The 57,671-nt window shown below is 59.1% G+C and carries 54 protein-coding genes and 2 tRNA genes (2 of these 56 cut by a window edge); 23 read left to right on the forward strand and 33 right to left on the reverse strand.

The features are described from left to right. The 4 genes from HKD21_RS05100 to HKD21_RS05115 form a co-directional block, all read right to left on the reverse strand. Positions 1 to 1,379 carry the 5' portion of an ABC transporter permease subunit gene (locus tag HKD21_RS05100; RefSeq protein ID WP_194254537.1) on the reverse strand. 265 nt of this gene lie to the left of the window's left edge, so 1,379 of the gene's 1,644 nt are visible here — the first part of the coding sequence; its start codon is at positions 1,377 to 1,379; its stop codon lies off the left edge, out of view. A gap of 106 nt (positions 1,380 to 1,485) precedes the next feature. Further along, the gene (dut, locus tag HKD21_RS05105; protein ID WP_194254538.1) at positions 1,486 to 1,941 is read right to left on the reverse strand and encodes a dUTP diphosphatase; all 456 of its coding nucleotides are present in this window, start codon (positions 1,939 to 1,941) and stop codon (positions 1,486 to 1,488) included. 19 nt (positions 1,942 to 1,960) lie between these two features. Then, positions 1,961 to 3,160: a bifunctional phosphopantothenoylcysteine decarboxylase/phosphopantothenate--cysteine ligase CoaBC gene (gene coaBC / locus HKD21_RS05110; protein ID WP_194254744.1), complete on the reverse strand. Its 1,200-nt coding sequence runs from the start codon at positions 3,158 to 3,160 to the stop codon at positions 1,961 to 1,963. Positions 3,161 to 3,164: 4 nt separating this feature from the next. Continuing rightward, positions 3,165 to 3,953, reverse strand: a complete 789-nt coding sequence (locus tag HKD21_RS05115; protein ID WP_194254539.1) for a class I SAM-dependent methyltransferase — start codon at positions 3,951 to 3,953, stop codon at positions 3,165 to 3,167. 30 nt (positions 3,954 to 3,983) lie between these two features. On the opposite strand from HKD21_RS05115, the gene mutM reads away from it, so the two are divergent. The 12 genes from mutM (at position 3,984) to HKD21_RS05175 (ending at position 22,297) form a co-directional block, all read left to right on the forward strand. Next, positions 3,984 to 4,817 (forward strand): bifunctional DNA-formamidopyrimidine glycosylase/DNA-(apurinic or apyrimidinic site) lyase, encoded by an 834-nt coding sequence (gene mutM / locus HKD21_RS05120; RefSeq protein WP_194254540.1) that lies wholly within the window; start codon positions 3,984 to 3,986, stop codon positions 4,815 to 4,817. A 136-nt stretch (positions 4,818 to 4,953) separates the two neighbouring features. After that, positions 4,954 to 5,223 carry a 30S ribosomal protein S20 gene (gene rpsT / locus HKD21_RS05125; protein ID WP_062031354.1) on the forward strand — a complete coding sequence of 90 codons (270 nt, stop codon included), beginning with the start codon at positions 4,954 to 4,956 and terminating at the stop codon, positions 5,221 to 5,223. 320 nt (positions 5,224 to 5,543) lie between these two features. Further along, entirely contained in the window at positions 5,544 to 6,983 is a 1,440-nt protein-coding gene (dnaA, locus tag HKD21_RS05130) for a chromosomal replication initiator protein DnaA (RefSeq protein WP_228121013.1), read from the forward strand. Between the two features lie 90 nt (positions 6,984 to 7,073). Further along, the gene (gene dnaN / locus HKD21_RS05135; protein ID WP_194254541.1) at positions 7,074 to 8,198 is read left to right on the forward strand and encodes a DNA polymerase III subunit beta; all 1,125 of its coding nucleotides are present in this window, start codon (positions 7,074 to 7,076) and stop codon (positions 8,196 to 8,198) included. Between the two features lie 13 nt (positions 8,199 to 8,211). After that, the gene (gene recF / locus HKD21_RS05140) at positions 8,212 to 9,315 is read left to right on the forward strand and encodes a DNA replication/repair protein RecF (RefSeq protein ID WP_194254542.1); all 1,104 of its coding nucleotides are present in this window, start codon (positions 8,212 to 8,214) and stop codon (positions 9,313 to 9,315) included. An 85-nt stretch (positions 9,316 to 9,400) separates the two neighbouring features. Continuing rightward, positions 9,401 to 11,845, forward strand: coding sequence for a DNA topoisomerase (ATP-hydrolyzing) subunit B (gene gyrB, locus HKD21_RS05145; protein WP_194254543.1), 2,445 nt, complete (start codon positions 9,401 to 9,403; stop codon positions 11,843 to 11,845). Further along, positions 11,835 to 12,626, forward strand: coding sequence for a DUF3108 domain-containing protein (locus tag HKD21_RS05150; RefSeq protein WP_194254544.1), 792 nt, complete (start codon positions 11,835 to 11,837; stop codon positions 12,624 to 12,626). Before gyrB ends, HKD21_RS05150 begins: the two co-directional genes overlap by 11 nt. Positions 12,627 to 12,730: 104 nt before the next feature. Beyond that, entirely contained in the window at positions 12,731 to 14,065 is a 1,335-nt protein-coding gene (glmU, locus tag HKD21_RS05155; protein WP_194254545.1) for a bifunctional UDP-N-acetylglucosamine diphosphorylase/glucosamine-1-phosphate N-acetyltransferase GlmU, read from the forward strand. Then, positions 14,065 to 15,891, forward strand: a complete 1,827-nt coding sequence (gene glmS / locus HKD21_RS05160; RefSeq protein ID WP_194254546.1) for a glutamine--fructose-6-phosphate transaminase (isomerizing) — start codon at positions 14,065 to 14,067, stop codon at positions 15,889 to 15,891. Before glmU ends, glmS begins: the two co-directional genes overlap by 1 nt. Positions 15,892 to 15,969: 78 nt before the next feature. Then, positions 15,970 to 18,936: an FAD-binding and (Fe-S)-binding domain-containing protein gene (locus HKD21_RS05165; protein ID WP_194254547.1), complete on the forward strand. Its 2,967-nt coding sequence runs from the start codon at positions 15,970 to 15,972 to the stop codon at positions 18,934 to 18,936. 117 nt (positions 18,937 to 19,053) lie between these two features. Further along, a complete protein-coding gene (locus tag HKD21_RS05170; RefSeq protein ID WP_194254548.1) occupies positions 19,054 to 19,674 on the forward strand; it encodes a thiamine phosphate synthase in 621 nt (206 codons plus the stop codon). A 49-nt stretch (positions 19,675 to 19,723) separates the two neighbouring features. Continuing rightward, on the forward strand, positions 19,724 to 22,297 hold the full coding sequence (locus tag HKD21_RS05175) for a cation:proton antiporter (protein ID WP_194254549.1): 2,574 nt from the start codon (positions 19,724 to 19,726) through the stop codon (positions 22,295 to 22,297). On the opposite strand, the gene HKD21_RS05180 is transcribed toward HKD21_RS05175, so the two are convergent. After that, on the reverse strand, positions 22,294 to 23,721 hold the full coding sequence (locus HKD21_RS05180) for a peptide MFS transporter (RefSeq protein ID WP_194254550.1): 1,428 nt from the start codon (positions 23,719 to 23,721) through the stop codon (positions 22,294 to 22,296). The genes HKD21_RS05175 and HKD21_RS05180 overlap by 4 nt on opposite strands. Positions 23,722 to 24,290: 569 nt before the next feature. Here HKD21_RS05180 and HKD21_RS05185 point away from each other — a divergent pair. Both HKD21_RS05185 and HKD21_RS05190 read left to right on the forward strand, forming a co-directional pair. Then, positions 24,291 to 25,916, forward strand: coding sequence for a porin (locus HKD21_RS05185; RefSeq protein ID WP_194254747.1), 1,626 nt, complete (start codon positions 24,291 to 24,293; stop codon positions 25,914 to 25,916). Positions 25,917 to 26,176: 260 nt separating this feature from the next. Further along, positions 26,177 to 26,458, forward strand: coding sequence for a hypothetical protein (locus tag HKD21_RS05190; protein ID WP_194254551.1), 282 nt, complete (start codon positions 26,177 to 26,179; stop codon positions 26,456 to 26,458). Here the strand turns inward: HKD21_RS05190 and HKD21_RS05195 are convergent. From HKD21_RS05195 to HKD21_RS14465, 9 genes are read right to left on the reverse strand one after another with little or no spacing between them, the layout of a single operon-like run. After that, on the reverse strand, positions 26,455 to 27,252 hold the full coding sequence (locus HKD21_RS05195; protein ID WP_194254552.1) for an MBL fold metallo-hydrolase: 798 nt from the start codon (positions 27,250 to 27,252) through the stop codon (positions 26,455 to 26,457). The genes HKD21_RS05190 and HKD21_RS05195 overlap by 4 nt on opposite strands. Continuing rightward, positions 27,249 to 28,034 (reverse strand): TatD family hydrolase, encoded by a 786-nt coding sequence (locus HKD21_RS05200; RefSeq protein WP_194254553.1) that lies wholly within the window; start codon positions 28,032 to 28,034, stop codon positions 27,249 to 27,251. Before HKD21_RS05200 ends, HKD21_RS05195 begins: the two co-directional genes overlap by 4 nt. Next, entirely contained in the window at positions 28,031 to 29,566 is a 1,536-nt protein-coding gene (metG, locus tag HKD21_RS05205; RefSeq protein WP_194254554.1) for a methionine--tRNA ligase, read from the reverse strand. The genes HKD21_RS05200 and metG overlap by 4 nt, the downstream gene beginning before the upstream one ends. A 30-nt stretch (positions 29,567 to 29,596) precedes the next feature. Further along, positions 29,597 to 30,520, reverse strand: a complete 924-nt coding sequence (locus tag HKD21_RS05210) for a DNA polymerase III subunit delta' (protein ID WP_194254555.1) — start codon at positions 30,518 to 30,520, stop codon at positions 29,597 to 29,599. Further along, positions 30,517 to 31,161, reverse strand: coding sequence for a dTMP kinase (tmk, locus tag HKD21_RS05215; RefSeq protein ID WP_149026810.1), 645 nt, complete (start codon positions 31,159 to 31,161; stop codon positions 30,517 to 30,519). The genes HKD21_RS05210 and tmk overlap by 4 nt, the downstream gene beginning before the upstream one ends. A 4-nt stretch (positions 31,162 to 31,165) precedes the next feature. Then, positions 31,166 to 32,440, reverse strand: a complete 1,275-nt coding sequence (locus HKD21_RS05220) for a D-alanyl-D-alanine carboxypeptidase family protein (RefSeq protein ID WP_194254556.1) — start codon at positions 32,438 to 32,440, stop codon at positions 31,166 to 31,168. Next, the gene (locus HKD21_RS05225) at positions 32,437 to 33,288 is read right to left on the reverse strand and encodes an RlpA-like double-psi beta-barrel domain-containing protein (protein ID WP_228121015.1); all 852 of its coding nucleotides are present in this window, start codon (positions 33,286 to 33,288) and stop codon (positions 32,437 to 32,439) included. The genes HKD21_RS05220 and HKD21_RS05225 overlap by 4 nt, the downstream gene beginning before the upstream one ends. Continuing rightward, a complete protein-coding gene (locus tag HKD21_RS05230) occupies positions 33,275 to 34,282 on the reverse strand; it encodes a lytic murein transglycosylase (protein WP_194254749.1) in 1,008 nt (335 codons plus the stop codon). Before HKD21_RS05230 ends, HKD21_RS05225 begins: the two co-directional genes overlap by 14 nt. 43 nt (positions 34,283 to 34,325) lie before the next feature. Then, positions 34,326 to 34,460, reverse strand: a complete 135-nt coding sequence (locus HKD21_RS14465) for a hypothetical protein (RefSeq protein ID WP_265588975.1) — start codon at positions 34,458 to 34,460, stop codon at positions 34,326 to 34,328. A gap of 15 nt (positions 34,461 to 34,475) precedes the next feature. Here HKD21_RS14465 and HKD21_RS05235 point away from each other — a divergent pair, with 15 nt between their 5' ends. After that, positions 34,476 to 35,042, forward strand: a complete 567-nt coding sequence (locus HKD21_RS05235) for a VTT domain-containing protein (protein WP_194254558.1) — start codon at positions 34,476 to 34,478, stop codon at positions 35,040 to 35,042. A 5-nt stretch (positions 35,043 to 35,047) separates the two neighbouring features. Further along, positions 35,048 to 36,112 (forward strand): ATP-grasp domain-containing protein, encoded by a 1,065-nt coding sequence (locus HKD21_RS05240; protein ID WP_194254559.1) that lies wholly within the window; start codon positions 35,048 to 35,050, stop codon positions 36,110 to 36,112. Positions 36,113 to 36,125: 13 nt separating this feature from the next. On the opposite strand, the gene HKD21_RS05245 is transcribed toward HKD21_RS05240, so the two are convergent. Next, positions 36,126 to 36,590, reverse strand: a complete 465-nt coding sequence (locus HKD21_RS05245) for an MlaD family protein (RefSeq protein WP_194254560.1) — start codon at positions 36,588 to 36,590, stop codon at positions 36,126 to 36,128. A 160-nt stretch (positions 36,591 to 36,750) separates the two neighbouring features. Here HKD21_RS05245 and HKD21_RS05250 point away from each other — a divergent pair, with 160 nt between their 5' ends. After that, positions 36,751 to 37,593: an undecaprenyl-diphosphate phosphatase gene (locus tag HKD21_RS05250; protein WP_194254561.1), complete on the forward strand. Its 843-nt coding sequence runs from the start codon at positions 36,751 to 36,753 to the stop codon at positions 37,591 to 37,593. Positions 37,594 to 37,631: 38 nt separating this feature from the next. Beyond that, entirely contained in the window at positions 37,632 to 39,173 is a 1,542-nt protein-coding gene (locus HKD21_RS05255; protein WP_194254562.1) for an APC family permease, read from the forward strand. Here the strand turns inward: HKD21_RS05255 and HKD21_RS05260 are convergent. Then, complete coding sequence (locus tag HKD21_RS05260) at positions 39,165 to 40,364, reverse strand: mechanosensitive ion channel family protein (protein WP_194254563.1); 1,200 nt, start codon at positions 40,362 to 40,364, stop codon at positions 39,165 to 39,167. The two genes, HKD21_RS05255 and HKD21_RS05260, sit on opposite strands and share 9 nt — an antisense overlap. Positions 40,365 to 40,578: 214 nt before the next feature. Here HKD21_RS05260 and HKD21_RS05265 point away from each other — a divergent pair. Then, positions 40,579 to 40,653, forward strand: a tRNA-Met gene (locus HKD21_RS05265). 74 nt (positions 40,654 to 40,727) lie between these two features. Then, complete coding sequence (locus HKD21_RS05270) at positions 40,728 to 41,597, forward strand: glycosyltransferase family 2 protein (protein ID WP_194254564.1); 870 nt, start codon at positions 40,728 to 40,730, stop codon at positions 41,595 to 41,597. A gap of 59 nt (positions 41,598 to 41,656) precedes the next feature. Here the strand turns inward: HKD21_RS05270 and HKD21_RS05275 are convergent, their stop codons facing one another. Together HKD21_RS05275 and prmC are read right to left on the reverse strand one after the other, a co-directional pair. Further along, positions 41,657 to 42,118 carry a DUF4167 domain-containing protein gene (locus HKD21_RS05275; protein ID WP_228121062.1) on the reverse strand — a complete coding sequence of 154 codons (462 nt, stop codon included), beginning with the start codon at positions 42,116 to 42,118 and terminating at the stop codon, positions 41,657 to 41,659. A 276-nt stretch (positions 42,119 to 42,394) separates the two neighbouring features. Continuing rightward, positions 42,395 to 43,240: a peptide chain release factor N(5)-glutamine methyltransferase gene (prmC, locus tag HKD21_RS05280; protein WP_194254566.1), complete on the reverse strand. Its 846-nt coding sequence runs from the start codon at positions 43,238 to 43,240 to the stop codon at positions 42,395 to 42,397. A gap of 30 nt (positions 43,241 to 43,270) precedes the next feature. Here prmC and HKD21_RS05285 point away from each other — a divergent pair, with 30 nt between their 5' ends. Continuing rightward, entirely contained in the window at positions 43,271 to 43,741 is a 471-nt protein-coding gene (locus HKD21_RS05285; protein WP_194254567.1) for a hypothetical protein, read from the forward strand. 3 nt (positions 43,742 to 43,744) lie between these two features. On the opposite strand, the gene prfA is transcribed toward HKD21_RS05285, so the two are convergent. The 6 genes from prfA to HKD21_RS05315 form a co-directional block, all read right to left on the reverse strand. Beyond that, entirely contained in the window at positions 43,745 to 44,806 is a 1,062-nt protein-coding gene (prfA, locus tag HKD21_RS05290) for a peptide chain release factor 1 (RefSeq protein ID WP_194254568.1), read from the reverse strand. Positions 44,807 to 44,810: 4 nt separating this feature from the next. Continuing rightward, positions 44,811 to 46,058: a histidine--tRNA ligase gene (gene hisS, locus HKD21_RS05295; RefSeq protein ID WP_194254569.1), complete on the reverse strand. Its 1,248-nt coding sequence runs from the start codon at positions 46,056 to 46,058 to the stop codon at positions 44,811 to 44,813. Further along, positions 46,058 to 47,203, reverse strand: coding sequence for a flavodoxin-dependent (E)-4-hydroxy-3-methylbut-2-enyl-diphosphate synthase (gene ispG, locus HKD21_RS05300; protein ID WP_194254570.1), 1,146 nt, complete (start codon positions 47,201 to 47,203; stop codon positions 46,058 to 46,060). The genes hisS and ispG overlap by 1 nt, the downstream gene beginning before the upstream one ends. 91 nt (positions 47,204 to 47,294) lie before the next feature. After that, entirely contained in the window at positions 47,295 to 48,533 is a 1,239-nt protein-coding gene (locus HKD21_RS05305) for a helix-turn-helix domain-containing protein (RefSeq protein WP_194254571.1), read from the reverse strand. Between the two features lie 14 nt (positions 48,534 to 48,547). Next, the gene (locus HKD21_RS05310; RefSeq protein WP_322782907.1) at positions 48,548 to 49,615 is read right to left on the reverse strand and encodes an NAD(P)H-dependent flavin oxidoreductase; all 1,068 of its coding nucleotides are present in this window, start codon (positions 49,613 to 49,615) and stop codon (positions 48,548 to 48,550) included. Further along, positions 49,612 to 50,937, reverse strand: a complete 1,326-nt coding sequence (locus HKD21_RS05315) for an aspartate kinase (RefSeq protein WP_194254572.1) — start codon at positions 50,935 to 50,937, stop codon at positions 49,612 to 49,614. Before HKD21_RS05315 ends, HKD21_RS05310 begins: the two co-directional genes overlap by 4 nt. 164 nt (positions 50,938 to 51,101) lie before the next feature. Between HKD21_RS05315 and ubiG the strand changes: the two genes are divergently transcribed. Then, entirely contained in the window at positions 51,102 to 51,857 is a 756-nt protein-coding gene (gene ubiG / locus HKD21_RS05320; protein ID WP_194254573.1) for a bifunctional 2-polyprenyl-6-hydroxyphenol methylase/3-demethylubiquinol 3-O-methyltransferase UbiG, read from the forward strand. A gap of 62 nt (positions 51,858 to 51,919) precedes the next feature. Here ubiG and HKD21_RS05325 read toward each other — a convergent pair whose 3' ends face one another. From HKD21_RS05325 to HKD21_RS05355, 7 genes are all read right to left on the reverse strand, one after another. Next, a complete protein-coding gene (locus HKD21_RS05325) occupies positions 51,920 to 53,191 on the reverse strand; it encodes a lactonase family protein (RefSeq protein ID WP_194254574.1) in 1,272 nt (423 codons plus the stop codon). Between the two features lie 72 nt (positions 53,192 to 53,263). After that, on the reverse strand, positions 53,264 to 53,746 hold the full coding sequence (locus HKD21_RS05330; protein ID WP_194254575.1) for a DUF2147 domain-containing protein: 483 nt from the start codon (positions 53,744 to 53,746) through the stop codon (positions 53,264 to 53,266). Continuing rightward, the gene (gene grxC, locus HKD21_RS05335) at positions 53,747 to 54,004 is read right to left on the reverse strand and encodes a glutaredoxin 3 (protein WP_194254576.1); all 258 of its coding nucleotides are present in this window, start codon (positions 54,002 to 54,004) and stop codon (positions 53,747 to 53,749) included. Positions 54,005 to 54,011: 7 nt separating this feature from the next. Then, the gene (locus tag HKD21_RS05340) at positions 54,012 to 54,779 is read right to left on the reverse strand and encodes a ComF family protein (protein ID WP_228121019.1); all 768 of its coding nucleotides are present in this window, start codon (positions 54,777 to 54,779) and stop codon (positions 54,012 to 54,014) included. After that, positions 54,779 to 54,973 (reverse strand): DUF3553 domain-containing protein, encoded by a 195-nt coding sequence (locus HKD21_RS05345; RefSeq protein WP_194254577.1) that lies wholly within the window; start codon positions 54,971 to 54,973, stop codon positions 54,779 to 54,781. Before HKD21_RS05345 ends, HKD21_RS05340 begins: the two co-directional genes overlap by 1 nt. Positions 54,974 to 55,100: 127 nt before the next feature. Next, a complete protein-coding gene (galU, locus tag HKD21_RS05350; protein WP_194254578.1) occupies positions 55,101 to 55,985 on the reverse strand; it encodes a UTP--glucose-1-phosphate uridylyltransferase GalU in 885 nt (294 codons plus the stop codon). A gap of 213 nt (positions 55,986 to 56,198) precedes the next feature. Then, positions 56,199 to 56,284 (reverse strand) — tRNA-Leu (locus HKD21_RS05355). Between the two features lie 59 nt (positions 56,285 to 56,343). Here HKD21_RS05355 and lipB point away from each other — a divergent pair. Then, on the forward strand, positions 56,344 to 57,045 hold the full coding sequence (gene lipB / locus HKD21_RS05360) for a lipoyl(octanoyl) transferase LipB (protein WP_194254579.1): 702 nt from the start codon (positions 56,344 to 56,346) through the stop codon (positions 57,043 to 57,045). Here the strand turns inward: lipB and HKD21_RS05365 are convergent. Then, complete coding sequence (locus HKD21_RS05365) at positions 57,026 to 57,619, reverse strand: LolA family protein (RefSeq protein ID WP_194254580.1); 594 nt, start codon at positions 57,617 to 57,619, stop codon at positions 57,026 to 57,028. The two genes, lipB and HKD21_RS05365, sit on opposite strands and share 20 nt — an antisense overlap. Beyond that, a protein-coding gene (locus HKD21_RS05370) for a BolA family protein (RefSeq protein WP_194254581.1) crosses the window boundary here: on the reverse strand, positions 57,616 to 57,671 show its 3' portion. 259 nt of this gene lie beyond the right edge of the window; 56 of the gene's 315 nt are visible here — the last part of the coding sequence; its start codon lies beyond the right edge, outside the window — the gene reads right to left on this strand; it ends in the stop codon at positions 57,616 to 57,618. Before HKD21_RS05370 ends, HKD21_RS05365 begins: the two co-directional genes overlap by 4 nt.

Raw genomic sequence — 57,671 nt, forward strand, 5'->3', positions numbered from 1 at the left:
CGCCACAGGAGGAACCCTCGCAGCCTCAATCCCGCCGCGACCTGACGTAGCCCTGAAGGAATAGCCTTTGCCGCGTCCAGAACCACGATCCCGACCAGCCAGTGCGCGCCCAGAAAAAGCAGCACAACTGCGGAATTGAGCCCCAGTTCCCGACACAGCGGATAGAGCAGGACGGCCGGGAAGAGTCCACAGGCCGCAACGGCACTCCGGCACAGATTCCGCAACGCGGGTTTGCGTTCGCTGATCAGAAGACCCAGCGGCACCCAGATCAGAATGCAGAGAACAAGTGTTTCGCAGACATGCGACAGTGTCAGAATGCTTTCCACGAGGTCTGATGGAACAAGCCGCAGCAGACCGGCATGGTAGATCGCATACACCAACAGAAGCAGCGAGATGATCGGAAGGATCGCGCTCGGGAACTCGCGGGAAGCCACGTCCTGCCCGGGAAGAATGCATCGGGCACGCCCGATCCGCCAGTTTCCGATCCAGGCAAGAGCCTCGCCCAGTGTTCCGCTGAGCCAGAGCATCGGTTTTGTCCGCCGCCAGAGCGTCAGCAGCCAGGACTGGGGGCGAGGACGTTCCTCCAGAGGGCCTTCCGGCCGGTAACGCTGCGCCCAGCCCAGAACCGGACGCATGACGGCCTGATCGACAAGGAGAATCAACAGGAGAATGAGGAGCGAGATTTCAACAATTCTGAGCGGGTGATGATCCAGCATGGCGTGGAGGACTATTGCGCCACATCCTCTGTCCGTACGATGGCTCATCAGCATCATCAGACCTTCCGCAGCCAGAAGGCGCACCCAGAACGCCGGCATGGCCTGCATGGCCCTGAACGTTGTCAGCGGCACTGCAACGGGAATTTGCAGGCGCCAGAAACGCTGCCACCCCGTCATCCGCAGGCCGGTCGCTACCTCGTCGAGGGCGGGTGGGAGCGTATCTTCCGCATCCAGAACAGCCGTGACGATCCGCCAGATCATGCTGGAGGCCGCAACCAGAACGATGGTCACGGATGCTGGAAAAACAGCCGCACAGATCCCGATCAGACCAAGACCCGGAACTGCTCGGGCGACCGAAAGAGCGGGGATCAGGAAAGCCCTGAAGCGCGGCCACTGACACGCGGCTCCGGATACCAGCAGAGAGATAACCACAACGGTCATGAGCGACAGAGCGACATGCAGCAGGGTCAGGGCTGCGGCGCTCCAGACGCCAACAGAGACGCCCGGCAACGCCCCCGACACGACAGGCACAGCTGGGGCATGTCGGACAACAAGGAGCGCAACTGCGGTTACACAGAACAGGATCGAAAGCTCGACGCCGCTCATGCGCTGGCGCCAGCGATGCATGATCCGCAGGGGCATGGCCATCGGGCTGCCCGTCATGGTGCGTGCTGTCCTCGTTCCTGATGGAAACCAGAGGTTAAAAAGAGACCTCTGGAAGTCTCAAGTGTTTTTTGCATGCCAGGGGAATTTTGAGACCGTTAGGGGATCAGTGGCCGGTGCTACCAAAACCGCTGTGACCCCGCGCGGTCTCGTCCAGCGTCTCGACTTCCGACCAACGCAGACGCGAAACGGGGGCGAGAACGCCCTGTGCGATCCGGGTACCACGTTCGACCGTAAAGGGTTCGGTGCCCGCGTTCATGACGATGATGCGAAGCTCGCCGCGATAGTCTTCGTCAATGGTGCCGGGGGAATTGGGCAGGGTAATGCCGTGCTTGAGCGCCAGCCCCGAGCGCGGACGGACCTGAAGCTCATAAGCAGGCGGCAGGGCAATGCACAGCCCGGTCGGCACAAGGACGCGCTCACCCGGAGCGATCGTCATGGGAGCGTCCACAGCGGCCAGAAAGTCGAAGCCCGCAGCACCGGCAGTGGCGTAGGCAGGGAGGGGAAGTCCCTCGGAATGAGGCAGGCGCGTGATGCGCACATCAATCAGGTCTGTCGTCATGACCCTGTCTTACCCCGGATTATGCGCCCTGTGAAAGCGGGTTGGCGAAGAAGGCGACAATCCGTTCAACGAGCTGTTCCGCAACGTCTGTCTTGTCCATTTCCGGCCAGCTTTGCAGGCCATGATCGTCAATCAGGCTGACGGTATTACGCATGGCACCGAACACGCCATGACGGACATCATTGGCTACCAGCCAGTCACATCCCTTGCGCAGACGCTTGGCCTGCGCGTTTTGCAGCACATCATCCGTTTCGGCCGCAAACCCGACAACAAGACGCGGGCGCTGGGACGAGCGGCAGAGCGTCGCCAAAATATCGGGGTTCTCCACCAGTTCGAGCGTGGGGGGCCCGTCACCGTTCTTTTTGATCTTACCGGGGGCAATGTCTTTTGCGCGCCAGTCGCTGACGGCTGCCGTGCAGATTGCGGCGTCTACGGGTAGTGCGGCTTCACAGGCAGCGAGCATCTCACGCGCTGTCTGGACCGGAATGCGGTGTACGCCCTCCGGCACAGGGATCGAGACCGGACCGCTGACCAGCGTGACAGTCGCGCCACGTTTCGCCAGAGCTGCAGCAATGGCATAGCCCTGCCGTCCCGAGGAATGGTTTGACAGGAAGCGCACGGGATCGAGCGGCTCAACCGTTGGGCCTGCCGTCACCAGAACGTGACGACCGGACAGAGACCGATCCGGCGTTAGAAGACGCAGAATCGCATCGCGGATAACGGGAGGTTCGCTCAGACGTCCGGCACCGACTTCACCGCAGGCCATGCTGCCCACATCAGGGCCGATGACGGAAACACCGCGTGCCTCCAGCAGCTTCAGATTGGCCTGTGTGGCGGGGTGCTCCCACATCCGCACATTCATAGCCGGAGCCAGCAGAATGGGGGACGTGGTCGCGAGAAGCAGTGTGGTCGGCAGATCATCCGCCAGCCCGTGGGCCATACGCGCCATGATGTTGGCTGTGGCGGGGCAGACAACGACCAGATCCGCGCTCCGGGCCAGTGCGATATGGCCGATTTCGCTTTCCTGCGTGGGTTCGAACAGCGTGTCATGAACACGCTCGCCCGCCAGCGTTTCAAGGCTGAGCGGCGTGACAAAGGCCTTGGCGGCTTCGGTCATGACCGGCGTGACGGCAATACCATCCGCCCGCAGCAGGCGCACGAGTTCGAGCGCCCGGAACGCCGCGATCCCTCCAGAGACGATCAGCAGGACGCGGCGCATGGTCTTACAGACGCCAGCCGGAATGGATGGCGGCGATACCACCTGACAAATTGCGGTACTGCACCTGCTCCAGCCCCGCATCCCGCATCATCTGGGCCAGCGTTTCCTGATCGGGGAACATACGGATGCTCTCGGCGAGATACTGGTAGCTCTCGGAATCCTTGGCGATGATCTGTCCCATTTTAGGCAGAACCTGAAAGGACCAGAGATCGTAAATCGGTGCGAGGGCCGCAATCTCGACCTGTGAAAATTCGAGGCAGAAGAAGCGTCCGCCCGGTTTGAGGACACGCCGTGCTTCACGCAGAACTGCCGACTTGTCTGTGCAGTTGCGCAGGCCAAAGGCAATCGTCACGCGATCGACGGAACAGTCGGGCAGGGGGATGGCTTCCGCGTCCACGACACAGACCTCGATCTTGCCGATCAGCCCGGCCTTGATGGCGCGGTCACGCCCGACGGACAGCATGGCCGCATTGATATCGGACAGGATGGCCGGGCCACCACCGGCACGCAGCCAACCAAACGTGATGTCACCCGTACCACCCGCCAGATCCAGCAGCTTCATATTGGGGCGCGGGTTGAGCATCCCAACGAAAATGCGCTTCCAGACGCGGTGAATTCCCAGCGACATCACGTCATTCATGATGTCATATTTCCCGGCGACGCTCTCGAACACCTCCCGGACCATCGTCTTTTTCTGGCCACGCGGGACATTGCGGTAGCCGAAATCGATGGTGTCCTCGGCTTGTGCGGAGGACTGGGAGGGCGAGGCGTTGTGTTCTGCGCTATCGGTCATGGGGCAATCGATATATCGTTGAGGCCAGCCATGCCAGAGCTTCCAGAAGTCGAAACTATCATGCGCGGGTTTCGTGATGCCTTCGAAGGGCATCGAATCAGCCATGTTTCCGTCAACCGCCCCGATCTTCGATGGCCGTTTCCCGCAGATCTGCGGGAGAAGCTGGAAGGTCGGCGCGTTCTCTCGTTCCGCAGACGCGCGAAGTATATTCTCATGCGTCTTGAAGGCGGCTGGAGTATGCTGTTGCACTTAGGCATGTCGGGCCGACTCACGATCGGCAGGGCCGGGACGAACGCGACTCCACCAGCACATGAACATCTGGTTCTGGAGACGGACAGCGGTGCGCGGGCAGGGCTTGTCGACCCTCGACGCTTTGGCAGCGTCGATCTTGTCCGCACAGATGGGGAGGAGGATCATCGCCTTCTCGCTCATCTGGGACTGGAGCCGCTTTCCGACACCATGACCAGCCCCGCGCTGGCGAGCCTGTTTCGAGGCAGGCGTACACCGGTCAAGTCAGCTTTACTGGATCAAAAGCTGATTGCTGGTCTTGGCAATATTTATGTCTGCGAAGCCCTGTTTCGCTGCGGCATTCATCCCGAACGACAGGCCGGCACACTGACCGCCATCGAAACCCATGCTCTGTCAGAGGCCATTCCACAGATTCTGGAGCAGGCGATCGCTTCCGGCGGGTCGTCTCTGCGCGACTATGTGCAGGCTGACGGTACCAAAGGCGGCTTTCAGGACCTGCATCTTGTCTATGGACGGGAAGGGGAGCCCTGTCCGAATTGTGGAGACACCAGTCCGATCCAGCGCATCACGCAGTCCGGACGTTCGACGTTCTTCTGCCCGACCTGTCAGAAATAACTGCAGAGGGAAGCGGGGGCGGAAAGATGCCCCCATCCTGTGTAAAATGTGCAAAACGCTTGACGAGACCCGTCAGAGGGGAGTAGAGGGCGCCAACCATTTACGCGACCAAAACGCAAAGTGAACCGAAAGATCCATGGCAAACACAGCTTCTGCCCGTAAGCGCATCCGTCAGAATGAACGTCGCCGTGAGCGCAACGTCGCCCGCATGTCCCGTATGCGTACGTTCATCAAGAAGGTCGAACTCGCCATCCAGTCCGGCGACAAGTCCGCTGCTGCGGAAGCCTTCAAGGTTGCACAGCCGGAAATGCAGCGCGCAGCAGGCAAGGGCGTGATCGCAAAGAACACGATCAGCCGCAAGCTGTCCCGTCTGTCCGCCCGCGTGAAGGCTCTGGCAACCGCCTGAGCTTCACCTTCGGGTTGGAATTGAAGAACGCGCTCCCCTCCAGGAGCGCGTTCTTTTTTGACTGCACCCCAGAACTTTTCCCCGAGCGTCTGACTTTGGGTTGCTTATGAGGAACACCCTCATGACATCCCGCTGAACCCTTCGTGTTCCAGCTTGCTTCGGGCAGTGCGGACGCCTATCCTGAGCGTTCGACAAAAAAGTATCGGATGTCTGGCTCTCCGGAAATTTTCCTGCGTTCCTGCTGCGGATTTTCTGTCGAGAGCACAACCGCCCTGCGCGCAGGGACCAACAACTGATGCCCGCGTGCTGCGGGAATGGATATGAAAGGGGGTACAATGGTGGAAAACGCTCAGTATCTGGACGCCAGCGCCTCCGCCCCCGGTTCGACGACATCGCTTGAGACCGCCTGGGTCCGCGTTCGTGAGAAACTGAAGAGTGAGGTTGGCGAGGTCGAATACCGGACATGGCTCCGGCAGATCGTTCTGGGGCCACTCGACGAAGATGAACTAACTCTCTATCTGCCCACGCGATTCCTGCGCGACTGGGTTCGCAGTCAGTATGAAGAGCGCCTTCAGACGCTTTGGCGGACTGAACGCGAAGACATCAAGGGCGTGGAACTTCAGGTCAAGCGCGGACTGCCCGAAGTCGCGGCAGACGATGCCGAAGACGCGGACGACGCGGCAAGCCTCTCCAGCGAAACTGCGCCGCAAACCATTGTGTCCGAGAGTCGGAGCGATCTGGCTGTACCGCTTGATCCGCGCTTCACGTTCGATACTTTCATCGTCGGCAAGCCGAACGAATTCGCCTATGCCTGTGCGCGCCGAGTGGCCGAGAAGCCATCAAGCCCCGGCTTCAACCCGCTATTCCTGTATGGTGGTGTCGGACTGGGTAAAACGCATCTGATGCACGCCATCGGTACGGAGCTGACTCGCACCGGCAAGGTTTCCGTGGCTTATATGTCTGCGGAAAAGTTCATGTACCGCTTCATCGCGGCGATCCGTTCGCAGTCCACGATGGAATTCAAGGAACAGCTCCGGTCCGTTGACGTGCTGATGATCGACGATCTTCAGTTCCTGATCGGCAAGGACAATACGCAGGAAGAATTCTTCCATACGTTCAATGCGCTTGTGGATGCGGGTCGCCAGATCATTGTCAGCGCCGACAAAAGCCCTTCCGACCTGTCTGGACTTGAAGACCGTCTGCGGACCCGTCTGGGCTGCGGAATGGTCGCGGACATTCATGCCACGACTTTTGAGCTGCGCATTTCCATTCTGGAAGCCAAAGCCAAAGCGTCGGGCACGCATGTTCCGTCCAAGGTTCTGGAATATCTCGCACACAAGATCACGACCAATGTCCGTGAACTCGAAGGCGCGCTCAATCGTCTGATCGCCCATGCTGATCTCGTGGGCCGACCGGTGACGCTCGATACGACGCAGGATGTTCTCAAGGACATGCTCAAGGCCCACGATCGCCGCGTCACGATCGAGGAAATCCAGCGCAAGGTTTCCGAGCACTGGAACATCCGCCTGACAGACATGTCCTCTGCCCGCCGTGCGCGCGCCGTCGCACGTCCGCGTCAGGTGGCCATGTATCTGGCCAAGCAGTTGACGAGCCGTTCGCTTCCGGAAATCGGACGTAAATTCGGTAACCGTGACCATACGACGGTCATGCATGCCGTCAATCGCGTAACCGAATTGATGGATCAGGATACGTCCTTTGCCGAGGACGTGGAACTGCTGCGCCGGATGCTCGAAGGCTGACCTCGACCAGCCCCCGATCCCTCTCTTTCCCGAGGGGCGGGGGTCTGCTAGGTTCTCTCAATTAATTCAAGATCTTCCCCGAGGCCCGGAATGAAATTCAAGGTTGACCGTACTCTGCTGCAACGGGCTCTGGCGCATATTCATGGCGTTGCGGAAAAGCGGAATACCATTCCCATTCTGGCCAACGTTCTGATGAGCTTTGAGGACGATGTTCTGCGCCTGACGGCGACGGATATGGAAATCGCTGTCGTCGAAGACGTACCCGCAACCGGCGAACGCTCCGGCTCCACCACCGTGCCCGCCGCGGTACTCTTCGAGATTGTCCGCAAACTGCCGGATGGTGTGGCGCTCGAGTTCGATCATCAGGACAGCGAAGCACCGCTCGCCCTGCGCGCTGGCCGTTATGCCACCAGTCTGAACGTCCTTCCGGTCGACGACTTCCCGGCCATGGTCGCCGGAGATCTGCCGCATCGTTTCTCGCTCCCCGCAGCGACACTGCGCGGTTTGATCGATCGCACCAAATTCGCCATTTCAAACGAAGAAACCCGCTACTACCTGAACGGCATTTATCTGCACGTTGCAGAAAACGGCGCCACTCCAATGCTGCGCGCGGTCGCTACGGACGGTCATCGTCTGGCACGCGTTGAGACGGATCTGCCTGAAGGCGCGCGCGGTATGCCGGGCGTCATCATTCCTCGCAAGACCGTCAACGAACTACGCAAACTGCTGGACGAGGGAGCGGCCGATCTGGAAGTCTCCCTGTCCGACACACGCATCCAGTTTCAGGCCGGACCGGTCCTTCTGACCTCCAAGCTGATCGACGGAACCTTCCCGGAGTATGAACGCGTCATTCCTAAGGGCAATGATCGCATTCTGCGCGTCGGCAAGCGTGATTTCGCGGCGGCTGTCGGGCGTGTCGCGGCCATCAGCCAAGAGCGGTCGCGCCCGGTCAAGCTGTCTGTCACGCAGAATATGCTGAACCTCTCCGCCACCAGCCCCGATCAGGGCGTGGCTCACGAGGAACTAGACGAAAATGCTGTCTCCTACGATGCCGCACCCATCGAGATCGGCTTTCAGGCGCGTTACCTGACGGACATCACTGACCAAATCGACGTGGAAGTGGAATTCGCATTTTCCGACAGTTCTGCGCCCACCATCGTGCGTGACACGGCGTCGCCTTCGGCGCTGTATGTCCTAATGCCCATGCGGGTCTGAACACGAGCCACGATTGAAACTGACCAGGCTCGCGCTGACGGATTTCCGGAACTATACCCATACCGTCTGGACCCCGGATGCCTCCATTCTGGTCCTGACGGGAGAGAACGGGTCCGGAAAGACCAATCTGCTGGAAGCCGTTTCGCTGCTGTCTCCCGGGCGTGGACTACGCGGCGCACCGCTTCCTGCTCTGTGCCGTACGGGAGCAGAGCGGTGGGGCGTTGCTGCGACACTTCAGTCCGCTCTGGATGAATTCCGGATCGGAACAGGGAGTGAGTTAAACGAAAAGCAGCGTCGGACCTTTCGGCTCGATGGGGAAAATATTCGCTCTCAGGCCACGATTGGCCAAAGATTTTCCTGTGTCTGGCTGACCCCACAGATGGATCGGCTTTTTCAGGAAGGTTCCAGCGGCCGGCGGCGCTTTCTGGATCGGCTGGTCATGGCGCTTTCTCCCGATCATGGTCGCCAGATTGCCGCCCATGACCGCTCGGTTGTCAGCCGGAACAGGGTTCTGGCGGATCGCCCGACCGAGACAGCATGGCTCGCGTCCATTGAAGATTCCATCGCCCGCCATGCGGTTGCGGCCTCTGCCGCTCGCCTCGTACTTGTTGAGAGCATGAACGCGCATCCATTTGAGAATAATGGATTTTCTGCCAGCACACTTCATCTTGACTGCGCTGTTTCAAACCGCCTGGCCTGTCAGCCGGCACTGGACGTCGAAGACTGGATCAGAAACAGTCTCCAGCAGTCCCGCACCGAAGACCGGCAACGCGCCACCACGTCCATCGGGGCGCACAGGGCCGATTTCACACTTTCGGACACCGCCACGGGACGTCCTGCAGAACTCTCCAGCAGCGGTCAGCAGAAAGTCATGCTGACCGGCACAATTCTGTCCCACGCGCGGCTCATGACGCAGGAACGGGGCCATGCTCCGGCCATATTGCTGGATGAGCCTTTGGTGCATCTGGACGAGACCCGCCGCCATGCTCTTCTCGACAGTCTTGAGAAACTGCAGGCACCCGTTCTGATCACAGGTACGGATCACGCGCCTTTTGCAGCGCTTGCAGGCCGCGCCCAGTTTTTTTCAGTCAGAAACGGAAGCATATCTCCGGCCTGATTCATGCCCACCGCTGGTCTAACCGTCCGGCGCAGGCTATACTGATCCAACAGTTTTTCAGAGTACCACGGAGACCGTCACGCGCATGTCAGAGACCCAGAACCAGCCCGAGATCCCAGGCGCAGACGGTGAAGATTACGGTGCTTCGTCCATTTCGGTACTCAAGGGACTGGATGCCGTTCGCAAGCGTCCGGGCATGTATATCGGCGATACGGATGATGGCTCGGGCCTGCATCACATGGTTTTCGAAATCATCGACAACGCCGTCGACGAAGCTCAGGCCGGACACGCCACATACTGCATTCTGACCCTGAACGGGGATGGTTCCGTCTCCGTCCGCGATAACGGTCGCGGTATCCCGACTGATCTTCATCCCGAAGAAGGCATCAGCGCGGCTGAAGTCGTACTGACCAAGCTGCATGCAGGCGGCAAGTTCAACCAGAATTCCTATAAGGTTTCGGGCGGTCTGCACGGTGTGGGCGCAGCCGTTGTGAACGCGCTGTCCGAATGGATGGAAGTGCTCATCTGGCGCAACGGTCTGGAGCACAAGATCCGCTTCCAGCACGGTGAACGCGACGAAGCCCTGCACGTCATCGGGCCGTCCACGGAAGACCGTGGCACTCTGGTCACATTCAAGCCCAGCAAGCAGACCTTTACGAAGGTCGATTTCGAGCTTTCCATTCTTGAGCGCCGCGTCCGCGAGCTCGCATTCCTGAACTCCGGCATGCTGATCATCCTGCGTGATGAACGTCATGCGGAGCCGAAAGAACTGCGTTTCCACTATGAAGGCGGCCTGAGCGCTTTCGCGGAATGGCTTGATTCTTCAAAAACTTCCATCGTCACACCTCCGATCGTGGGTGAGATCGACAATCCGGAAAGCGGCATTCGCGTCGAATTCGCGCTGACCTGGAACGACAGCTATCACGAGACGATGCTGTGCTTTACCAACAACATCCCCCAGCGCGATGGTGGTACGCATCTGGCAGGCTTCCGTCAGGCTCTGACCCGCGTTGTCGGCAAGTATGCCGAAGGGGTGGCCAAGCGTGAGGCTGGCTCGCTGACGGGCGAAGACATGCGTGAAGGCATGACGGCCGTGCTGTCCGTCAAGGTGCCCGATCCGAAGTTTTCATCCCAGACGAAGGACAAGCTGGTCTCATCCGAAGTTCAGCCCGTCGTGCATGCCGCTGCATCCGATGCGATCTCTCACTGGTTCGAGACGCACCCCAAGGAAGCCAAGGCAATCGTCGCCAAGATCATCGATGCCGCCAGCGCCCGTGAGGCTGCACGCCGTGCGCGTGAACTGACACGACGCAAGGGTGTACTGGATGTTTCCTCGCTTCCGGGAAAGCTCGCGGACTGTCAGGAACGCGATGCGTCCAAGGCTGAAATCTTCATCGTCGAGGGTGACTCTGCAGGCGGCACCGCCAAGCAGGGCCGAGACCGTCGCTTTCAGGCAATCCTTCCGCTGCGTGGCAAGATCCTGAATGTTGAACGGGCACGTTTTGACAGAATGTTGGGATCGGCGGAAATCGGCACACTGATTACCGCTCTCGGCACTGGTATTGGCCGTGGCGAAGTCGATCAGGGTGGTTTTTCGGCAGAAAAACTACGCTACCACAAGATCGTCATCATGACAGACGCCGACGTGGACGGCTCTCATATCCGCACGCTGCTCCTGACGTTCTTCTTCCGCCAAATGCCCGAACTGATCGAGCAGGGCTATCTCTACATTGCCCAGCCGCCGCTCTATCGCGCCAAACGTGGACAGGAAGAGCGTTATCTCAAAGATGATGCGGCTCTTGAACAATACCTGCTGGACAAGGCGCTGGCGAATGCGACCCTGCGCTTTGCTGACGGCCGGGAGCTGACAGGCGAGGCTCTGTCTGAAGAAATCACGTTCATGTCCGCTGCGGCTCGTCGCCTTCAGAGCATTGCTTCTAAAGTGCCGGTCTGGGTCATGGAGCAGGCTGCTATTTCTGGGGTTCTGGACAGCAATATCGCTGTTGCCACCTCACGGATGGCGGAATTCCAGCAGCGGCTTGATGGCGCCTCGCTTGCCAACGAGCGCGGCTGGAAGGTCTCCATTTCGGAAACCGGTCTGGAATGCGCGCGCTCCGTCCGTGGCGTGGGTGAAGTCTACCACATCGAGCCTTCGCTCCTGCGTTCGGTTGAGGCCCGCTGGCTGGTTTCCGAATGGGAACGTCTGGCGCGTGATTTTGCAAAATCCGTCATCCTGACGCTCGATCCCACGTCCTACGAACTGTTCGGCCCGGCCGCCATCATGGAGCGCATTCTGCTTCAGGGGCGTCGCGGGCTAACCATCAACCGGTTCAAGGGACTGGGCGAGATGAATGACGAACAGCTCTGGCACACGACACTCGACCCTTCGACCCGCACCCTGTTGCAGGTCCGGATCGGGGATGTTGAAGATGCTGGTCAGGTCTTCTCGACGCTGATGGGCGATGTTGTGGAGCCGCGCAGGGACTTCATCGTCGGTAATGCTCTGAAGGTTGCCAATCTTGACGTTTAAGGCTTTTGCAGTCGCAGCCGGCCTTGTTCTGATCGCGGGACTGACCTGTGGTTCAGCCAAGGCTGAGCCGCAGGTCAACGCAGCCTATGCTGTCTACATCAAGGGTTTTCACGTCCTGAACGCCAGGACGTCCTATCAGATCCAGCCCTGGGGCTATGGCGGTAGTACCCAGATCAAGCCTGCGGGCCTGATCAGCTGGTTCGTGACGATGGACGTAACATCGCATGTTCAGGGGCAGTTCACCCCCGACGGCAATGTACAACCCATGCTGTTTGACAGTGGTGGCGTTTCGCGCGGCAAAAACAGGCATGTCCGGCTGGAGTTCTCAAACGACACCCCAAAGGTGATGGATCTTCAGCCGCCGGAAACCGACCGCGAGCCTATCCCGGCAGATTTGCTGCCCCATACGGTCGATACCCTGAGCGGGATGGCCCATCTGCTGCATTCCCTAGCGACGACAGGAAAATGCGACGGATCTCAGGTCATTTTCGATGGACTTCGGCTGACCCAGATGGTGGTGCATGGTCCTGTCATGGTGGACATCCCGCAGGGTCAGGACGAGGTCTATTCCGGGCAGGCCATGCGATGTGATTTCATTGGCCGCCAGATCGCAGGGTTCATCAAGGACTCTCCCAACAGAGCCAAACTGGCCGCGCCACAACCCGGCGCGGTATGGTTTTTAAAGATCAACGGTCTGGGGCTTGTTCCCGTACGGATCGAGTTCAATCACCCGAAACTCGGTCATGTCATGGTTGTCATGCAGCATGCCGTGACTCCCTGACCGAAGCACTCGAACGAATTGCAATAATCGGCAATTCGAAGTGATGACACAGTCTGCGGGCTTCGTTTGACGCGGGCCCGTGGTTTGGATACCCCGGGCAGAACATGACCGACACAACCCATCGCACCACTGCCATCATTCTCGCTGCGGGCCTCGGCACACGCATGAAATCCCGCCTGCCAAAGGCGCTGCATCGTCTGGGTAACCAGCCCATGATCAACCACCTCATCACAACCGCCCGGCAGGTCTTCGATGATGTGGTCGTCGTCACAGGGCCTGATATGCCGGAACTTGAGCAGGCTGTGCATCCATTCCGAACCGTCACGCAGGTCGAACGGCTCGGCACGGCCCATGCGGCCAATGCGGCACGGAACCTGTTCGGGGCTGGGGATATCGCTGTTCTTTATGCTGATAACCCGCTGATTACCGCCGAAACGATGGAGCACCTGCTCGCGGCCCGCAGACAGGGTGCCAGTCTGGCTCTGCTGGGAATGCGTCCGGCTGTACCCGGTCGTTATGGCAGGATTGTCGAAGACCACGGCAAGGTTGTGAAAATCGTCGAGTTCAAGGACGCAACTGAAGACGAACGCCGCATCACGCTTTGCAATGCTGGCGTCATGTGTGCCGGAGCAGAGGACTTCCGTAACTGGCTGGAGAATGTTCGTAACGACAACGCCCAGGGTGAATATTACCTGACGGATGTCGTTGAAATGGCAGCTAAGGCCGGTTCTGTCGTGTGTGTTGAAGCGCCTGAAGACGAGCTGGCTGGCGTCAATTCGCGCTCCGAACTCGCGCGCGCTGAAGCGACCCTCCAGACACGGCTGCGAAACGCGGCGATGGATGCCGGAGTGACATTGGTTGCGCCGGAAACCGTCTTTTTCAGCACAGACACCGTTCTTGAAGCGGATGTAACGGTCGAGCCGAATGTCTTTTTCGGACCAGGTGTGACTGTTCGCTCAGGTGCGCTTATTCGCGCTTATTCGCATCTTGAAGGCTGCACGGTTGGTGAAGGTGCAATGATCGGTCCGTACGCCCGACTGCGTCCCGGAACGGTCTGTGCTGCACACACGCATGTCGGCAATTTCGTCGAACTCAAAAACGTGGAACTGGGCGAGGGTGCCAAGGCCAACCATCTGACCTATCTGGGCGATGCCTCGGTCGGAAGCGGCACCAATGTCGGGGCAGGGACAATTACCTGCAATTATGATGGTGTCTTCAAACACCGGACCGTCATCGGGGAGCGGGTTTTCGTCGGTTCGAACGCCATTCTCGTGGCTCCCGTAACCATCGGTGACGATGCCCTCGTGGCCGCAGGCAGTGTGATTACCGATGATGTGCCTGCTGGCGATCTGGCTCTGGGCCGGGCGCGGCAAGCACTGAAATCCGGGCGCGGTCTTCAGATCAAACAATCTCTCAAAGCTCGGAAGGAACAGGGCTGATGTGCGGTATCTGCGGTATTGTCGGACACAAGCCTGCCAGCCCGATTGCATTCGAGGCTCTGCGACGCCTTGAATATCGTGGATATGATTCTGCCGGGATCGCAACCCTGACAGCGTCGGGCGATATCGAACGCCGCCGCGCTGCCGGCAAGCTCGATAATCTGGAGCGTGTTCTCAAGGAGCACCCGCTGCACGGCACCACCGCCATAGGTCATACCCGTTGGGCGACGCACGGTGCCCCTACCGAAAACAACGCCCATCCCCATGAAGCCGGGCGTGTGGCAATCGTTCATAACGGCATTATCGAGAATTTCGCAGCCCTTAAGGAAGAGCTGGAATCGAAAGGCCGTGTGTTTCGGACCGAAACGGATTCCGAAACCGTCGCCCATCTGGTCGATGACTATCTGGAGCAGGGACTGCCGCCCCGGGAGGCCGCGTTTGCTGCCATCAAACGACTGGAAGGCGCCTATGCCATCGCCATGATCTTCAAGGATCATGAAGGTCTGCTGCTTGGTGCCCGTCACGGGGCGCCGCTGGCTGTCGGCTACGGTGATGGCGAGATGTTCCTGGGATCGGACAGCATTGCTCTGGCCCCTATGGCCCGGAAAATGACCTATCTCGAAGACGGCGACTGGTGCGAACTCACGACCGATAATGTCAGAATTTTCGATATGACAGGTGCGGAGATCAGCCGTCCGGTTCAGGATCTTACCTTCATGGCAGGGCAGGTCGGCAAGGATGGCTACCGGCACTACATGGAAAAGGAACTCCATGAGCATCCGGTCGCCATTGGACAGACGCTGAAACGGATTACGGACCCAGCATCAAAGCGCATTACGTTGCCGGCTATGCCTTTCGATCCGGCACAGGTGCCCCGCGTCACCATCACGGCCTGCGGTTCCGCCTATTATGCCGGGATGGTCGGCCGGTACTGGCTTGAATCCCTTGCACGCATTCCGGTGGAAATCGATGTTGCGTCCGAAATGCGCTACCGCGAGCCGCCCCAGCCGGACAAAGGTGTGGCGCTGCTGATTTCACAGTCCGGCGAGACTGCGGATACGCTAGGTGTTCTGCGCAGCCTCAAAAAGGCCGGTCAGAGCATTGTCTCGGTCCTGAATGTCGAACACTCTACAATCGGGCGGGAAAGTGATCTCGTGCTGGGTATGGATGCAGGGCCGGAAATTTCCGTTGCCTCCACCAAAGCCTTTACTGCGCAGCTTTCCGTTCTGGCAGCGCTGGCGATCGAATTCGCCCGTGCGCGTGGAACGATGGATCAGGCCCGCGAAGAGCGTTTGACGGCCAGTCTGCTGGATCTGCCGTCACGTGCAGCAGAGGTGTTCACTCGTACCAAGGATATTCAGGCCATGGCCGCCGTTGTGGCGCAGGCTCGCGATGTCCTGTACCTAGGACGCGGGATTTGTACGCCGATTGCATTCGAGGGCGCCTTAAAATTAAAAGAAATCAGTTACATCCACGCGGAAGCTTATGCAGCGGGTGAACTGAAACATGGCCCGATAAGCCTGATCGACCAGACCGTTCCGGTCGTTGCAATCGCCCCGTCCACGATCCTGTTCGACAAGACGCTATCCAATCTTCAGGAAGCGAAAGCGCGTGGCGGCCGCATTCTTGTTTTCACAGATGCCGCAGGTGCCAAGCGCCTTGAGGGCGTGGCGGAACAGATCGTCATCATGCCTGACGTGGACGCTTTCGTCGCACCGATCCTATATGCCATCCCCGTTCAGATGCTGGCCTATGAGGTCGCACTTCTGAAAGGCACGGATGTGGATCAGCCTCGCAATCTTGCGAAATCCGTGACGGTGGAATGAGGAATTTTTCTATCCGACAAGCTTATTTTTCACTCATTATAACGGTATGGACCATAAAACACTAAAAGGGGCGTAAAGATGGGTGGAGACGCAATATCCGGAACACCAGCCGGAAATTCAGGCCTTTCCCCCAGCGCCCCCGAAATCGCCCTGCGTGAGGCTTTCGTCCGAAGGCTGAACGAGCAGGGCTTTGAAGGGGATATCGACCTGCGGGTCTCATCCCGTCTGATGTCTTCCACCGATAACAGCATTTACCAACGTCTCCCGGCTGCGGTCATTCACCCGCGAACCAGCGAAGACCTCAACAGGGCGGTGAGGGCGGCTGCCAACGGCGCTCTGACGCTCGCAATCCGGGGAGGCGGCACCGGCACCAACGGCCAGTCCCTGACCGATGGCGTCGTTGTTGACGTCTCACGCCATCTAGACCGGATCCTCGATTTCGACGCCGAAGCGGGTACGGTCACCGTTGAGCCGGGCGTAATTCTGGCCCGTCTGAATGCATTTCTGAAGCCACACGGTTTTTTCTTTCCCCCAACAGTCTCGACCGCCACCCGCGCGACAATTGGAGGCATGATTGCGACGGATGCTTCCGGCAAAGGCTCCCGGATCTACGGCAGGACGTCCGATTATATCGAGACGATGGATGTCGTTCTTGCGGATGGAAGCGATCTGGCGGTTGAGCACCTGACTGCTGAAAAGCTGCTAGACGCAATGAACGGGACCGGATATGCCGCACGGGCTTATCGTGAGGTCCATCGGGTCGTCACGGAACATGCAGAAGAAATCCGGCGTGTTTTCCCCGATATGAACCGTGGTCTGACCGGATACAACCTTCAAAATATTCTGTTTGACGACGGCAGCTTCCATCTCGCAAGGCTTCTGGCGGGATCGGAAGGCACGCTCGCGCTGACCAAGAAAGTTGTCCTGCGCGTCAGAAGGCTACCGAAATACCGTCAGCTTATCGTCGTCCGCTATGCCAGCTTCAACGATACCCTTCAGGGCGTCCAGACACTTCTGCCTGCCAACCCTTCAGCTGTTGAGGTGCTGGATGACCGTGTTCTCGCCAAGGCCCAGCAGGACGTGACATGGCATGCTCTTGAACGTGTCCTGGGGAATACGTCAGCTCTTCCGGTCAAGGGGATGAGCTTCGTAGAATTCGTGGGCGATGATCTGGAAGTCCTGAAGGGACAGATAGCCCATGCCGTCAACCTTCTTGAGAGCTCCCCTCACAAACCCATTGATCATAAAGCAGTTTTTGATCCGGAAATTATTGCGAACCTCTGGACGCTTCGGGAAAAATCCGTAGGGCTGCTAGGGCGTCCGGACGGTCACAGGCAGGGTGTTCCATTCGTGGAGGATACAGCCGTTCCTCCCGAAGTCCTGCCTGAATATGTCAGCGAGTTCCGCGATATTCTGGATGGATACGGCTTGTCCTATGGCATGTTTGGGCATGCGGACGTCGGGTGCCTGCATGTACGCCCGTTTCTGGACATGCTGACGGCCGAAGACCGGGCGCTGATCCGGCCAATTTCTGACGCAGTGGCTGAGTTGACGAAACGTCATGGCGGTCTGCTCTGGGGGGAACACGGTCGGGGGTTCCGCGGGGAATTTTCGCCGCTGTTTTTCGGCGAAACGCTCTTTGCAGAACTTTGCCGCATCAAGGATGTCTTTGATCCCAAAGATATTTTTAATCGCGGCAAACTGGCTCCGGGTGGAGCGGGGCATCCAGTCGACCGGATTGATGGCATCCCTTTTAAGGGCGGGTTTGACGAGGAGATCACACCTTCGTTGCGTGAATCTTACGGCCTGTCCGTAAGCTGCAATGGCAATGGCGCCTGTTTCAACCGCGAGCCGGACATGGCCATGTGTCCGTCTTACAAAATCACGAAAGACCGGTCGCAGTCCCCCAAAGGCCGCGCTCTGCTGCTTCGAAGCTGGGCCAGACTGCGCTCTCTGCCAGCGGATGCTTCGGATCGGGCTATGCTTCCCGTTCTGACAGAAGAGCTCAAGACCTCGCTGGACACGTGCCTGTCGTGCAAAGCCTGTGCCACGCAATGTCCAATCCGCGTGGATATCCCGTCCATGCGTTCCAAATTTCTTTCAACGTACTTCCGTGATACCCGCAGACCCATCAGGGATTATCTTGTCTACTGGCTGGAACCGCTTCTGGCGGCAGGGCGAGTGACCCCCAGGATCGCCAACCTCCTGATGCACAATCCTGTATCGCAAACCGTCCTGTCGCGGCTGGGTTTGGTGGATCTTCCGCATTTAAGACCTGCGCGACGGAACACGGACATTCAGGTCAGCCGATCGTGGCTGCGACGCAACCAGAGCAATCCACGCGCTGTCATCGTGATGCAGGATTCCTTCACCGGCAGCTTTGATGGAGGGCTTGTCGAGAAGGCTCATGCTCTCCTGACGCAGCTTGGGTTCGATGTGAAGCTCACGCCTGTCTGGGACAACGGCAAAGCGCGTCATGTTCTGGGGTTTCGCAAAGGCTTTGGCGTGACGGCACGCGCGACCCTGCGGAAATTGAGGGCACTGGCCGAGTTCGATATTCCTGTCGTTTCGCTGGATGCAGCAACCGGCCTCATGTTCACACAGGAATACCGGGAAGTCGCAGGAAACAGTCCAATCCCGACTGTTCTTCCACTTGAGACTTTTCTTCGGCAACAGATCGGGCAGGGAGCCTTGCAACCGCTTCAGACTCATCGAGACATCCCTCGCATGACTGTGATTTCGCATTGCACGGAACAGGCTGCCCGACCGGAAAGTGCCGGAGACTGGGCCTTTGTCCTTCAGCATTATGGTGTGCCGGTGGAGGCCGGGAAGGCAGGCTGTTGTGGCATGGCCGGACTGTTCGGGCATCAGAAGGAACATGCGAAGCTATCACGGGATATGTTCGAGCAGAACTGGGCCAGAAAAGTTGAGACACCCGTTCTTGCGACCGGATTTTCCTGCCGCTGCCAGACCGAGCGCATGGCTGGGTTCCGTCCGTCCCATCCCGCAGAAATACTGATTTCTGTTTTGCAGGAACACTTGTGAAAACAGGGCGTTGATAACGATGTCACACCTCTGGACGCATAGGGTCCAAACTGTAACAATGTTGCCCGATCTCAAAAGGCACACCCTTGCCAGCAGGCGCCGTGGAGTATGAACGTCATGTCTTCTCTTCCATCCCGGATCTACGCTGTTGTCGACCAGCCTCGCTGGGTAGAACGGCTTGGTGGAGCTGGCCTGCGCTTCATTGAACTGTATCTCCGGGATCTGTCTGAAGAGGACGTTCGGGCACAGGCTCTGCTGGCTCAGGAACTTGCGGCACGTTTCAATGTGTCTCTCGCGTTGAACCGCTACTGGCAGACTGCCATCGAACTGGGCTATGAATGGCTGCATCTGGGGCCGGAAGATCTTGAGACCGCTGATCTGGAGGCGATCCGGACTGCGGGTATAAGATTTGGTATCTCGACCCATACCCGTCAGGAACTGGAAACAGCTCTGGCCTGCAAGCCGGATTACATCTCCTTTGGTCCTGTCTGGTCCACAGAACTTCGGGGCGTGAAGCTAGCGGGCAGGGGTCTGAAACAACTGGCGGAATGGCGGGAACTGTGCGGAGATGTGCCGCTGGTGGCGATCGGAGGCCTCACGGTGCCTCGGTTCGCAGAGTGCCTGGAAGCTGGGGCAGATACGGTGGCCGTGATGGGCGATTTCATCGGCCATCCGGATCCGGAAGCACAAGTCCGACGCTGGATTGACGCCACCTCCAAAGAAGCTGCCCCAACTTGAAACATGCTACCTCGTCTGCGGACGATCTGATGAAAGAGCCGAGACAACGATGATGGTGACAGGACTGGCAGCCGTACTCCTAGCGCTCGCGTTCCTGCTCACGCTTGTCAGCATCATTCAGCCTCTCGCGAAACGTCTTGAAATTTCAGAGGCCGTCCTGCTGGCTCTGACCGGGATCGGGCTTGGACTGATCGCGTCTCTCATTGTCCGATCTTCTGCGACTGATCTTCTGGACGGTGCGGCGGAAGCGTTGATCTATTTTCCGGTCAACAGCGAAGCTTTCCTGCTGATTTTCCTACCCATTCTGGTTTTTCAGGGCGCGATGGCCATTGACGTGCGCCGTCTGGCCCATGAAACGGCGACAGTCCTGCTGCTGGCTGTGGTGGCAGTCATTGTTTCCACGGCCACGATCGGCTTTGCGCTTTATCCTTTTGCCAAGCAGAGCCTTGTTGTCTGCCTGCTTTTGGGATCGATCGTCGCAACGACCGATCCGTCCGCCGTGGCGGGTATTTTCCGCGAAATCGGCGCGGCATCCCGCCTGACACGCCTCGTTGAGGGAGAGGCACTCCTGAACGATGCCGCGGCCATTTCGATCTTCTCCATCCTTCTGGCAGCCGTTACGTCCCATCACCAGATCCATCCGACCGAAGCTCTGATAGACTTCATGACGGCCTTTATCGGGGCCATCGTGGTCGGTGTCTGTCTGGCGCGTCTGACATTGCTGCTGATTGCAGGACTGGGCGGATCGGCTGCTTCAGAGATCACACTGACGCTGGCACTTCCCTATGCCGTTTATATCCTTTGCGATGAAATGCTCGGGTTTTCGGGGGTTGTGGCAACGGCCGCGGCAGGCCTGACAGTATCCGCTTACGGGCCGTCTACCTTCCGTCCCCAGGTCTGGCGTTTTCTGAACGAGATGTGGGAACAGCTCGTTTTCTGGGCTGGTTCGCTCGTTTTCCTTCTGGCGGCCATGCTGGTCCCCCGCCTGCTGATTGGCATGACGAGGTGGGATTTCGTGCTGATCCTGATTGCAAGCGTGGCTGGTCTGATCGCGCGCTCGGCCGTGATTTTTGGTATGTTGCCCCTGCTGGCCATTACGAAGCTGTCGCCGCCTGTTCCAAACCCTTTCAAGGCAACGATGGCCTGGGGTGGCATTCGCGGCGCCATCACGCTTGCCCTTGCACTTGCCGTGACCGAGAACCAGAGCGTTTCGAGCCCTGTGGCCCATTTTGTCGGTATCATCGCCACGGGCTTCGTTCTCATCACGCTTCTGATCAACGGTACGACGCTGCGGGCGCTGGTTCTGTTTTTCAAACTGGATCAGCTTTCCCCCATCGATCAGGCCATCCGCCAGCAGATCGTGGGAATTGGTCTGGGTGAGGTCGCAGAACGGACGCGGGAACTGTCTGAAGAACTCGGCTTCAGCGAGCAGACGCGCGCCGGCGTTATCAGCCGCCTTGAACGTCGCGCCGAGAAGGAGAGGGCGGCCAATAATTTTGAATCTGCCCTGAGTGACCGTAACCGCGTCAATATCGCTCTGATTACCATCGCCAATCAGGAACGCTCACTGCTGTTGGATCTGTTCCGAATTCAGGGGCTATCTCGCCGTGTGATGGAAACGCTGCTGAGAACAGCTGAATCCATGGCGGATGGCGCCAGACTGGAAGGGCGTTATGGTTATGTGCGTGCCCTCAAGCGGCGTCTTCAGCCTTCACTTCGCTTTCGGATCGCGCAGGAACTGCATAGTCGCCTGCATATCGACGAGCCTCTGACGAACTGTATGATGGAGCGGTTCGAGATGCTCATCATCGCGCATCTCGTCTCGCTTTCGCTTCAGCGCTTCGTTCGCCAGCGCATGGAACCCACGCTTGGCCCGCGCATCACGGAAATCGTGTCTGAGGTGCTCGGCCGCCAGCGCAAACTTCTGGACGATGCGCTGGAGACCCTCCGCTTGCATTATTCCGGCTATTCCGAAGCTCTTGAAAGCCGCATCCTGCGGCAGATCGCTCTGCGTCTCGAAGATGAAGAATACGATGCCCTTGAAGCCGACAGCCTGATTTCCGAAGAGCTTCACCGCGAACTGCATCGTGAGATCGAACGCCAGCGGGCACGGCTCGATGCACCGCTACGCTTTAATCTCAAGAGCGGTATTGAACAGCGTCTCCGGGCTTTTCCGGCATTCAATGGCGTCCCCGACAGTGTGCTGCAAAAGCTGTCTTCCAAGGTTTCGATGCATTTCGTCTCACCGGGAGAGGTGCTGTTCAAACGCGGGCAGCGCGTTCGTGTCGTCTATGCTCAGGTGGCGGGGCTGGCAGAAGTTAATCTGGCCGAGCAAGAGATTTTGTTTGGCAGTGGAGATCTGATCGGTGCCGCTTCCGTCATCCGAAACGACACGATGCCCGGCACCGTCCGCTCCCTCCAGTTCAGCCATCTGCTGGCCATTCCGCGACCGGTTTTCGAAAAGCTGCTTCGGGATTATCCGATCGTTCAGCGCCTTATTATTCAGCGCAGCAAGAAAAGAGCGGACGGGCTTCTGATGCCTGTCACAGTCCGTACTCTGGAGGGGGACGCCATCTCGACGGCCTCTGCCACAGAGATGCGTCATCTGGTTTCGCCTCTTTAAAGAACCGGAGGCGGGGTCTCTTTTTCGGGGGCGAGCAGCTCGCGGAACCGGAGCGCGCAGAAACCAAGGATTGCCGCGGCCAGCAAAGCTGCGCCCGAGTGCAGCAGCCAGAACGAAACGTCAGAAATACGCCCAAGGAGTGTTGCGAGCTTTCCAATCAGAAGATTGGAAAGGAACAGATGCAGTGAAAAGCAGGCGACGAGGATGGTATTGACGCTGACGGGGGCAGCCCGGGAGAAAAGGGCCATTCCGATCGCATAATTCATCGAAAAGCCGATATCGTTAATAATGTGAAAGGCCAGCCCCCAAAGCAGGCTGACCTCATGCGGCCCTGGACTGATCCATGATCCCAAAGCCAGCATCAAGGGGCCGAAGGCCGCAATGAAGGTTCCCAGTGCGACTTTAGCGATTTCCGAAAGATCCTGCCGCCGTCGGGAATAGGCTTTCCAAAACCACAGGACGGCGACAGCGCACAGCGTGCTGATGAACCCATCCAGAGAAATCAGATCGCTCACCGGCATCTCGTGTCCCAGAAGGCGAAGCTGGAAATGCTCGCGCCCCCAGAGCAGATAACCATCAAAAATTTCGGAGTTCGGCACGGCTCCGACAGCCATGACCGGCACAAGTGCCAGAAGCAGCCAGACCGTCTTTTTTTCCTGTGACGTCAGGGCAGGGCGTGTGCGTTTTGAGACTTTCGCATCATGAGGCGCCGGATGGACGGTGAGGTCAGAGGCAGGAAGCCAACGGCGTCCAAAAAGATAGACTACAAGCCCGATCAGCATACCGACGCCCGCAGCCAGAAAGCCCCAGTGCCATTCGATCTGCGCCAGACTTGCACATAGTATCGGTGACGCAATGACAGCAACCTGAAGCCCCATCATATAGATCTGATAGGCATCCGAGCGTCTCCGGTCGCCCAAGGCGTAAAGCGCTCCAACCTGCGCGCGCAGTCCTCCTGCCATACCAAGACCTGCAAGCAGGAAACCCAGCGCCAGCACGAAACTCCAGTCAAACGACAGCAGGAAATGGCCTACCGTCATCAGAACCGCACCGAGAAGAATGGTTCGTGTCTGGCCAAGTACGCGGTCGGCAAGAAAGCCGCCAAGGAGAGGGGTGGCATAGATCAGGGCCAGAAAAAGCCCCGTAATCGCACCTGCCAGAGCCCTCGGTCCGACCGGCGCGTAGAGAAATGAAACAAATCCTTCAAGCGACGTCAGGCCAAACACATGGCCGGAGTGATCCGGCTGAAGCAGATGATCCGTCAGATAGAGCGCGAGGATGGCCTGCATGCCGTAAAGCGAAAATCCGACCCAACCTTCGGTCAGTGTTAACACCCACAGCCCGATAGGATGCCCCCAGAGTTCACGCTGTTTTGAGGGAACGAATGGTTCGACGACAGGGAAAGCAGGAAGGATCTCGGTCATGCAGCCTCAACGACGCAGGATAGGAAGACCCTGCGTAACGGGAGAAGCCGGATGAGGTAAAGGGGAGAGATGGTTCAATGGCAAAATGCCATATGGCATTTTGCCATTAGATCGTACGGACCGGAGATTGAATGATGGCAAAATGCCATTGGTTTATCCAAGTGGCATTTTGCCATAGGCGTGAAATTAATCATTGAACGCATAATCCAAACCCAAAAGTCCGTGAAAAAGCGCTGAAAACCTAGGATAACAGTCCGTGTATGGCATTTTGCCACAGAACTTGATTTTTGAACCCAGCGGCTTCAATGCGCTGGGTACGGGCTTTGATAAGGTAAAATCCGAGCGCGTATCAGAGACGGGATCGACAACACACAAATGTCGTATAAGATATATTATGCCAACTTATATGTTCGGAAACATTAAATTTCTGACTTTTTTGTGAGAACACATCCTATTGTTGCGAAGAATGTCTTCTTTCACGCTAGGAAAAGCGTTGTAGTCCATTTTACCGGTGAGCGCGCGTTGCGATCATCGGCATATCCGCGGGAGCGGCTGTTTATATGTCATCTATGTCCCTGTGCCGACTAAGTCTTCTGGGAAGCACATTTTGCGTTGCAATACTCTCCGCCCTCCCGAGCATCGCACGGGCCGATGATTATACGGAACTGCTCGACATTCTTCGCGCCAAGGGCAGCCTGAGCCGTTCTGAATATAACGTGCTGCTGTCACATCACCAGCATCACGCGCACCCCTCGCTGCAACGTGACGACGACGGAGCATCCCCGGCACCCGCACGCCATCGCAACCGTTATATGCGCTATGGGCCCCAGAACGAAGGCAGCAGCCTTGATGCTCCTCCGGACGTGACGACGATTGCCGCTGTATCCGCCGCGCGCCGTGCCGCCATGGAAGCCTCGGCAAGTGCACAGGACGCGCGTAATTCCCTGATGGAAGCACGCAGGACGTATAATCCGGACAGCATCGTGCGCGTGAAGCCCTATGTTGCGGGCAAAGGCGTTACGATTCAGGCGGGCCAGATCGACATCAACCTCTCCGGCTTCGTCAACGCGTACTATACCTACAACAGTCCCAGTGGTGGCCGCCCTGTCGCAGGCGGCGTTTCTACGGGCAGCAGCGGGTTCGATTCATCTTCCATCCGTAACGGCCTTCTGCCGGGCGGTCTAATCCTGAAGCTGAACACGGTACAGGAAGGCATCAAACTGGGTGCCGTCTTTGGCATGTATCCCGGCATCAACAACAACGACCCCAGCACTTTCAATGCCAATTCCGGCGGCAGTCCGGTGGGCCTTGGAACCGCTGGCCTCGATTTCCGTCAGGTTTTCATGACCGCAGGAACCGACGAACTCGGTACGGTCAAGCTGGGTCGTGATATTGCGCTGTTTGCGTCGGATGCCATTCTCAACGACGCCACGCTTCTCAGTGTCGGCAGCACCGGCAGCAATGCCAACCCGGCCAATACGTCGCTTGGCCGTATCGGCGTCGGTTACGTCTATACCGACTGGCTCCCGCAGATCACCTATATCTCACCGAAATGGAAAGGCTTTCAGGCTTCCGTCGGCGTCATGACACCGCTTGACGAGTTCAACTTCGCCGGCGGCGGCCTTTCTGCGACAACGACCCAGCACAGTTCGCCCATGCTTCAGGGTAAAGTTACCTATGATGGCAATATCGCTGGCTTTACGACACGCTTCTGGAGCAGCTTTCTCGTTCAGCATCAGCAGAACCTGACCAGTGCGACCCTCGGCAGCAACAGCCGCAAGGGTACGACCGTCGAGGCCGGAGACGTCGGCGTCAAACTCTCGCGCGGTCCGTTTGAAGGCGTAGCTTATTATTACTACGGCAGCGGCCTCGGCACGACAGGCCTCTTCTTCGATGGGGTCTCGGCTCAGGGACGCAAGCGTGATTCAGAGGGCTACTACGTTCAGGCGGCGTACAAGATCCTGCCAAAGCTCAAGGTTGTCGGCAGTTATGGCGTCAGCAATCTTTATCAGGCCCCCGGTGAAGACAATCCGTCAATGGTCCGCCGCAACCAGTCGGAAGTCGGAGCAATCTATTACAACCTGACAGACTGGTTCACGCTTGTGGGTGAATATGCCCATACGGAATCGGACGCCCACGGCATCGCACATGAGAGCGACCATACGATGTCGGCCGGGGCGATGATGACGTTCTGATGCCGAGAGGCCGGACTAATGTTCCCTGCCCGGCTTTTCGAACCATGAGAATGTTTTTCTTCTGCGTTCTATGCGCCCTGTTCATGTTTCATGGACAGGGCGATGCAGCGTCTCCCACTGCACTCCAAGACGTCATAAAGACGAAGCTCGGGTTATCCCATTATCAAGGAGCAGATATCGCACTCGATGCCACAGGTAAGACGCGACAATATCTTGTCTATCCTAGGGAAAGCGAATGGTGCGGAGTCACCGGTGGCTGCATGCTCTTCATTCTCACAAGCCATAAAGGCACGTGGAAACTTCTGTCACGCATGACGCTGGTTCATCTGCCAGTCCGCATCCTGCCCCACCTGACTCACGGCTGGCACGATCTCGCGATTTCCTATTCTGGACGCTCGCCGGATGGAAGCCCTGCCCTTCTCGTCAGTCGCATGCGGTTTGACGGAAAACGGTATCCGCTCAATCCATCGGTTCCTCCAGCGGAACCACTCTCACACCCAAAAGGACAGAGTGTTCTCTCACCAGACAGCCCGGTCCATTAAGCCTGAAGTTCGAGAACCATTCCGTCATATGCAGGCTCGACACCCTCAGGCAGCATCTTGCACAAGGTCTGGTAGTCCATGTCCGGGCCCATATGGGTCAGAATGACATGCTCCACGCCAAGACGCTCGCGCCAGTCCAGAACGCGTTCGAGCCAGGCATGAGCTGGGTGCGGGTCATACTGGAAACAATCCACAACCCAGGTCTGCACACCTTCAAGCAGCGACAACGCTTCGTCCGAAAGTGTTTCGACATCCGTGCTGTAGGCAAAATTGCCGCAGCGTACGCCCAGAGACGTGATCCGGCCGTGGCGCTGCTCGAAAATCTGAGCATTCAATCCGGGAAACGGAACCGTCTCTCCGGCCACCACAATCCGTTCCTCAAAGACTGGCCGATAAAAGTCTGGCCCCTTCCAGGGCGCGAACGCATAGGCATAACGCAGGCGTAGTTCTTCAAGAACATCCTGGGTCGCCAACAATGGCAGCGGCGTTCCGATCACGCGGTTGATGGCACGCAATTCGTCCAGACCGCCAATGTGATCGCTATGCGGATGTGTGTAGAGGACTGCATGAACATGGCTCAGGCCGCAATTCAGCATCTGATCCCGAAAATCCGGCCCTGAATCCACCAAAAGCCGAAAGCCGCCCTCACCTTCGATCACGATTGAGGAGCGGGTGCGACGGTTGCGCGGTTCGGCGGGGTCACACGCACCCCAGATCCCCGTCTGTGACCCCTCCTCGCCCCCGATCATGGGAACGCCAGCCGAGCCGCCACATCCAAGGATCGTCACCTTCATGCAGCGATCCTCGTGAAGAGACGGCGGGCATTTTCGGTCGTAATCCGGGTAATGTCTTCGAGAGAAACGCCGCGCTCCTCTGCCAGACGTGCCGCTGTATGCGCAACATAGCCTGGTGTGTTGGACTTTCCGCGTTTCGGAACGGGCGCAAGATACGGGCTATCCGTCTCAACCAGAATGCGGTCTTCCGGAACCATCCGTGCGACTTCGCGGATTTCCTCGCATTTCGGGAACGTCAACAGGCCGGAAAAGCTGATATAGCCCCCCAGTTCCAGAGCCGCTTCCGCCAGTTTTGGACCGGACGCAAAGCAGTGAATAAGGAACGGAAATGCGCCTTTGGCGTGTTCCTCACGCAGAATGGCGATCATGTCGTCATCGGCGTTACGGGTATGGATGACGACCGGCAATCCCGTCTGGCGCGCTGCGGCAATATGAGTGCGGAACGCTGCGTGCTGAGCGGGTTTGGCTTCATCGCCGCTGTGGAAATAATCCAGCCCCGTCTCCCCGATCGCCACGACGCAAGACGCTTCGGTCTTGGCAACAAGTTCCTCAACCGACGGCAGACGCTCCTCACCCGCATAATCCGGATGCGTGCCGATCGCGCACCAGATCCGCAGGTCCGGGGTGTCATGCTGCGTCAGGGCAATCTGGGTGTCTGCCTTGGAAAACCGCGTCCCGATCGTGATCATGCCGGACAGACCCGCTTCCCGCGCCTGCTCGAAAGCGGGCGCAAGATCGTCGACCTTGTCCAGATGACAGTGCGTGTCGATCAGTCCTGTCATGCCTCTTCCTCGACGAAGCGCGGAAACAGACCTTCGGGTTTGGGAAGCGTTCTGCCAGCCGGAAGCAGGGTTTCAAGAGCGGCAAACGTCCGTTCGTCGTCCTGCACGCCAAGCTGCGTGAGCATCTTGTCCATTGTGTTCGGCATGAAGGGCTGAAGCATGGTCGCAATACCGCGGATCATATCCACGAGAATACGCAGCACATCGGCCATCCGCTCCGGGTCGGTCTTCTTCAGCGCCCAAGGGGCCTGACGGTCGATATAGGAATTGGCGGCGCGGATGACTTTCCAGACTTCTTCCAGCGCATCCGTAATCGCCTTGCGCTCGATCTGTTCGGACATGATCGTCGGCAGCAGCGTCACCATCGCAAGCATGGCCTGATCATCCTCGGTCAGGGTGCCGCGCGCGGGCAGAATACCGTCCAGATTACGGGCCACCTGGCTCAGTGTGCGCTGACACAGATTGCCGAGATCGTTCGCCAGTTCGACATTCGTGCGCGTGATCATAGAGCGGCGACTGAAATTGGAATCGCCGCCGAAGGGCACTTCACGCATCAGGAAGAAGCGCAGCGCATCCAGTCCGAACTCGTCGGCTAGTGCCTTCGGATCAAGGACGTTGCCGAGAGACTTGCTCATCTTCTCGCCCTCGACCGTCCACCAGCCATGAGCAAAAACGCTTTTCGGCAGATCAATGCCAGCCGCCATCAGGAACGCAGGCCAGTACACGCAATGAAAGCGCGCAATTTCCTTGCCGACGACATGGATGTCCGCCGGCCAGAACTTCGCACGAGGATCGTCAAGATCGGGGTAGCCAACTGCCGTCAGGTAGTTCGCCAGCGCGTCGAACCACACATACATGACATGGTCCGGATCGTTCGGAACCGGAACGCCCCATTTGAAGCTCGTGCGGCTGACGGACAGATCGCGCAGACCCTGACGAACAAAGCTCTCGATCTCACGACGTGGACCGACGGGGCCAATGAAGTCGGGGTTCTCTTCGTACAGCTTCAGGAGGCGGTCCTGAAAATCGGACAGACGGAAGAAGTAGGACGGCTCCTTGACGCGCTCGACCGGCGCACCGGACGGCGCCGCAAACGTTCCGTCGGGCTTCTTGACCAGTTCGTCCTCGCCGATGAAGGCTTCATCGCGGGTGGAATACCAGCCCTCATAGGCGCCCAGATAGATATGCCCGTTCGCCGCAACCTTCTCCCACAGCGCCTTGGCCGCGCCCTTATGGCGCTCTTCGGTGGTGCGGATGAACTCGTCGGTCGAGATTGCCATGTCCTTCTGCATTTGGCGGAAAGAGGCTGAAACCTCGTCGGCATAGGCCTGTGGGTCCATACCCTTGGCGACAGCGGTCTGCTCGACCTTCTGGCCATGCTCGTCCGTGCCGCTGACGAACAGGACCTCTTCGCCGTTCAGCCGGTGGAAGCGAGCCAGAACGTCGGCCGCGATGGAGGTGTAGGCATGCCCGATATGCGGAGCGCCGTTCACATAGAAGATCGGGGTCGTGATGGTGAAGCGCCGCGTCATGTCCACTCGTTTCATAACGCCCGGACCATCTCAACTGACGGAAGCGAGTTCCGCTGCCTGACGGATGGCCTGGGCCTTGTCCAGGTTTAAGCCTTCGGTCTGACGTCTTAGCGTGTCCAGTTCGGAACACTGCCGCGCCGCCAGATCGGCCTTTGCAAGATCCCCGTGCCGCGCTGCCGAGCGCGCACGGTCTGCCAGTCCCTCGCCTAGCAAATCGCAGAGCAATGCGAAACCTTCCGCTTCTTTTGCAATACGTTCGCTCAGGGCCATGGTTGCCGAAGCACGCACCTGTCCGCCAAGGATTTCCGCCACAAATGCTGCAATAGCCCCGTCCCTGTCATGCGAGAGAAAGAGTGCCCGGCCCGGCGATCCGTGGGCCCGTGCCAGCACATCCGCAGAGATGCCGGGCAATGCGGCGCGCATATCCGCGTCTGACAGCGCGGACAGCGTGAGCATCCGGCATCGGCTGCGGATCGTGGGCAGGAGCGCCCCCGGAGAAGACGTGGTCAGCAGCAGAACGCAGCGCGGGGGCGGCTCTTCAAGGATCTTGAGCAGGGCGTTGGCTGCGAAGCGGTTCAGATATTCCGCGCCGTCCACGATCACCACGCGCCAACCGCCTTCGGTCGCCGTGTGATGCAGGAAGGTTTGCACCGGGCGGACATCCGCCGCCGTGATCTCCCCACGCAGACGGCCTTTTTTCTCGTCAACGGCCCGCGAAATTTCCAGCAGGTCCCCGTGCGTGCCCGCCGCAATGCGCCGTGCCTGTGCCAAGTCCGGATTTTCCGCATTCAGCAGCAGTCGGGCCAGGCGGAAGGCCAGCGTCGCTTTGCCAATTCCCGCCGGACCGCAGATCAGCCAGGCATGATGGAGCTTGCCGCCGGCCAGAGCCTGCCGGAACGTCGCTTCTGCTTCGCCGTGACCGTACAGACCCAGAGTATGACGCGGATCGCTCACACGCCCTGAACCGTCAGGTGGTTCTGCACCGCCCGCAGAAGAGCTGCACTGACGGCTTCCGGCGTCTGTCCCGCATCCACGCGTTTCACACGCGCCGGGTCAGAGGACGCAATGGCCTCAAAGCCGGCCAGAACGCGCTCGTGAAACGCTTCCGCCTGACCTTCGTAACGGTCCGTCTGACCGCCGCGGGCGTTAAGACGCGCAAGCGCCTGCGTCCGGGGGAGTTCCAGCATGAGTGTCAGATCGGGCTCGAAATTCACGAGTTTGCGCGCACCATTCAGGAACGCCAGAACCTCAGGTGCACCCTGACCGACACCATGGCCCTGATAGGCCAGCGTCGAATCATGGAAGCGATCGCACACTACGATCTCACCACGCCTCAGTGCCGGAAGAATGGCATTGTCCAGATGGTCCGACCGGGCAGCCATATGCATCAGGATTTCCGCCCGCCAAGAGAGATCGACCTTCCCGAACAGCAGCAGGTTGCGGATTTCTTCCGCGCCCTGCGTGCCACCGGGTTCCCGCGTCAGAAGGACATCGTGTCCCTCCGCACGCAGGGCTTCGGCCAGAAGGCGGGCCTGGGTTGATTTCCCGGCGCCCTCGCCGCCTTCAAGCGTAATGAACAGTCCTGTTCCAGCCATGCCCTTACTGCGCGGGGCCATGGCCCAGACGGGTCATGGCGCGGGCGACCAGTCCAAGTTTCGCAACCGATTCGCCAGCCTCAAGCGGAACACGGATATCGGCCATGTTCGGGGCGGAAATCACGAGCGCGCCACAAACCTGCCCCTTCGTCACCGGGGCAATCACCGGCGAGGCATAGTCCACGGCAATATGCGAACGCTGCTGCCAGCCGACGGGCAGCGTCATGACGATATCCGCACCGGCAACCAGCGGAACCTGACGACGCTCGCCCATCCAGACGGGAGCGGAATCCACGACCTGCCCACGACGGAACAGCGTGGCATTTTCGAAATTCGCAAACGCCCAGGACATCAGCCGCTCGCCCTCATGCGCGCGCTCGTTGCTCGACGACGTGCCGTTGATGACAACAATCACGCGGTTGCCATTGCGCTTGGAACTGGCACAGAGGCCAAACCCGCCTGCATCGGTGTGACCGGTCTTCAGGCCGTCAGCGAGGCCCTTGTCGACCAGCACGTTCCGGTTGCCCTGACGGATGTGGTTGTAGGTGAACTCAAGCTCGCCGAAATAATGATAATACTGCGGAAAATCGCGGATCAGATGCGACGCCACTGTCGCGACATCGCGGGCCGTCATGTAGTGGCCGTCCGCCGGAAGGCCCGTTACGTTGAGGAAGTGCGAGTTCATCATGCCGAGCTTCGGCGCTTCCTCGTTCATCATCGCGACGAAGCGTTCTTCAGACCCGGCGATACCTTCTGCAAGCACGATACAGGCATCATTGCCGGACTGGATCAGCATACCCTGAATGAGGTCGGACACCAGAACGCTCTGGCCCAGCGGCACGAACATCTTGGAACCCTGTGTGCGCCAGGCTTTCTCGCTGACCGGCAGGCTCTGTTCCAGACGGAGACGCCCAGTAGCCAGCATGCCGAACACGATGTAGGCCGTCATCATCTTCGTCAGCGAAGACGGGGCCATACGCTCGTCAGATGCCTTGTCGAGCAGGACCGCGCCCGTGTCGTAATCCACGACATAGGCCCAGCGCGCCACGGTATCGAACGGGCCGATCGGCGTATTCGCGGGCGTTCCAGCCGGAGCCTCGGCCACAGGGGCCGCAGCAGCTTTCGCAGCGTGAGCCGCATGGTGGTGCGGGCGGGCAAACGCCTTCAGGGGTCCCGCAAAAGAAGCACAGGCCGCGATGCCTGCCACCCCACCGAAAAGAGAGCGTCTAGTCCGCACGTTCGTCCCCAGTTCCACGGCCTTCAGACAACGGGCCGTCATTCCACAATGATCCGCGCGCCCTCTACCCCGCACAGGCGGGTGTGGTCCAGTGCCGCATCGGCCTGTGCGATGTCGGCATAGGGTCCACCAAGAACGCGCCACTCCAGTCCAGCACCTTCGGAGGCGTGCAGAACCGTACCGTTACAGCGCAGGGCAACGCCCGCCGCTGCCGCATGACCGGAAAATATTCCCATCAGGACATACAGCCCCGACGGCCCCGGACTGGCCTGCATCCATGTCGCAGGCAGCGAACCCACGGCCACGGATGTCGCCGCACCAGACGAGTCGTTGCCATAGACATGCGAAGAGCCGTCACTCAGTGACGTTTCACGCACTTCACCTACCGGTGCGGCGGAAATACTCTGTGCAGCAGGCCTGTCTCCCAGCCCTTCCGCCAGTGTGCGACTGGCAACCTCGTCTTCAAGAACCTCGACGGGCGTATCCGCGGTCATACCCAGCAGATCGGCCGCTTTTGGAGAGAGTGCGATGATGCGCCCCTGCCCCTGTGGCCCACGATCCGTCAGGCGAATGCGCACGATGCGTCCGTTCAGCAGATTACGGACGCTGACGATCGCGGGAAGCTGAAGCGTCTGGTGCGCGCCGGTCATGCCTTCCGCCGCCCAGATTTCCCCGTCTGTACTCAGACCGGACGCAGGCGCTTTCTGGCGTGTCGCCAGACCTGTCATGCGATAATCAAACTGCTCGCTGGGATAGAACCATCCCTGTGCGCCATGCCACGCGGCACCCAGTTCGTAATGCGGATGCGCAACAGGCGCAGGTTCGTCGCGGTGACAAGCTCCCAGAACCGGCAGAAGGGCCAGAGCGGCCCCGTAATTACGCAGAAACAATGCCCGTCCCCAGAAGTCCGACGCCCAGCGCATAGTAGTCCGACGGGTTATAACGGCGGATCACGTTGAAGTTGTGATAGACCATGAACGCCTGCGTTCCCGGACCATCAGGCTGTACGACAGCGCCCTTCACGTCCCGGCGGGAGAATGCCGTCCCGTCCGCCCGACGCACGCCCAGCGCCATCCATTCACCCAATGTCCGCTGGCGGGTCCGACCGGTTTCGTTTTTATCGAGCACCTTGGTGAGGATGATTTCCTGCCCCCATGGCTCGTTGACCTGCCAGCCGCATTTGCCGAGATAATTGGCGATGGACGCGAACACATCCGCTTCGGACGTCCAGATATTGCGCTTGCCGTCCCCGTCCCCATCCGCCGCATAACGCAGATAGGCGCTGGGCATGAACTGCGCCTGCCCCATGGCCCCGGCATAACTGCCGATCATGGCAGCAGGTGCGATATCGCCGTCATTGAGGATCTGGAGCGCTTTCATGAGTTCGTTGCGGAAGAATGCCGAGCGTCGTCCGTCAAAGGCAAGCGTCGCCAGCGCATCGATGACGGAATACGTCCCGTCATGCGCGCCAAAACCCGACTCGAGCCCCCAGATTCCCATGACGGCACGGTCGTCACAGCCAAAGCGCGCGCTCACGGGGGACATCACGGACTGCTGGGCAGCATAGACGTTCCGCCCCTTCGCAAACCGCGACTCCGGCAGGACGCGGTCCCGGTACTGCGCCCAGGTCAGTGTGAACTCCGGCTGATGACGGTCCAGCTTGAGCACGGAGGCATTGGGCTGCTTTGTCAGGGAGAGAGCCTGCGAGACGATCGATGGTGCCATCCCCTGCGCCAGAGCCTGGGTCCGGACACTGTCGAGAAAAGCGGCGTAACTCTGCGCTGATGTCTGGACGGCCGCCTGCGCACGGCCAGAGGAAAGTCCCATTGCGGCCGAACCGGCAACGGAGGTCAGAGTGGCAAGCAGATAACGTCTTTGAAGCACGATCAGGACCAGTCCCTTAAAGGGAGAAATGATAAGGCACACGCTAGCAATCCGCAGCCCGAACCGCCAGCCTCGCCAGAACTCTGCGGGCACTCTCGCAGAGCATTCGCGCCGAAATATGGCACGCCAAGATTGTGGTCGGCGCGCTGGCGTGCGAAACCGGCGACTGAATGTTCATGGACCCTCCCCACTCGTGATCGCCATCGGCCCCGCCATGGCCTCACAGCCAGCATGGCTGAAGGTTGCCACCATCATTGTTGGCACCTTCATCCTTGAAGACGTCGCTACGGTGCTGTCCGCAGTTGCGGCCCGTGCGGGTGAAGTCAGCATCCCACTGGCTCTGGGCGCACTTTATTTCGGCGTGGCAGTAGGAGACCTTGGCCTGTACGGCCTTGGGGCGGCGGGCGCGCGATGGCCTTACCTCAGACGCTTTCTGAAACTTCCCAAGCGCGAACGCACGCAGGACTGGTTCAGCAAGAACGTCATCCGCATTGTTGCCATCTCCCGTTTCGTGCCAGGTGCACGGCTTCCGCTCTATACCGCCTGCGGTTTTTTCCACGCGCCGTTCCTGCGCTTTGCCCTGACCGCAGTTCTGGCTACGCTTGTGTGGACGACATGTCTTTTCCTGCTCGCCATGCGGGTCGGCGGTTGGCTTCTTGCCCATCAGGGCGGCTGGCGCTGGGCCGGACTGGCGGGTTTTGTCCTGTGTATCGTCGTCGTCGGGCACCTGATTGCCCGTCTCCAGACCGTGAGCAAATAACAGCAATGTCCAAGTCAGAAGCCGACCAGAATCCGCTCTCCCTTTTCGAATTCTGGCCTGGTTCCATCTTCTACACACCCATCGTCCTGTACTGGATCGTTATGGGGATAAAATACCGAGATCTCAGCATCTCCACCGCCGCCAACCCACGTATCGAAACGGGTGGCCTGTGCGGCGAAAGCAAGTCCTCCATTCTCGACATGGGGGGCGCCACGGCGCAGTCGTTCATCGCACCCTATGGTGTCTTCCGCAGCGGCAAAGGGGCGGACCACCGCGCGCTGGATGCCATGACGCGCAAAGACCTGTCCTTCCCCGTCGTCATCAAACCCGATATCGGCTGCAACGGCACTGGCGTGAAGCTCGTCCAGTCCCGTGAGCAGCTCGAAACGGTTCTGCCGCAGTTCCCCAACGATGTGGACATGCTGGTTCAGGAACTCATCACCTATCCCGTCGAGGCCGGGCTGTTCTACATCCGTCACCCCGACGAGCCGCGTGGCCGCATCACCTCAATCACTTACAAGGAAGCCCCGATCCTGACAGGTGACGGCGTTTCCACGATCGAGGAACTGCTCCTGAGCGACGCGCGCATGAGCCTCGTTCCCCAGATCTACCTGCCGCGTCTGGCAGGACGGGAGAAGAACGTCCTTGCCAAAGGTGAGGAGATGTCGCTGGTCTTTGCAGGCAATCACTGCAAGGGGTCCGTCTTCCGGGATGGCCGTGCCGACACGACGGATGCGCTGACGGCCCGTCTCGATGCCATCATGCAGGACATTCCGGATTTCCATTTCGGGCGTGTGGATGTGAAGGCCGCCTCCATTGACGATCTGCGTCGCGGCGAGAATTTCCGCATCATCGAGATCAATGGCGTCGGGTCCGAAGCCACGCATATCTGGGACCGGCGGACGACGCTCTGGGAAGCCTATCGCGCCCAGTTCTCCCATTACCGCCAGACCTTCCTGATCGGGGCTGCCAACCGGGCACGGGGTTGGAAAACGTCTGGCGCGTTCTCGATGCTGCATTCCTGGCGCAAGCAGCGCCGTCTGCTGGCGTCTTATCCGCTGAACGACTGAAGAACAGCGGGCCTTACTGGCCCAGCTTGCCGCCACCGAAAATATAATTGCTGACCTGCTGCTCCAGCGAGAGCTGATCCTGCGTGTCCGTAATCTTGCCTTCGCTGGAGAGCGTCGTGCGGGAATGACCCGGCTGGATCTGAAGGGCATTGTCCGCCGTCATGGTCGGAGCACCGATTCCCACGGCTGTATCCACCGGAAGGTGCAGGCGCTGGTCCACCGTAAAAGCGACATCCGCCATCTGCGTTCTGGGGTCGAGCGTGATGGACACGACACGTCCTACCGGAACGCCTGCGAGATCGACATTCGCGCCTGCATGAAGTCCGTTCGCGGAATTAAAGGCGGCGTGAAGAACCGAACCCTGAAAGTCCGGACCCTTACGCAGGGCATTACCGTAAACGAGGAATGTTCCGGCAATCGCCAGCACCAGACCACTGGCCAAGATGGCGCCCCCGCGGCCGCTCAATGTTGACTGCATGCCAGCCTCGCCTTCCGGAAAATCTTGAACAGCTCGGGAGTTAGTCCTCCCATGACCGACCGGTCAAGGCTACATCCATGGTTGCGTCGATTGTAACCATCAGGCAATTGATCTGCTTTTCCGCCTTTGCAAACCGCAGGCATTTACCAAGACAGGCTCCATGACGCTTCTTCAGGCCCTCATTCTCGCCGTCGTCCAGGGAATTACCGAGCCCTTTCCGGTAAGCAGCCTTGGCCATGCCGTTCTCCTGCCCGCGCTTCTGCACTGGGATCTGGATGAGCACGCACCGATGTTCCTGCCGTTCCTGACCATGCTTCATGTCGGAACGCTGGCTGCACTGGCGGGTGTGTTCTGGAAAGACTGGATGGCCATTCTGACCGGCATGATGGGCCGTCATGGCCGCCACGCCCAGATGGACGCGATTCGGGTCTTCCTGCTCCTCGTCATCGCCACCATTCCCGCCGTGCTGGTCGGTTGGCTTCTGGAACATCGTCTTCGTAATGTTTTCGGCTCTCCCATCGCTGTGGCAGGCTTCCTGATCCTGAACGGTTTTCTTCTGATGGCCACCGAATGGCTCCGCCGCCAGAAAGGGCAGCGGGACCATCGCCCCATTTCGACCCTCGCCCCGAAAGACGCCGCCATCATCGGCATCTGGCAGTGCCTTGCCTTTCTGCCCGGCCTGTCACGCTCCGGCGCCACCATGAATGGCGGTCTTCTGCGGGGGCTGGATCACGAAACAGCCGCGCGTTTCTCTCTTTTGATGGCCCAACCCATCGTGCTGGCCGCAACAGTTCGCGAAGCCTGGCAGATGCGTCACATGACGATCTCACATGACATCATGATCCAGTGTGTTGCAGGCGCCATCGTCGCCGGAATAACCGCACTGATCTGCTCGCTTCTCATGCTGCGCTTCTTCCGCAACCATGACGGCTGGGCCCTTACACCGTTTGGCGTCTATTGCATCGTTGCCGGAACCTTTTCCGCTGCCGTCATTCTTCTCTGAACTTCCCAGCCGCCGTTTTTCGCGGCACATTACGGATCATGCCAGCTTCGATACAATCTCCTCCTGACACTCCCGGATCAGGTCGCCGGAAGACTCTTGAACAGGTCCTGTTTGAAAACGATACGAACGGCCTCAAGCGCAGTCTGACAGCGACCCAGTTGGTCATTCTTGGCGTCGGGTCCACGATCGGCGCTGGCATCTATGTCATGACCGGCACGGCGGCTGCCGAATATGCCGGGCCATCCGTACTGATCTCTTTTGTCATCGCTGCCCTGGCCTGTTTGTTCACGGCGTTTTCATACGGCGAACTCTCCTCAACCCTGCCCGTCTCAGGTTCAGCCTATTCCTACGCCTATATCTCAATGGGCGAAAAAGTGGCCTGGATAGTCGGCTGGCTGCTGCTTCTGGAATATGGCATCTCGTGCTCCGCTGTTGCCGCCGGTCTTTCAGGGTATGCCAGCTCCCTTCTGGGCATCACCGGCTTTCATATCCCCGCTGCCCTAACCCATGCCACGCTTCAGCCCGTAGCGGGTACGGCTGGCGCGCAGATCAGCGCAGGATGGCGGTTTGACCTGATCGGCTTCGTAGCAACGCTTCTCGTAACCGCCCTGCTCGTGCGCGGCATTGAGGAATCAGCCCGCGTCAACACCATGATCGTGGCGCTTAAAGTGGGCGTCCTGTTCGTCTTCGTGGCGTTCGGGATCGGTGCCATCAATCCGGCGAACTGGCATCCGTTCATTCCCCCGAGCGAAGGCGGGTTTCATTATGGTGTGCGCGGCGTCTTTCGCGCGGCATCGGTCATTTTCTTTGCCTATGTCGGATTTGAAGCTGTTTCCACAGCCTCTGCCGAGGCCCGCAATCCCACACGCGACGTTCCGATCGGCATCATCGGCAGTCTGCTGATCTGCACCGTCGTCTATATGATCGTCGCCACGGTTCTGCTCGGGATCGTACCCTATCGTGAGTTGGACGTGCCCGATCCGCTCGCGATTGCCGTGAAGATCATGCATACGCCCTGGCTGGCCCTGCTGGTCAATATCGGTGCGACGATCGGTTTATGTTCGGTTCTGATGGGGCTGATGTATGCTCAGTCCCGCGTTCTGCTGACCATCAGCCGCGACGGCCTGATCCCGCAGATCTTCTGTGTCATCCATCCGCAATTCCGCACACCGTGGATCGGCACGATCGTGCTCGGCCTCGTCGTCGCTCTCATCACTGCGACACTGCCGATCGATATTATCAGCGACCTTGTTTCCATCGGAACAGCCGCCGCATTCGGAATTGTCTGTTTTACGGTGATCTGGCAGCGCAACACACGCCCGGACATTGTTCGACCCTTCAGCGTCCCGCTGGGCGGCATCCGTATCCGGGGGTTCTGGATCGGCACGACACCGGCGCTCGGGATTTTGTTCTGTCTGGTAATGACCATCCCGCTGGTTTCAGACATGGTCAACGCTGTCAGAAGCGGCAATCCGGTGCCATTGATCCTTCTGGTGACCTATCTGGTTCTGGGCGTCGCAACATACGTCTTCTACGGTCGCAGGCACTCCAAAATGCGCCCCGAACTGCCTTTAGTCTGACGACATCGACGCGCTGCCCATTCCGGGGCCCATATAGCTTCCCGGCGGCGGGCGTCCGATCGGGGGTGCCATCTGCTCCCACGGCTCTTGCCCGCCCGGACCAGGAGGCATCATGGAAAAACGCGAACGTGGCAGCGCTTCGGGGCATTCATCGCGGATCCGGGCTATGATCTTCTCACGGATATCACACCGCAGATCCCAGCTCTGAAGCGCCGTGCGTGCGCTGGCGATGATGCGGATGGACATGACATGCGCATCGCAGTCTGCCACCTGCACGTCGAACACACGCCCATCCCAAAGCGGGCAGCCCCGCACGATCTCATTCAGCATCTCGCGGATCTTATCCATCGGCGCCTGATAATCGACCCACAGGAACACCACGCCGATGATGGCCGCAGAGTTATGCGTCCAGTTCTCGAACTGGTTCTCCAGAAAATACGAGATCGGCACGATATGCCGCCTCCAGTCCCAGACACGCAGCACCACATAGGTCGCGTTGATTTCTTCCACCCAGCACCAGTCGCCATTGATGATGATCAGGTCTTCCATCCGGATCGGCTGCGTGAGCGCAATCTGTACGCCCGCAATCAGGTTCGTCAGAAGCCCGCGCGCTGAGAGGCCGACGATCAGGGACGCCGCTCCCGCTGAGGCGAACAGTGACAGCCCGTACTGCTTGACGGACGGGAAAAGCATCAGGGCCGATGCCACCGTCACAATCCCCACCAAAATCTCCGTCAGCCGCCGCAGGACGCGGATCTGCGTCTGGTGCGAACGGATCATGATATCGTCGGTCTGCTCCCGCGAGGCGAGGCGGTTGAGATAAACTTCCGTCATGATCCGGAAGACCATGATCGCCGAAAAGCCAAAAGTCAGGATCAGCAGGAACAGCAGGAACAGCTGAAAGTTGTCTTCCTGTGCGGCCGTGAACCCTGTCGCGGCCGGCAACGAAAACAGCATGGCCAACAGCGCCACCATCAAACGCGTCGGCCGCCGGAGGGACGAAACAATACGGCGAATCAAGGCAGCCTTGCGTGAGCCCGGAATTCTCAAAAGCTGTTTTGTAACCAGATTACCGCAATAGAACGCCAGCACCCCTACTACCACGAGCATCAGTACCGAAACGACGGAAGCTGGGAGCCAGGTGAAATAGGACCTTATGGCAAACAGAATGCTGACGAAGTGCTGCGTCACCAGATGGAGGACTCCTTGCATCGAAAGGAATTGAAAGGCCGAAGATGGCCATAATGATGGGAAAACAGTGATGATCCAAATGCCACGGGCACCCCGAACAATGCGAGCCGTAAAAACATCTTATTTTACGTGGTGTTTTCCTATGATTAACGTGTTGACACCCGGAAAGAACCCCCTTAAAACCCCGCCACAACGCCGGTTTAACCGGCAGGATGGCGGTGTAGCTCAGTGGTAGAGCAGGGGAATCATAATCCCTTGGTCGGCGGTTCAAATCCGTCCACCGCTACCATTCTTTTCCCAAAAATTTAATTCCTGTGTAACAAACCTCTATTGCAAGAGGTCATTTCCTGTATTCTGTCGGGCATGATCAAAAAGCCCCTCGCCGTCGTGACGATGGTCTATAACGAGCCGGAACACCTTAAAGTCTGGCAGCGTCATTATGGCTCACAGGTCGGGGAAAGCGCCTGTTATGTTGTCGATCACGGCTCCGATGACGGCTGTGTGGCCCATCTTGGACAAGTCAATGTCATACGAATCCCCCGTTCTCCACAAGACGATGAACGCCGCGTCCGGGCGATCAATAAACTCTGCGACAGCCTGCTCGAATGGTATGACAGCGTCATCTATACGGATGTGGACGAAATCCTTCTTGCAGACCCCGCTTTTGTCCCGTCCCTGACAGAGTTTGCGCTGCTGAACCGGACTCCTGTGGTAACGGCGACCGGCTTTGATGTCATTCATCTTCCAAACGAAGAAGGCCCATTCGACTACAGCCGTCCCTTCTCCCTGCAGCGCCGCCATCTCCGCTTTTCCAGCGCGATGTGTAAGCCTGTCCTTACCCGCATCCCCATCACATGGGCGCCCGGCTTTCATTGCTGTGAAGAGGCCGTTCCCAGTCTCACCGCCCCTCTTTTCCTCTTCCATCTGCGCTATGCGGATCTGGCTTCGGGTCTGACACGGCTGGAGCGAACCCGACGGCAACCGTGGATTTCGGAAGACGTCGGGCGTCATCAGCGTCTCGACAATACGGATTGGGAAAACATGCTGCTTGCAATGGCAGGACTACCCAGAACGGAAAGCACGCTCGACAATCGGGACGAGCGCCTTGCAGACTGGAGACAGCGGGTAGAAGACAGTACCCAGACGCGTCTGCACGATCTTTACCGACTTGATCTGCATCTGAGCGGGACCGAGCTCTGGTGCCTGCCAGACCGCTTCGTAGGGCGCGCCTGAAGCATAAAAAAACCGGCTCCTTGCGGGCCGGTTTTTTTATGCGCTGAAGACCGAAAGTCTTACTCTGCTTCGGCTTCTGCCGGACGACGATCGTGATCTTCATCGGAAGATCGTTCCGAAGCGTATTCGCCCTCTTGCTCGGATGACGGCGCTTCGTCTTCGCCACGCTCGCCACGCGGCTCGCGACGGTCTTCGTAAGCCCGCTGCCGCTGCTGCTGACGCTCGTTACGTTCCTGCTGGCTCTTCTCGGCAGCCTGGTTCATGGCGTTGAGAATACGGAAATAATGCTCCGCATGCTGGAAGTAGGCTTCTGCAAGAATGCGGTCGCCAGTCCCGGTGGCGTCGCGACCAAGCTGGAGATACTTCTCAAACAGCTGCTGCGCCGTACCGCGGACCCTCAAATCAGGCCCGTTGCTGTCAAACACATGGTTGCGGTTCAGAGGTGTCTGGGCATTACTGCTGCTACGTGACGGCCCACTGCCCGCACGATGGTGCCGGCCTCTTATGCGCTTCATATTCATCGACCCGTGATGCACTTTCATGATGACGTGGACCGTTCTGCAACCGCAGAAAGTTCCGATCGCCGCTATCGAAAAAGACGTCTGTCTGTTCCGCTATGGCTGAACCCGGCTCAGCCAGTCTTCCATCGTCAGTGCATGATGACATGAACGATGGGCAAAGATACGCTTGAGAGTGTTTGTAAAACACTTTCAATTCGCATGCATTGGCAATAGCCATACCAAGTTCCGTCAGTCAAGCCAACGGTTTTTCATCATCTAGCGTCGCTGAATGCCTCCTTATGCGGGCGATTGCAGAACCAGCGCTCTTTCCACGCCTCCGAGATCCTTTTGGTGCCCCACATCCTGCAGACCGTTCTGCACTCCAAGCGCGGAAACGGCATCAATCTGCCCGATCCCCATCTCAAGGATCGCATGTCCCCCCGGCACCAGAAGACCCGGTAGGGCTGCACACAGGACACGATACGCCTCCAGCCCGTCCGCTCCACCATCAAGAGCCCGCGCTGGCTCATAATGCACGACTTCAGGCATCAAACCCGACAAATCTCCGGTTTCAATGTAAGGCGGGTTGGACAGCACGATATCGAACCGGGCGTTCAAGGCTTCCGCCCAGCTTCCGGCAAGAAAAACACTTCGTTCTTCAAGCCCGGTACGCACGGAATTACGCTGCGCCAGAGCTGCCGCCTGTGGAGACAAGTCAACGCCCACACCTGTCGCCTGCGGGTATTCCGACAGGGCGGCGAGCAACAGACATCCCGTTCCGGTCCCCAGATCCAGAATGGACAGCGGCGCTTCCCGATCTGGACGGGCATCCAGCAGGGCTTCGATCAGGGCTTCACTATCAGCACGGGGAATCAGCGTGTCGCGCCCCGTCTCCAGATCCAGCGTCCAGAAACCTGTCTCACCCGTGATGAACGCAAGAGGTTCCCGGTCCAGTCTGCGCGTCAGGGCATCTACGAATCGCAATTGCTGCGATGTGTCCACGCCATCGAGGGACAGCAGCCCTCCTAAATCCCGCCCTGTCGCCCAACACAGCAGAAGTCGTGCCTCACGGCGCGCATCCTCGATCCCGGCCTGCTCCAGCGCCTGCGAGGCCTCGCGCAAAAGATCATCTTTGGCCATCATCTTCAAAGCGAACCTGCTATAGTTGGTGTCATGAAGTCCAAACGTGCGCTCCTCTTTTCCGCCCTGCTGCTTGGCTGCACACTCACACCCGTTCAGGCGCAGTCAGAACTGTCCACGGAACTGCCCCCGTCCTTTACGGTAACGGACGAGCGTGCGCCCGAAGAAATTTCGGAAGTCTCGCGCCTCTATCTGGATGGCAATCTGGTTGCAACATTCAGACTCGGCCTTTCCAAAGCCCATGAGACGAAGACCATCGTACTTCCTGTCGGACGCTCAGATGTCGATTACGCCCTGTGCGGTGAGATCACCATTGTACGGAATGGCCATCAGGAAACCCAGCAGGTGAGCAGCGAAGGCCAGCTCCACCATCCTGAAGGCCATTCCCTCGACGCGGTGGGCAGCAACAATTTCACCGACTTTTTTCTGGTCGACTACGATGACGCTGCTGTTGCAACCCACCGGCATGGTCGTGCCGCCGTCTGCGCCACACCAAACACCTGAGGCTCAGAACCCCGCGGCGGCGAGCAGTTCGGTCTGCTCTTCTCGCGTCAGGGCGTCGATGATTTCGTCAAATTCACCGCTCATGATCCGGTCGATTTTGTAGAGCGTCAGATTGATCCGGTGGTCCGTCACGCGGCCCTGTGGGAAATTATACGTCCGGATCCGTTCCGAACGATCCCCGGTCCCGACCTGAGATTTCCGGTCCGCGGCCCGGGTGGCATGAAGCTGCGCACGTTCCCGCTCATAGAGCCGGGCGCGCAGGATTTTCATGGCCTTGGCCTTGTTCTTGTGCTGGCTTTTCTCTTCCTGCATCGCTACCACAATGCCGCTTGGCATATGGGTCACGCGCACCGCGCTTTCGGTCTTGTTAACGTGCTGACCACCGGCCCCTGAGGCCCGATAGACGTCAATCCGCAGATCATCGTCGTTGATCGTGACATCAACTTCTTCTGCTTCGGGCAGAACGGCAACGGTCACGGTCGAAGTATGGATACGACCCTGACTTTCCGTGGATGGAACACGCTGCACACGGTGGACGCCAGATTCGTATTTCAGGCGGGCGAAAACTGAGCGACCCGAAATGGTCGCCATGCCCTCCTTGAGGCCTGCGACTTCATTCTCGGCATATTCCATGACCTCGAAACGCCAGCCATTCTGCTCCGAAAAGCGGCGATAGGCATCGAACAGCTCCGCCGCGAACAGGCCGGCCTCATCTCCACCTGCGGCAGGGCGGATTTCGAGAATGGCACTGCGCTCATCCGCTGCGTCTTTCGGCAGAAGCGCCAGACGCAGGGCGTGCTGGAGATCAGGCAAGGTCGCCTCAATCTCTGCCAGCTCCATTTGCGCCAGTTCACGCATTTCGGGGTCGTCGAGCAGGGCCTGCGCCCCGGATTTCTGCTCTTCGGCGCTCTTCCAGGCCTGAATGGACGCCACCACCGGTTCCAACTCGGCATATTCCTGCGACAGACGGGTGAAGTCCTCACCCGTCAGATCGCCGGAAGACATCAGGGCCTGAACTTCCTCCGAACGCGCGACAATCCGCTCAAGCCTGTCGTCAAACGCCATATGCTCAGGCGCGTCCTGCGCTCAGAACACGCACCAGATCCGCGAACGGCACTTCCTGCTGCTCTCGACTGGACAGGTCCCGAAGCTGCACAACATCCTTGGCGATCTCCTCATCGCCCAGAACGACCGCATGGGATGCACCGGATTTCACCACGCGCTCCATCCGCTTTTTCATGTTGCCACGGGTTTCGATTTCGGCCCGCAACCCCGCAGAACGCAGCGCGCGCGCGAGGGACGCGGCTTTGAGAACAGACTCGTCTCCCATCGGGACCAGTGCAATTCCGGCAGGAAGTTCAGGGACAGAGTCCAGCAGCATCGCCAGACGCTCGATTCCACCAGCCCAGCCAATGGCCGGAATAGCCGGACCGCCCATCTGTTCCACAAGGCCTTCATACCGGCCACCGGCCAGCACCGTGCCCTGGGCGCCGAGCTTCGAGGTCACGAACTCAAAGGCCGTATGGCTGTAGTAATCAAGCCCACGGACGATGCGCGGGTTCTCAACGAAATCCACACCAAACGCCTGAAGACTGTCCCGCAGCGTGTCCCAGAACTGGCGGCACTCATCGTTCAGATAGTCCGCAAAGGCCGGAGCAGCATCGAGCAGTTTACGGTCCTGCTCAGACTTGCTGTCCAGAATCCGCAGCGGATTGGCTTCGAGCCGGACCCGGCTTTCTTCCGACAGCGCATCGGCATGATCGCGGAAATAGGCGACCAGAGCCTCACGCCAGGCCTGACGGCTCGCCAGATCTCCGAGCGTGTTGAGTTCCAGCGTGACGTGATCGCCCAAACCAAGCTCGCGCAGGATATCCTGCGCCATGGCGATCGTTTCGGCATCGCGCAGCGGGCTTTCCGCACCGATCAGTTCTGCACCGATCTGGTGAAACTGGCGGTAACGCCCCTTTTGCGGGCGTTCGTAGCGGAACATCGGCCCGTGATAGAACACCTTCTGCGGCAAAGAGTGCGTCAGGCCGTTCGTGACCAGCGCACGGCAGATTGCCGCCGTACCCTCGGGCCGCAGGGTGATGCTCTCACCGCCGCGATCCTCGAAGGTGTACATCTCCTTGGACACAACATCGGACGTCTCGCCGAGCGTGCGCGAGAAGACGCGCGTGTCCTCGAAGATGGGCGTGCTCCATTCCTCGAAACCATAGGTGCGCAGAACCCGGCGCGCGGTCTCCACGACATTGTGGTGACGACGCATGGTCTCGCCGATGAGGTCGTGGGTTCCGCGGGGCGGCTGAAGTCCGGACATCAGTGCGCTGCCGGGTCCATCTGCTTGGCCGTGGACGCGTCGACCTTTCCAGCCTCGATGTCTGCAACCTTCTTTTCCACGAGGTCCACGATATGCTCGATCATGTCCCCACCCGGCATCGTGTGATCCTGACGGCCGGCCGCATAGACCATGTGACGGCCATTGCCGCCACCGGTCACGCCGAGATCGGTCATCAGGGCCTCGCCGGGACCATTCACCACACAACCAATGATGGACAGCGTCAGCGGCGTCTTGATGTGTTGGAGGCGATCTTCCAGCGTCTGGACCGTCTCGACGACGTTGAAGCCCTGACGGGCACAGGATGGGCAGGAAATAATTTTTATACCGCGATGACGCAGGCCGAGGGACTTCAAAATATCCCAGCCGACCAGCACTTCTTCTTCCGGTGCAGCAGAGAGCGAGACGCGCATCGTGTCACCCACACCAGCCCAGAGCAGATTGCCCAGACCGATGGAGGACTTCACGGTGCCTGCACGCTTGGAGCCTGCCTCGGTGATGCCGATATGCAGCGGGTGGTCACAGCAATCCGCAAGCTGCTGATAGGCCGCAACCGCCATGAACACGTCGGACGCCTTCACGCTGATCTTGAACTCGTGGAAATCGTGATCTTCAAGGATCTTCGCATGTTCCAGAGCACTCTCGACCAGCGCTTCGGGGTTGGGCTCACCGTATTTTTCGAGCAGATGCTTTTCCAGAGAACCGGCATTCACGCCGATCCGGATGGAGCAGCCGTAATCCTTGGCGGCGTTGACAACTTCACGCACACGCTCGGCGCTGCCGATATTGCCCGGATTAATTCGCAGGCACGCAGCACCGGCCTTTGCAGCCTCGATGGCGCGCTTGTAGTGGAAGTGGATGTCCGCAACGATGGGGACGTTCACTTCGCGGACGATTTCAGCCAGCGCTTCGGTGCTGGCCTCGTCCGGGCAGGAGACGCGGACGATGTCCACGCCAGCCAGTTCGGACAGACGGATCTGGTCGATCGTGGCCTGTGCGTCTGACGTCAGCGTGTTGGTCATGGTCTGCACGGAAATCGGGGCATCACCACCGACCGCGACCTTGCCGACATGGATCTGGCGCGACTTGCGACGTTCGATGTGCTGATACGGACGGTAGCTGCTCATGATTTACCTCTTCGTGTCCGGTGGAAACCGGAAGCTCTGACGCAGGGGGCTGTATTCAGGGGCAATGAGCCCCCCTGACGGATATAAGGGTTTAATGCGGTGGTGACGATTGTTCCAGCGGCTGATGTTCAAGCTGCCGGGCATTCAGGTCATCGGCCGAAACGTCATGCTCCGGCGGTGGGGCTTTATGCGTCACAGGTGCGGGAGCCGGTTTTGCGGCCACAAGCGGAACCACGGCCGGTACACCCGTGGCTGCTGCTGGGGCACTGGGCTGAACCGGAAGCGCCACACCCGATCCGAATGAGCCGGAGCGGATGGCCTCTGCCGTTACCTCGACATTACGACGGACTTGCCCTTCCCGACCCAGAGGCGCGCTGGTCGCCCCCGCCGTGGTCAGCACCACACCGCCTGCATTGCCGAATGACATGCGGAACGGAGCGCCCGCAGGATCACCCTGCCAGCTTTCGCCCGGCTGCATCACGCGCGAGATCAGAACATGCCCGTCTTTGTCCCGAACCTGCGTCCAGACGTGCGACAGTGCCCGCACGACGACAGCCCCTTCAGGAACAGCCGGGGGCAGATCCGTAGCGGGCTGTCCGGGTGTTTGGGGTACGGCTGTTTCAGCTGGCGACGGCGAACCGGCAGCATCGCCCTCGTCAGGAGACGTGATGGAGGGTGGTGCAGCCTGTTCCGGAACAGACACAGGCGGGTTTTGCGGAGCCAGAGCCGTTTGCACCGGGGTGGAAACGGTGGGAGGGACCACAGATGCGGACGGTACGGCAACCGGAGCATGGGGCTCGGGCGTGGGTGCGCGTCCGGGCATGACGGAAGCCACCTGCGGAGAGGTGGTGGCGGGAGTTGCCGCGCCCGGCATCAGCTCCGCAACGGCTGGAACCTGACGCTGCGCCGGTGTGTCATGGGCTGTAAAACGGTACCAGCCGACATAGGCCACAGCCACAACTACCAATCCTGCACCGACCAGAACACCGATCGGCAGACCACGATCTCCTTCGGGCTGAGGAAAGACCAGCTCAGTTTTGCGCGTCACGGCTCCACGCGTATCGCGCCGGAAACGCTCAACCAGCGCTTCGGCATCAAGCTGCATGGCATGTGCGTAAGTCCGCAGGAAGCCGACGGCATAAGCCACACCCGGCAGACCTGAAAGATCGTCCCCTTCAAGCGCAGCCAGAAGTTTAGGACGGATTCGCAGCCATTCCCCCACGTCCTCAAGTTTCCAGCCCAGTTCCTCACGACGCTCGCGCAGCACCGTTCCAACACTGGGCTGGTCGGAAGACTGCGAGAACGGGCGGTTGGAGGGCGGAGGAGACATGACCTGATGATCCGTTAGCTGGGCGCGTGAATACGGGTTTCGCGCTGCTGTATGGCATCAACGGCCTGCTGCACCAGCGTCGCAAGGATATCGGCGACCGGACGGATTTCCTTGACCATGCCGACGGACTGACCGGCCATGACGGAACCCGTTTCCACGTCCCCTTCAATAACGGCACGACGCAGCGCACCGGCCCAGTAATGCTCGATCGAAAGCTGCGCTTCTTCCTTGGTCAGTTCGCCGCTCTGGAACTTCTGGAGCGCTTCGCCTTGAAGACGTGCATAGCGACGGCCACCTTCATTCGACAGACCCCGTACCGGAATGACCGGGAACAGTTCGTCAAGCTGCACGGTCGTCACGGCATCACGGGCATTGGCGCGCAGGAAGGCTTTCTTGAAGTTCTCGTGCGCGATGCTTTCCTCGGATGCTGCAAACAGCGTTCCGAGCTGTGCACCGGCTGCGCCCTGCTCCAGATAGGAGAGGACGGCATCACCACGTCCAAGGCCACCGGCAACAAACACCGGCACATCGCGGATATGCGGCAGGATTTCCTGTGCCAGAACCGTCAGCGACACCGGCCCCACATGGCCACCGGCTTCCGACCCCTCGATCACGAGAGCCTCGATGCCCATACGGACCAGACGCTTGCCCAGAGCCAGAGCGGGCGTAAAGCCGATCGCCCGTGCTCCGCCATCACGGACCTTGCGGATCGTGGCACTGTTCGGCACGCCACCTGCAAGCACGATATGAGAGACGTTGTGTGCCAGGCACACATCCACCAGACGATCCAGTTCAGGATGCATGGTGATGAGGTTCACGCCGAACGGGCGCTTCGTCATTGCCTGCGTGGCAACGATTTCTTCTTCCAGACGCTCGGGAGACATCGCACCACAGGCAATGACACCAAATCCACCAGCGTTGGAAATAGCGGACACCAGATGCCGCTCGCTGACCCAGGACATGGCCCCGCCGAGAATCGCAACTTCGCTGCCAAGGAAGTCACAGCCCGGCTTCCACAGGCGGTCCAGCGTCGCGCGGGCGTTCAGCGCCTCACTCGGGGTCTCGATCAGGGTTTCGCTCACGCGTCGGCTTCCTCTTTGGCATCAAGGCCATAAGCCGTGTGCAGCGCGCGCATGGCCAGTTCGGTATATTCAGAATCAATCAGAACCGAGATCTTGATCTCGCTCGTGGAGATGACCTGCACATTGATGCCACGATCTGCCAGCGTGCGGAACATCCGCGCTGCCAGACCGGCATTCGAGCGCATGCCGATTCCCACGACACTGATTTTCACTACGCTATGGGACGTGAGCAGTTCGCCATACTGGACGTATTCACGGGCCTTTTCCAGCACGGAGCGGGCAGCGGCTTCGTCGGCCTTGCTGACCGTGAAGGTCATGTTCGTCATGTTGTCCACGCCAACGCTCTGGACGATCATGTCGACATTGATGTTCGCAGCGGCCAGCGGATCGAAAATCGCGGCAGCGATGCCCGGACGGTCCGGAATGTTCCGCACGGAGATTTTCGCTTCGTCATGCGAGTTGGCAATTCCCGCAACCAGTTCCTTCTCCATGATCTCGTCCTCATCAACAACAATCGAACCACTGTCGTCATCCGTCTCAGCGAAAGATGACAGCACCCGCACCCGGACATTCTCACGCATGGCGAGACCGACACTGCGGGTCTGAAGTACCTTGGCGCCTACGGAAGCCAGTTCAAGCATCTCTTCGTAAGTGATGCGATCCAGCTTCTTGGCGCGTTTCACGATGCGCGGATCGGTGGTGTAGATTCCGTCCACATCGGTATAAATATCACATTGATCGGCATTGATGGCTGCTGCGACGGCCACGGCGGACGTATCCGATCCGCCTCGTCCCAGCGTTGCGATCCGTCCATCAGGCCCTACGCCCTGAAAGCCCGCGACAACCGGCACGATGCCATCATCCAGACAGGCCAGAAGAGCCGCCCCGTCCACGCTCTCGATGGCGGCTTTACCGTGGGCGTCATCCGTCACAAGCGGGATTTGCCAACCCTGAAAAGACCGTGCCTTTACGCCAAGCGCCTGAAGCGCGATGGAGACAAGCCCACTCGTCACCTGCTCGCCTGCCGCAACCACAGCATCATATTCCTTCGGATCGGCCAGCGGATCGAGTTCCGCACAGTATCCGACCATCCGGTTCGTTACACCCGCCATCGCCGACACAACGACAGCCACGCGGCGTCCGCGGTCATGCTCCGCCTTCACGCGCTTCGCAACGTTCCGGATGCGCTCGATAGTTCCGACGGACGTACCGCCGAATTTCATGACAACCGTCTTCCGTTTCCCAATTTCGCCATGCATGACGGCATGAGGATCGGCACGACCGGAAAGCCGGTCGTGGACGGGAGTATCGGGCATGGACATCGCGGATAAGGCTCCAGTACGTGTCTGGCGTTGTGCGCTCGGGTCTGGCATCGGGTACCGCAAAACACCCGGCGCCTGAACAGACTCTGCCGGTCCACATACTCGTCTCGCTCCGCCACGTCCAGATGACGCACGGCAGACAGGCACACAGAAGGACAGTTCTGATGCCCACAGAAACATCTCCGGGACAGGATTTCAGACGTTCATCCGTTTCGGAATCCGAAATTGCCCATTTCAGCGCCCTGGCAGAAGACTGGTGGAATCCGCGCGGCCCCATGGCCCCGCTCCATGCCATGAACCCCTTACGAACCGAATGGGTCAGCCGTCACGTTGCTCCTCTGCGCACCACGTCCGCCGGAGCTTTGAGCCTGCTTGATATTGGCTGTGGCGCGGGTCTGGCCAGCGAAGCCTACGCCAAACTGGGTTTTGAGACTCTTGGAATCGATGCCAGCGCCGCCGGTATCCGGGCAGCCGAGGCGCATCTGGCCCAGCATCCCCTCCCGCCCGAAGCTGCCCCCCTGTCCTATCGCAATGGCAGTGCGGAAGACCTTGTTGCGGAAGGTGCGCGGTTCGACGTCGTCAATGCGCTTGAAGTCATCGAGCACGTCAATGATCCGCAGGATTTTCTGCTTATGCTGGCTACACTGACGAAGCCGGGCGGCATGGTCGCGGTGTCCACGCTGAACCGCACGCCACGCTCTTTCGCTGTCGCCAAACTCGGCGCGGAATATCTGCTACGGATGCTGCCTGTAGGCACGCATGACTGGAAGAAGTTCATCAAACCCGACGAACTGGCCGCCATGGCCCGACAGGCCGGCCTGCGGATGCTCGATATCGCGGGCATGAGCTATGTGCCGTTCAAATGGCGTGAGAGCCGCGACACCGGCATCAACTACATCGCGATTTTTCGCAAAGACTGAACAAGAAAGGCGCTTGCAGTGGAATCATTCGCTGCAAGCGCCCTAGTCGGAGAAACAGCCGGTCAGACCTGCGTGTTCATGAACGCGAAGGTCGTCGGGCTTCCGACTGGCGTGAAATTGTTCGTAAACGCAATTTCGCCCGTCTTTTTGTCCACCCGGAACGATGTCACGGCATCCGAACGCTGGTTGGCGCAGAACAGAAATGTTCCGGACGGATCGAACATCAGGGCACGGCCATAATCAGCGTGCATCCAGACTTCGTCCTGAAGTGTGAGCGTGCCATCGCTGCCAATGGCGAACACGGCCAGCGAATCACCCAGCCGGTTGGACACGTAAACGAACTTGCCGCTGGCCGATATCAGAATTTCCGCCGCAAGCGTTGAGCCACGGAAATGCGACGTGACCGTACTGACCGTCTGGATATTGCTGATCGCACCGGTCACCGGATCAAAATTGGAAACAACGACCTTCGAATCCTGTTCGCAAAGATTGTACAGAATCCGGCCGGAATGATTGAACTGGAAATGGCGCGGTGCCGAGCCCGGTTCCATATCGTAATATGGCGTCTTGGCGGGGATCAGCTTGCCCGTGTCGAGGTTCAGCGTCCACACATACACCCGGTCCAGACCCGCATCATCAGCCAGCACGAATTTGCCGCTTGGATCGGAATGGATCATGTGCGGATGCGAGCCCGAATGATCGGAGACTGCAAAATTACCCTGTGGATTGTCCGCAGCGCGCTCCGGCTGACGCGGCCCTGTGTTGTGCACGACATCCGACGCCGCACCCAGAGACCCGTCCGAACGGATAGGCAGAACCGCCACATTACCGCCGACGTAATTGGCCACCAGCACATAACGGCCCGAATGATGGATGCTCACATAGGCCGGAACAGCCCCCATCGAACTGACGACATTGAGCTTGCGCAGTGAGCCGGTCTTGGGGTCGATGGCAAACGCCGTGACGGACCCGTCACCATCCTTGTTGAAATCGTCGATTTCACTCAACGCGTAGAGAAAACGCTGGTCTTTCGAGATCGTCAAAAAGGACGGACTGGCAATATCCGTAAATGTCGTGATCGGCGTCAGAACGCCCGTCTCGCGGTCCATATCGAAAACGGAAATACCCTGCCCGTTCCCGGTTCCGCCGCCTGGTGGCCCGTGTTTCGTATATCCACCGACAAAACAGATCGTTTTCGACACCGGCTTCGGCGGCGGAGGGGGTGTCGAGACCGTCTTTTCAGGATCGGCGGCACCAGCAATACCAGTACCAGCAGCCGCAACACCGGCAACCAGTCCGACCGCAAAACTGCGGCGGGAAACAGGGTGGGACATGATGGGTCTGCATTCCTTTCGATGGGGCGAGAATAACGTCCGGGCCGTGATGCAGGTTTCCCGACATCCGGCCTAGTGTACGTCTTTCGGCAGCTTGCATTGTGGCCCAACAGGCGGACCAGTGTAGCGGCTCCATGTCTGGGTCTCACCCAGAAGGGGCATTCCCAGAACGAATCCGCGCAGCTTCAGAACATTGGGCTGGGAAACCCATATCCGCGCCTGATAGACCCGTCCGGTTCTTGGATCAAGAATATGGCCCTGCCATTTGCGATCCTCGATTGGGACAAAGTCTGTCAGCATGCGGATACCGCATTGCGAACGCCCCCAGACGTCCTTCGGCATTTCTCCTTCATAGGCCATACCAATCAACTGACCACAGAGCGCATGGCCACAGGGCTGGATTGAAAACAGTCCGTCATGCCCTTCTGAAAGCCACAATCCCCGTTCGGGAATATCCGTCGGAAGGGCATTTGTCGGACCAGGAGACTGGGCACTGGCATATGAAAGTGACAGTACCGCCAGAAGGAAAGCTGCGAAAAGACCCGCTACGCGCATTCAGACGTTGCCCAGCAGGGCATCGAGCCGCCCGGCGCGATCAAGCGCCATCAGGTCGTCACAGCCCCCCAGGGATTCTTTGTCTACAAACGTCTGGGGCACCGTGCGACGACCTGAACGTCGGATGGACTCTTCACGCTCGGCAGATCCGTTCGGAGCATTGATTTCCTGAAACTTCACGCCCTTGGAGCGAAGGAGACTGACGGCATGCACACAATAAGGGCATCCAGGCTGGGTAAAAATCTCGATTTTCGACATAGGATTCTCATTCCTGGACAAAGCGCGGGTTTTGTTCATCCACTCTCCCGGTCCGCGCTGCAACCAAAATATCCACGCTTGCCGCACCGGCCTTCATCAGAGCCAGCGTACAGGCCGTTGCCGTGGAGCCTGTGGTCAGCACGTCATCCACCAGCAGAACAGCCTGTCCGCGTATCAGGGTGTCCCGTCCTTTTCTGACCTGGATTGCCTGCGTCATTTCCTGTTCGCGCTCTCCGGCGGACAGGCGCGCCAGCGCTTTTGTCGGTCGGACACGCTGAAGAGCGTCCACCGCACAAGGCAATTCTGCAAGCCTCGCCACCCCCTGCGCCATCAGACCTGCCTGATTATAGCGTCGTTTCCATAACCGGGTGCGATACAGCGGCACAGGAACGACGAGCGTTACCTTTTCGAGCAGGTCTTGGGCCGCAACAGCCATATGCCTTGCCAGAACCGCAGCATTTTCGGTGTGATCAGAATATTTCAGTGGCAGGATGAGGCGTCGTGACCAGGCGTCGTAAACGAACGCGGCGCGGGCAGAACGCCAGACCGGTGGATGAGCATGACAGGCAGCACAGCAGTTTTGTGTGCCTCCCAGTGCCTCGTTTTCCAGTGGGACGCCACAACGATCACATTGGGGAGAGACAATCCGATGGGCTGTCTGGAAGCAGGTGCTGCAAAAAGCCCCCTCCGTCATGACTTCGGTGCCACAGGCCGCACAGACGGGAGGCAAAAGTGTATTGAGGAGCGCGCGAGCGATACGAGGGCCTGCCCTCATCACGGTGATTTCGGCAGAAGTCGGAGCGTAATACGGGATGCGTCAATCAGGACTTTGCCCTGATGCTGGAAATTGACCGTCACCCGCTCGCCTACAGCAGACTGAACCTGCCCCCAGCCCCAGTCCGGGTAGTCAGGATGCAGAACAATCTGTCCTGGCTCAAGAAAGGACTGAAACGGCCCGCTTACTGACATGCTTGCCAGCCTCCTCGCCGCAGGATCTGACCTGACCTGACCTGACCGGATGTGGTCTTTTGCCGCTCTGCCTGCAAGGAGAACACCGTGCAGGCAGAGCGCGGATCAGAATTGGACCCGACCGGGATCAGGGTGCGTCTGTGTACTGCTTGTACTTCTTGAGGAACGCCTTCACCGACGCCCCGAGGTCCTCGCGATCGATCGAGAACGCGATCTGCGCTTCAAGGAAGCCAGCCTTGTCACCGCAGTCATAGCGTGTGCCTTCATAGCGCAGGCCATGGAACGGCACTTCACCAATCGTCTTGGCCATCGCATCCGTGAGCTGGACTTCGTTGCCCGCACCACGTTCCAGCTTCGCCAGATACTTCATGACGTCCGGCGTCAGCACGTAGCGACCGATAATGGACAGGTTCGACGGTGCATCTTCCGGAGCAGGCTTTTCAACCAGTCCCTTCACTTCCACCAGCTTTCCATCGTCATGACCAACATCGAGGATGCCATAGCGGTTCGTGTGCTCGCGCGGGACTTCCGTCACGGCTACGACATTGCCACCGGTCTGATTATAGGCTTCGACCAGCTGACCAATGCAGCTGCGTCCCTTGACGATATCGTCCGGCAGCAGGATCGCGAACGGATCATCACCGATGAAGGAACGTGCGCACCAGATCGCGTGACCCAGACCCAGCGGCTCCTGCTGACGCACAGCGACGAGAGATCCAGCCTGCACACTGCTGGGAGCCAGTGCTTCAAGCGCACTTTTCTTCCCACGCTCCTTGAGCGTCGCTTCGAGTTCGTAAGCGATGTCGAAGTAATCGATCAGGCTGTCCTTGCCACGTCCGGTCACGAGGCAGAATTCTTCGATCCCGGCCTCGCGAGCTTCGTCGATCGCGTACTGGATCAGAGGCTTGTCGACGACAGGAAGCATTTCCTTCGGCATAGCCTTCGTCGCGGGCAGAAACCGCGTACCGAGACCGGCAACAGGAAGAACAGCTTTTTTCAGTGGCTTGATCACGAAACCTCACACATCGGAAGAAATGACGCTCGACTGCCAACAGGAAGTCCAGACGTTCTTCAAGGACGTTAAAGGAATACCCCTGTCTTAATAGTCTGGCAACAAGATGGCACAGACTATCGGAACCTTAATAAAACCCTCCCCCTTGAGGGAGAAAATAATATTCGGGAGATTAGTGATTTTTATTGGGATACACCGACATCTGAATGTCAGTGGTGCGGCCGAGAAGACTCGAACTTCCACGGGGTTGCCCCCACAAGCACCTCAAGCTTGCGCGTCTACCATTCCGCCACGGCCGCCCCGTGACAAACGATCCTGCTTGGTGCATGACCGTCCGGTGTGGGAGGGGCTATAGCCGATGACAGATACGAGGGCAATGACCCGAGATGAGATTTATGAAGAAATTTTGTGGACGTCCTCTCCGGGACTGACGCCCTACCCTGACGCACTGGCGTTCATGGAGGAACGCGCACGGGCGATTCATCAGGGAACGGCCGCACCTTTGGTCTGGCTGGTTGAACATCCACCTGTTTTTACGGCCGGAACTTCAGCCAAGGAGGCCGATCTCTATAACCCTCACGGCTATCCAACCTATGACGCGGGGCGTGGAGGGCAATGGACCTATCATGGGCCGGGACAAAGGCTCGGCTATGTGATGATGGATCTGACGAAGCAGAATGGCACTGTCCCTCCCCGTGATTTGCGCGCCTTCGTGGCAGGTCTGGAGGGCTGGATGATCGACGCCCTCGCTCGGCTTGGCGTAACGGCCTTCACCCGTGAGGGGCGGATCGGCGTCTGGACAGTTGATCCGTTGAGCGGGCTTGAAGCCAAGATCGGTGCTCTGGGCATCCGTGTCAGCCGCTGGGTGAGCTGGCACGGTGTGTCGATTAATGTGAACCCCGATCTGAACGATTTTGACGGGATCGTCCCCTGCGGCATCCGCGAATTCGGCGTCACCAGCCTTCAGCGATTCGACAACAGCCTGACGATGAAGGATCTGGACGACGCCCTTGCCGCAGCGTGGGCCGCCCGCTTCGGCTCTAGCCCGCAGGTGGCGTGAACACGGACGGGACGATCACCACGCCCTGTCTTACATCCGACAACAACACGCCGAAATGATGCTGGCGGGCATCCACACCCTGCAACCCGATCAGGCCGAGCTGGCCGTTCACGTCCGAAAACTGAAGCGTCAGCAGGCCCTGTGAGGGGTTATCGGCCTGGGCTATGGAAATCTGAAGCGATCCGTTCCCATGCCGCACATCCGTGACCTGAATGTCGCCATCAAAGCGGATCGGGTGCTTCAGCAGGAGCCCAAGCGGGTTATGCCGCAGCGACAAATGCGTGACAGCGCCCGTTCCCTGATCGTCCAGAACGAGATGACCGTCTCCGGCCACGAGTTCCATCGGATGGGGTACGACGTAATCCAGCCTGAGATGGCTCGGAATATACGAAAAGCGGCCACCGCTCTCACCTGCGTCCGGTCCATGCTGGACGAAAGCCGCCTGCAATCCCTGAATGCCGTTCAGATAGGCTTCGATGCGGTGCACGTCGTTCTGGTCGGCTTTGGGAAGGCGGTCATATCCGCTGGTCGCGCAGCCCGAAAGCAGCAGCAGTGCAAAAAGAGTGCGTCTCATGGGGTTTGTTCCCCATGCAGGACGAGCGACAGCGCATGAAGACCGGAGCGGA

Origin of the sequence: Gluconobacter cerevisiae, assembly GCF_015244675.1 — a bacterium.
Lineage (GTDB): Bacteria > Pseudomonadota > Alphaproteobacteria > Acetobacterales > Acetobacteraceae > Gluconobacter > Gluconobacter cerevisiae.

Coding starts and splice junctions, on each gene's coding strand:
- dut (WP_194254538.1), bottom strand. CDS start 1,941: ATGACGACAGACCTGATTGATGTGCGCATCACGCGCCTGCCTCATTCC.
- coaBC (WP_194254744.1), bottom strand. CDS start 3,160: ATGCGCCGCGTCCTGCTGATCGTCTCTGGAGGGATCGCGGCGTTCCGG.
- HKD21_RS05115 (WP_194254539.1), bottom strand. CDS start 3,953: ATGACCGATAGCGCAGAACACAACGCCTCGCCCTCCCAGTCCTCCGCA.
- mutM (WP_194254540.1), top strand. CDS start 3,984: ATGCCAGAGCTTCCAGAAGTCGAAACTATCATGCGCGGGTTTCGTGAT.
- rpsT (WP_062031354.1), top strand. CDS start 4,954: ATGGCAAACACAGCTTCTGCCCGTAAGCGCATCCGTCAGAATGAACGT.
- dnaA (WP_228121013.1), top strand. CDS start 5,544: ATGAAAGGGGGTACAATGGTGGAAAACGCTCAGTATCTGGACGCCAGC.
- dnaN (WP_194254541.1), top strand. CDS start 7,074: ATGAAATTCAAGGTTGACCGTACTCTGCTGCAACGGGCTCTGGCGCAT.
- gyrB (WP_194254543.1), top strand. CDS start 9,401: ATGTCAGAGACCCAGAACCAGCCCGAGATCCCAGGCGCAGACGGTGAA.
- glmU (WP_194254545.1), top strand. CDS start 12,731: ATGACCGACACAACCCATCGCACCACTGCCATCATTCTCGCTGCGGGC.
- glmS (WP_194254546.1), top strand. CDS start 14,065: ATGTGCGGTATCTGCGGTATTGTCGGACACAAGCCTGCCAGCCCGATT.
- HKD21_RS05165 (WP_194254547.1), top strand. CDS start 15,970: ATGGGTGGAGACGCAATATCCGGAACACCAGCCGGAAATTCAGGCCTT.
- HKD21_RS05170 (WP_194254548.1), top strand. CDS start 19,054: ATGTCTTCTCTTCCATCCCGGATCTACGCTGTTGTCGACCAGCCTCGC.
- HKD21_RS05175 (WP_194254549.1), top strand. CDS start 19,724: ATGATGGTGACAGGACTGGCAGCCGTACTCCTAGCGCTCGCGTTCCTG.
- HKD21_RS05180 (WP_194254550.1), bottom strand. CDS start 23,721: ATGACCGAGATCCTTCCTGCTTTCCCTGTCGTCGAACCATTCGTTCCC.
- HKD21_RS05185 (WP_194254747.1), top strand. CDS start 24,291: ATGTCCCTGTGCCGACTAAGTCTTCTGGGAAGCACATTTTGCGTTGCA.
- HKD21_RS05190 (WP_194254551.1), top strand. CDS start 26,177: ATGCTCTTCATTCTCACAAGCCATAAAGGCACGTGGAAACTTCTGTCA.
- HKD21_RS05195 (WP_194254552.1), bottom strand. CDS start 27,252: ATGAAGGTGACGATCCTTGGATGTGGCGGCTCGGCTGGCGTTCCCATG.
- HKD21_RS05200 (WP_194254553.1), bottom strand. CDS start 28,034: ATGACAGGACTGATCGACACGCACTGTCATCTGGACAAGGTCGACGAT.
- metG (WP_194254554.1), bottom strand. CDS start 29,566: ATGACGCGGCGCTTCACCATCACGACCCCGATCTTCTATGTGAACGGC.
- tmk (WP_149026810.1), bottom strand. CDS start 31,161: ATGGCTGGAACAGGACTGTTCATTACGCTTGAAGGCGGCGAGGGCGCC.
- HKD21_RS05220 (WP_194254556.1), bottom strand. CDS start 32,440: ATGACGGCCCGTTGTCTGAAGGCCGTGGAACTGGGGACGAACGTGCGG.
- HKD21_RS14465 (WP_265588975.1), bottom strand. CDS start 34,460: ATGAACATTCAGTCGCCGGTTTCGCACGCCAGCGCGCCGACCACAATC.
- HKD21_RS05240 (WP_194254559.1), top strand. CDS start 35,048: ATGTCCAAGTCAGAAGCCGACCAGAATCCGCTCTCCCTTTTCGAATTC.
- HKD21_RS05245 (WP_194254560.1), bottom strand. CDS start 36,590: ATGCAGTCAACATTGAGCGGCCGCGGGGGCGCCATCTTGGCCAGTGGT.
- HKD21_RS05250 (WP_194254561.1), top strand. CDS start 36,751: ATGACGCTTCTTCAGGCCCTCATTCTCGCCGTCGTCCAGGGAATTACC.
- HKD21_RS05255 (WP_194254562.1), top strand. CDS start 37,632: ATGCCAGCTTCGATACAATCTCCTCCTGACACTCCCGGATCAGGTCGC.
- HKD21_RS05270 (WP_194254564.1), top strand. CDS start 40,728: ATGATCAAAAAGCCCCTCGCCGTCGTGACGATGGTCTATAACGAGCCG.
- HKD21_RS05275 (WP_228121062.1), bottom strand. CDS start 42,118: ATGAATATGAAGCGCATAAGAGGCCGGCACCATCGTGCGGGCAGTGGG.
- prmC (WP_194254566.1), bottom strand. CDS start 43,240: ATGATGGCCAAAGATGATCTTTTGCGCGAGGCCTCGCAGGCGCTGGAG.
- HKD21_RS05285 (WP_194254567.1), top strand. CDS start 43,271: ATGAAGTCCAAACGTGCGCTCCTCTTTTCCGCCCTGCTGCTTGGCTGC.
- prfA (WP_194254568.1), bottom strand. CDS start 44,806: ATGGCGTTTGACGACAGGCTTGAGCGGATTGTCGCGCGTTCGGAGGAA.
- hisS (WP_194254569.1), bottom strand. CDS start 46,058: ATGTCCGGACTTCAGCCGCCCCGCGGAACCCACGACCTCATCGGCGAG.
- ispG (WP_194254570.1), bottom strand. CDS start 47,203: ATGAGCAGCTACCGTCCGTATCAGCACATCGAACGTCGCAAGTCGCGC.
- HKD21_RS05305 (WP_194254571.1), bottom strand. CDS start 48,533: ATGTCTCCTCCGCCCTCCAACCGCCCGTTCTCGCAGTCTTCCGACCAG.
- HKD21_RS05315 (WP_194254572.1), bottom strand. CDS start 50,937: ATGTCCATGCCCGATACTCCCGTCCACGACCGGCTTTCCGGTCGTGCC.
- ubiG (WP_194254573.1), top strand. CDS start 51,102: ATGCCCACAGAAACATCTCCGGGACAGGATTTCAGACGTTCATCCGTT.
- HKD21_RS05325 (WP_194254574.1), bottom strand. CDS start 53,191: ATGTCCCACCCTGTTTCCCGCCGCAGTTTTGCGGTCGGACTGGTTGCC.
- HKD21_RS05330 (WP_194254575.1), bottom strand. CDS start 53,746: ATGCGCGTAGCGGGTCTTTTCGCAGCTTTCCTTCTGGCGGTACTGTCA.
- grxC (WP_194254576.1), bottom strand. CDS start 54,004: ATGTCGAAAATCGAGATTTTTACCCAGCCTGGATGCCCTTATTGTGTG.
- HKD21_RS05340 (WP_228121019.1), bottom strand. CDS start 54,779: ATGAGGGCAGGCCCTCGTATCGCTCGCGCGCTCCTCAATACACTTTTG.
- HKD21_RS05345 (WP_194254577.1), bottom strand. CDS start 54,973: ATGTCAGTAAGCGGGCCGTTTCAGTCCTTTCTTGAGCCAGGACAGATT.
- lipB (WP_194254579.1), top strand. CDS start 56,344: ATGACAGATACGAGGGCAATGACCCGAGATGAGATTTATGAAGAAATT.
- HKD21_RS05365 (WP_194254580.1), bottom strand. CDS start 57,619: ATGAGACGCACTCTTTTTGCACTGCTGCTGCTTTCGGGCTGCGCGACC.